Source organism: Salinarimonas soli, from assembly GCF_008386575.1.
GTDB lineage: Bacteria > Pseudomonadota > Alphaproteobacteria > Rhizobiales > Beijerinckiaceae > Salinarimonas_A > Salinarimonas_A soli.
This window is the reverse complement of record NZ_VUOA01000032.1, coordinates 1-55,959: the sequence shown is the minus strand read 5'-3', so window position 1 is coordinate 55,959 and position 55,959 is coordinate 1. Positions and strand designations below refer to the sequence as shown.

The following is a 55,959-nucleotide window of genomic DNA, read 5'->3' as shown; positions in this document are numbered from 1 at the left end:
GCCGCCCGCGGCACTGGAACAGGGCGACGTGGTCGGTCTGGAGAGAACCCTGGCCGCCGTGTCGATCCTACGCGAGCCTCGCTGGGGCGAGGCCCTCGCCGGCGACGCCGGGGCAGCCGCGGCGCTCGCCATCGAGGCGCTCCATGGGGGAACGGCTCATGTGCGACGGGACCTGGCGATGTCCCTGCTCGCGCTCAGGGCACTGCGGGGCGACGCGACGGCCGCGCTGATCGTGGCGCACGGCCTCACGCGCCTGTCGCGCCGGCATGCTCGTCCGAGGCTCGCGGAGCTCGCGGGGGAATGGATCGCCTGGAGACGCGACGGCTCCGGCGGCTCATCAACGATGGAGGGTGCATGACGATCTCACGAAGGATCGCGCGCGCGGTCGTGCTGAGGCATTTTCCGCGGAGCCTGCGCACGGCCCTGGGCGACACGGGCGCCGGCGGCGAGGCGATGCGTGCACTCGCCGCGGACGCGCGAGCCCTGGATCCCGGACTCGGCGGCGCAGTGGACGCCCTCTCCGCTACCGTTCTGGCCGGGGGCCACGACATGGCCGCCGATGGGGCGCTCGCGTTGGGAGGCGTGGTCGCGGCGCTCGACGGGCTCGCGGTGGCGTCCGACCGCCCTGCAGCGCGCGACGTCGCGGACGCCCTCCTTCTCGTCCTCACGCCGTCGGACGACAGGGCTGCCGCGACGCGGGTCGTGCATGCGGTCTGGAGGGACCTGGAGCGCCTTGGTGAGGTGGGCGCCGCGCTTGAGAAGCTCGCCCTCGTAGCGGCGACCGGTGCGGACGATGACGACGGCGATCCCTGGGACGGGTTGCCGGCGGAGGAGCCCGAAGCTGACGGCGAGCCCCCCGCCGCCCAGGGGTCGCGAGCGGAAGCCCTCCGGGCCTGGCGAGAGGCCTGCGGGGCAGCGTACGACGAACTCAAGCTCCAGGGCCGCATGCTCGCCCTCGGGCTTGCGGCCATCGCCGCCGGGCGCAAAGTGACGAGCTACGGCACCGAGGCGCTGGCCGACAAGGCGCTTCGCGTCGGACAGGAGCTGCTGACGCCCATCGAGCGCCAGGTGCTCGCGTCCGACCGCCGTCGGATCGCACACGATAAAGCGAAGGCGGCCGAGGCGAAACGGCGCCACGAGGAACGCGAGCGGGCCAAGGCGGAGGCGATTGGGGCCGGCACCGAGGGCCCCAAGGTCCCCGAGGGCCACGTCGTGGTCTGCCGCACCGCTGCGGACACGGGCCGGGGTGCGGAGCTGGTGAAGCCGTACAAGGGGATCGTCGGAAAGGCCGTGCCCCTCGTCCGCACCGGCGATCTCGCGGCGGTGCGGACGAGTCTTCTTCGCGAGTATCCGCACGCGGAGGAGGCCGTCGGCGCGATCCTGGCCGGGATCCCGCGCCCCTGGCTCAAGCTCGGTCACGTGCTCATCCGCGGGGACCCTGGGGTCGGCAAATCCAGATTTGCTCGTCGGCTAGCCGAGCTCCTGGGTGCGGGCTTGCTGAGAGTGGACGGCGCGAACGACGGTGGGGCGTCCTTCGGTGGCACGGAGCGCCGTTGGTATAGCGCGGAGCCGGCGCGGCCTTTCATGGCGGTGACGCGCTTCGGGCAGGCGAACGCGCTGGTGCTCGTGGACGAGATCGACAAGGCGCCGACCCGCAGCGACTACGGAAGGCTGTGGGACGCCCTGCTGGGTTTCCTCGACCCGGAGACCGCCAAGCGTTTCCCGGACCCTTGCCTGCAGGCCGAGCTCGACCTGAGCTGGGTGGGCGTGATCGCGACGGCGAACCACACCTTCCACCTCCCCGGCCCGCTCATGGACCGGTTCCGCGTCGTCGTCGACCTGCCGAAGCCCGGGCCGGAGCATCTGGAGGCCCTCCTGCCCGCGGTGCTTGCGGACCTTGCGTCCGAGAAGGGGCTCGATCCCCGCTTCCACGCGCCCCTCGACGGGGTCGAGCTCTCGGCCCTGCGTGCGCGCTGGCGGGGCGGCTCGTTGCGCCGGCTGCGGAGGATGGTCGAGGCCATCCTCCGGGTCCGCGAGCGTGGTGGCGCCGCGCTCCACTGAAAAATCCCGATCACGCATGATGAACCCAGGAGGGCAAATGACGCACCGCCTGCTCTGCATCGACATCGAGACCGTCCCCGACGGCGAGCTGGTGCCTCCGGACTGGCCGGAGGACAAATTCCCCAAGCTGGCGTGGCACCGGATCGTCGCGATCAGCCTTGTCGAGGCCCGCATCCTCCGGATGGCTGGGGTCGAGCGTTACGAGGTGACCGCCTGCCGATCCGGCGGCGAGGCGGATTGGGACGAGGGGCGGTTGCTGCGTGCGTTCTGGTCGTTCCTCGATCCAGGCCACGACCGCGTCGCGACCTGGAACGGTCGCGGCTTCGACCTTCCCGTCCTGCGCCTTCGGGCGATGGTGCACGGGATCCCGGCGGCGGCATGGTACTCCGCGGGCGACAAGTGGACCAACTACTCCTCGCGCTACTCGGCGGACATGCATTGCGATCTGATGGACCAGCTCGCCGATCACGGGGCCGCGTCGCGCCTCGGCCTCGACGACATGGCGCACGCCATAGGATTGCCCGGCAAGGTCGGCGGGCACGGATCGTCGGTGGCCCGGATGGTGGAGGACGGTGAGATCGAGGCGGTGCGGGCGTACTGCGAGGCCGACTGTCTCAACCTCTTTGCGCTCTACGTGAGGTGGGCGCTCCTGACGGGGAGGACCGACCGGGCCGGGCATGACGCCAGCATGGAAAGCCTTGTCGCGTGCCTGGAGCGCGACCGTGAGCGGCGCCCGCATTTTGGCGTGTTCCTCGACGCGTGGCGCGCGTCCCGGCGACCCGCTCCGTTCAAGGTGAGCGCGATTGTCGAGGGTATGAAAACGCTTCCCTAACCAGCGGGCACGAAGGGCGCCATCGGCCCCACGATCCCTCTAGCTTTATCATTTCGATAGTTCTAGAAATATCGACATACGGTGCACGCCGCACCGTCGCAAGGGAGTGACAGATGATCATTGCCTTCTACTCCGACCACCCCAGCGCCGCTCACGCGGCGGTTCTCACGGCCGACACCCTCGCCCGCGTCGACCAGTCCGTCCTCCTGGTCCAGGTGCCGGCGGACGGCTCGCGCGCGGGCGATACGATCCGCACCGGTTCCCTTCCCGCCGTCAAGGTGGCCCACGTCGCGATGGGTCCGCGCGCCGCCCACGACCTCGGGACCGTGCTCGACGACGCGGTCGCGGCCGGGCGCGATGTGGTGCTCGCGCTGCCGTTCGAGCTGCTCGGCGCGTCTGCGCTCTCCGCCCGTGCCGACCTGAGGGTCCTTCCCTGCGGGCGCGACTTTATGGCCACGGACGAGTCGAGGAGGGCCGCGCGTCGACCGGGGGATGCCGGCGCCGCGCCTTGGATCCTGGCCTGCGACGGCGACACGGGCGTTCCCGGCCGTTCGCCCCTCGGGCTCGTGCTGCCCGTGAAGATGCCCTGCCTCTGCGGCCAGGACTCGCGGGCGATGATGGTCGGGATCACGTCGGCCCGGCTGCAGCGCCGGGCGGTGCTGATGACTGCGGCCATGGTGGCCGCGTCGGTCGATCCCCGTCGACCCCTCGACCGAGTGGCCTTCGCGAAACTCCTCGGCGACGCCGAGACTGCGCCCAGGGAGCCGCAGGCCCTCCTGCGGTCCCTCGCGGAAGCGTACGACCGGCTCGCGCCCGATGCCGTGGAGGTCCGGGCCCGCCCCGTGACGTCCCCCGCGCGCCGGCCCGTCGCCCGTGGCCCCGTCGCGACGCGGCGCCATGCTCGGGCGCCGGGTGCCGCGCTCGGCCCGCAGGCCGTGTGCGGCAGCCTGGCCCGGGCGCTGCGCGTCTGATGCCGCGAAAGAGAGGTAAGCGATGCCCCAGGCGATGAGGGAGCGCGGCGCCGCCGCGGCGAAGGACGGGCGTGCCAGGGCCGAGCGCGGCCGGCGCAGGGTTCGCGGGGTCCCTAGGACGGGGGTGCGGCAGCGCGAACCCGGGGCCGCGGTCACAGCGCGATCCAGGACGTGCGTCGCGCGACGGCGCGTCGCTGGACCGCCGGCCGCCGACGCGCGCCATCCCGCGGTGTGGGACGTGCTCCACGACGACGGGCAGGACCCTTCGGAGGTCATCGAGACGGCAATGCTGCTCGATCCGGGCTTCGACGACTGGGGGTGCGATCTGCCCACCGCGTTGCGTCTCGCGAACCAGTGCGGCGTCGAGCGGGCGTTCGCCGTCAAGGTCGACGGTGACAACCTGATCTGAGGGGTAGGTGCTGCGGAGCGGGTTCTCGCCCCCGCGCTTGCGACGTCCACATTGCCGAGTCCCGGGTTCTAGAACGGCTCCACCATCCAGGTCCGGGCTCGCTCAAGCCGACAAGCACGATCCCAGCGCCGACCCGTCGCAGGCGCCCATTGTCGCCTGCGTGCCCCGGATCAAGCCTTGAGGCACAACTGGATTCGGGGATGAGCGGTGTCGGACTTCCGCATGGGCGCAGAGGAGGCTTCCAGCGATCATGGGAACCGAGTCGTTTCGGTCCGCTCCCTCGCCATACGGGAGTCCTGGGCGAGACGGGAGCGGCGCATCCCCGGTGCTGCGCCAAAGACGTCCGAGTGGCTATCGATGCGCGAGGTCAGTGGCCGCACGGGGTTGAGCTTCAAAACTCACGCATTCCAAAGGATATGGGCGGACTTGGTCGCCGAGTGCAGCGAGGGGCATTCCGTGACGCTCGGCGGCGAGGTCATTCGCATGGCCGCGTGCAGGATCAAGGGAGTGGACCGGTGGTGCCTCCACGAAAGTGCCCTGCCGTTGATCGTCGCGTCCGTCGAGCCCCCGCCACAGCGCCTGCCGCGCCCACCTGGATGGCTCATGCTGTGCGAGGCTGCCGAACTCCTTGCCGGTCGTGTCGATCCGAAGGTCATGGCCCAGGCATGGCGGCACATAGCCGAGCGCGCGCTGAAGGGCGAGGCTCCCAAGCTGTTCGGCACTCCGAGCGGGCTTGTCCGGATGCACCTTACCGGGCTCAACCGCTGGGTAGTCGCGACGAGCGAGGTCGAGGGTCTTGCTCGCGTGCTCGAAAGGGTCTTTCCGGCCCTGCCGCATGGCTTCATCACTTCCGAGGACATCAGACAGCGCCTGTTTCGCGAGGTGAGGCCCTTGGTTCCAGGGCTGCTGGCCCACCTCCATGGATCAAGCGTGAGAATGGCACCCCGGCCCGGCGTGGACGATGGGCCCTCCGTTCGGCGCTGCTTCCATACCGGGCAACCCATCCACTGCCTCGACGAGCAGACCCTGCCGGCGTTCACCGCCCTCGCGGGTGACACCTTCGACCGCATGATCGCTAGAGAGTTGGAAGCAGACGAAGCGCTGGATGCAGATGATGATGTCTCAGTTAATTTTGCTCCATAGCTCTCCCGAGCCAAAGCGCTGGAAATCGATTCACCATGATGAAGTTATCTACATGTTGACCAGGCCTGCATTGAGTATGATGATGCCATCAACCCGGTCTGCTTATAGCGATTGAATCGATTGGTATTGCCGAAGATTCACCATACAGGTTGATGCGCCCGGCCTGACGAAGGATATTCGCTCCGGGTATCTTCCAAATGGCGCGTTCGCGCCTTATGGTTCTGACATGGGAAAAGCCGAGAACACACGTCCCCGCGCGAGCGGGATCGGACGGTCGCCTTTGCGCGCCGGCTGCCTTCCCAAGAAGGCGTCGTAGCGCAGAGCTCCGCCTGATCTCCAAGCAACGGACTGATCCGACGTCCTTCGGGGCGGCGCTCGGCTGCACCCTGGCGTACCGGCCTTAAGCCGTGTCGCCGGTCGCCTCTCCACGCACGTGGATGGCGTCCGGCGACACGGTCCGGGGGGAGGTTATGCCCACGAGGTTCCATTCGCCAATCCTGTTCGGCGGTGGAACACAACTGGCGGAGGTGGAGGGTCCCGGCGGTCGGGGCGGAAGGACATGAAAAAGGGGCGTAGGGCCTGCACGCCCTACGCCCCTCACCAGGGTCAGGACCCCGGTGCGTGTCCGAACGCTTTTCCCAGACACCGCCCCGGCTTGCCGGGACAGCCGCCTTCATGACCGGTCCGAGGCGTGGACGCCTGTCCACGCGCCGTTCCGGATCACGGTCGCCGAGATCGCAGGCCATGTCGGGCATGGCTTGAGGACACTCGGAGACTGCCGTTCGGACGCATCCTGATCGTCCGCATCGAAAATAGCCCGACGCACCGCGAACCACAACCCGCCGGACGCCCGTCCGCGCGGCACGGGAGGGCTTTTGTCATGAGACAGTTAACCAACCCCTGGGCGCAGGTCAGGCGCCGTAACCATAGGTCCGGCCGGCGCGGGCCGGGCCGGAGCGGCTCCGTCTCGTTCCAGGCGGACTTCGCCGTCACCACGAGCCTGGGGCTCCCGGTCTTCCTGGAGGGCCCCGAGGGGCGCCCCTACAGGCCCGTCCTCCACGTGACCGACGACGAGAGCGGGCTGACGCTGCTCGACGTCGTCGTCCACGAGTGCTGAGGGGGCGCCGGTGAGCGAGAATCCCGAGACGGATCGCGACGGCCCGTTCCCCGACCCGGCGCATCGCACGCCAGGGCCGGTCGCCGGCCTCGACAGCCTCGTCACCGCACGCGGTGTCCGGGTCGACGTCCTGGTGCGCCGACTGTCGACGGTGGCCCTGGCCTCCCCGGCCACGCCCCACGGCGCCGCCCTCACCCTCGTGCGGGACAGGACGTCCGCGGCGGTCGTCGCCGCCGCGGTCGGCGCGGACGCCCCCTCGCCCGAGGCGATGGCCGCCCTCTTCGAGCACGCCAGGCACCCTGAGGTCGCGACGCTCTGGACCTGCCCGGTTCGACCGTCCGGCATCGTCGTGGACGACGACCTTCTCTGGTCGGCGGGCGCGGCGGCGGATTGGTCCCGTGACCACGGGGTGCGCATCGACCATCCGGCCATGTGGCCCCTCTGGCGGCGCGAGCCGGACGCGTGGATGGACCGGGCCTGCCGGGAGATCGTCGCGGCGGTCGCCAGGCGCAAGCCGCCCCTCGACCACGAGGGCCGGATGAGGATCTCCGTCGAGACCCTCGCCGAGGTCGCCGGGGCCTGGCGGCACGACTTCGAGCGCCGACCGTGGCCGGTGACCGGCATTGCGCCGAGCGACCGGTGGCGGGCCATCCTGGGGGAGCTTGCGGCCACCGTCCGGTCCGCTCGCGACCCGGATCCCAAGCCGACGTCCGACCGGACGCCGTGACAGACGGCAAGGCGGCAAGCCCACCACGGCCGTCCCAACCCAATCGCAAGGCGCCGGCCCCGAACGGGAATGCACCCCGGGTCGGGTCCGGCACGGGCTTCCCGAGCCGACGGCCGGCAGCCGTCACCCTCCCTTCAGAACCCGACCGGGGTCTTCCATGCGCAACCTGACCGACCATGTGCCCACCCTGTCCGTTCCGGCCGTCCGGCGCGCCGCGACGACGGTCTCCACCCGTGCGGTGGCGGCCGGCACCGCCGTGCCGCAGGTCCACCCCGCCGACCTCGGCCTCGCCGCGGCCTCCGCTCCCCTCCAGTCCCGCAGGCCCCGCCGCACGGCCGTCCCGGACGTCGTGCGCACGGGCAAGGTGTTCGGCGGCGTCGTGACCACGACCTGCTCCCTGGAGACCGCCGCGGTGCAGCGCCTCGCCTGCGACCCGGACATCGAGCTCATCGCCCTCCGTCCCCACGTGCTGCTCTACCCGCGCCAGGGGGGCGGCATGGTCCCGCAGGCCTTCGTGCCCGACCTCGTCGCGCGCCGTCGCGACGGCTCGGTCTTGGCCGTCGCCCTCGCGTGGACCTGGGAGCGCGACCGGACCGGCACCGACCGGATCCGCGACGAGGGTGCCGTCCGGGCCGGATATGCGGAGCTCGGCGTCGGCTTCGAGGTCTGGACCGAGGCGCGGCTCTTCGCGCGCCAGGCGAGGCTCAACCACGCCCGGATGCTGCGGGAGCACACCCGCGAAGAGGCCGGCGGGACCGGCGCCGCCGACTTGGCCCGCGCCAGGGACGCGATCTCGCGGATCGGCTTTCCGACCACCGTCGGGCAGGTGCACCGCCGGCTCCGGTTCGCGTGCCGGCGCGGCGTCTCGCGAACCCTCGCGGCGATCATGGCGCTGGCCATGGCCGGCGAGGTGTCCCTCGACCTGCGCAAGCCTCTGGATGGCGCGTCCGCCATCAAGAGGGGGACGCTGCGATGAGCGGTCACGCCAACCGCTCCGGCGCCTCGCGGGCCGGCGTCGCGCGGACGCCGACGCTCCTCTCGCGCCACGTCGGCAAGCCGCAGCCCACCCGCCGGGTCGTGACCGGCAGGCGGGACTGCATCACGGGCGAGTACCCGTCGGGCAAGGCGCAGATGGGCTACCGCATGGTAGCCTACGAGGGCCTCCTCGCGCGCGACTACATCGTCCTGATCGAGGACGATCCGTGCGTCGTGTCCTACCAGGAGGAGCCGGCGCCCTTCCGGTGGTTCGACGGGGCCGAGTGGCGCCTGCACCGTCCCGACTTCGCGGTCCGCTACGACGACGGCAGCAAGGTCTGCGCGCAGGTCAAGCCCGCGAGGCGCGTCGCGAGCCTGGGCGGCATCGGAGCCTTCGGTCTCCTCGCGGCCGCGGCGAAGGCCAACGGATACGACCGTTTCGAGCTGTGGACCGAGCTGACGATGGACGCCGTCCGCCTCGCCAACGCCGCCCTTGTGGCGAGCGAGCGCACGTTCCTGGTCGACGAGGTCGAGCTCCACACCATGCGGGTCACCGTCGACCGGTTCGGCGGCGACGCGCGCATCGTCGACCTGAGGCTCGCCTCCGGGCTCGGCGACCGCTCCTTCAGGGCCGTCCTGGCCCTCGTCGCCCGGGGCGAGCTCGCCCCCGTCGACCCGTTCCGCCTGCTCGACGACCACGCGCTCGTGCGGGTGCCCGCCTAGTTCCACCGCCAGCAGGAGTTCCGATGATTCCCCAGATCCGTCTCCAGCCCGACACCCTCGTCGTCATCGACGGCGCGCACCACAAGGTCCTCTCCCGGGACGACGCCGGCGTGACGTTGCGCACCATGGGCGAGCGTCCGGTGACTGTCGTGAAGACGCACCAGGAGCTCGCCGACCTCTATTTCGCCACGCCGCGCAGGCTCCGGCTCATCGCCGAGCTCGCGGCCGGGCTGCCCGAGGGCGTGCGCGCCAACCTGGAGCGCCAGATCGAGGGCTTCGACGTTGCCTACCAGGACGAGGCGCTGAGGCGCCTCGACTATGTCCAGGGATTCGACCGCGCATTCGCCGAGGGCACGGCGAAGAAGACCATCGCCGGCTTCGCGAGCGTCGCGAGGTCGGTCGCCGCCGAGCGCCGTCGCCTTCAGGCGGAGCTGGAAGAGGCCGACCCCGAGACCCTCGGCGTGGAGAAGGTCGGCGGCTCGACCCTTCAGAAGTGGTATCGCCGCTGGCGCAAGGCCGGCCGCTCGATGGCGGCGCTTGTGCCGCTGGAGGAGCGCAAGGGCGGCGCCGGCCCGAAGATCGACCCCGAGGTCGACGCCGTCATTGCGAGGCGCATCCGGGAGGACTGGCTGACGCCGGAGCAGCTCCCCCTCGCCCACGTGGTGAGGTTCATCCAGGACGACGTGCGCCGGCTCAACGAAAGCCGGGTCCAGCCGCTCGACGTCCCATCGGCCTCGACGGTGCGGCGCTGGGTGGCGCGCAACGTCGCGAAGTTCGACGAGGTCTACCACCGCGAGGGCAAGGCGGCCGCCGAGGAGCTGTTCCGGCACGTCAAGGCGGCGCCGAAGGCCACCCGGCCCCTTCAGGTCGTCGAGGTCGACCACACGCCCCTCGACGTCCTCCTCGTGCACGGCGACGGGGCCCTGGCCAAGGAGCGCAACGGCAAGCGGACGAAGCGGGTCTGGCTCACGGTCGCCATCTGCACCGCGACCCGCATGATCGTCGGGTTCCACATCTCCGACGTGAGGCCGTCCTGGACGTCTGTCATGCACTGCCTGCGCATGGCAGTGCTGCCGAAGGACCTCGCCGGCATCAGGGTCCAGACGTCGTGGCCGGTGTTCGGCGTGCCGGAGGTCGTGAAGCTCGACAACGGCCGCGAATTCCACTCGCGCTCGATGAAGGCCGCCGCCGGCCAGTTGCGCTTCGAGTTGAGGTACATGCCCCGGCGGCGCCCGCACCTGAAGGGCATCGTCGAGCGCGTCCTGGGCACCATCGCCCGCGACTTCTGCGCCTACCTCCCGGGCCGCACCTTCAGGGACGTGCGCGAGCGGGGCGACTACGACAGCGTCGGCCGGGCGGCATTGACCCTCGCGCAATTGGTGGAGCTGTTCACGATCTGGGTCGTCGACATCTACCACAACCGCCCGCACGGCGGTCTCCTGGGGCGCACCCCGCTCCAGCGCTGGACGGACCTCCAGGGCTACGGCGTTCGCCTGCCGCCGTCCGCCGAGGACCTGACGCCGCTCATCGCCCTCGTGGTCCCGCGCACGATCCAGCGTAGCGGCATCACCTTCCTGGGCCTGCGCTACCAGTCCGATCTCCTGAGGGGCATCCGCCGCCGCAAGGGCTTTCACTTCGGCGACGAGTTCCTCGTGAAGGTGGACCCCGCCGACCTGGGGCATGTCCTCGTGCTCCTTGAGGACGAGGGGCGCTGGGAGAGCATTCGCTGCGAGGACCACCGCCTCGCCGACGGCGTGTCGCTCCAGGAGTGGCGCGACACGGTCGAAGTCGCCCGGCGCATGACGTCCAAGGACCAGCGCGTCTCGCAGGAGACGCTCGTCAAGGCGATGCGGCTCCTGCGGGAGGAGGGGCGGCTCGCCGGCGCCAAGCCCGTCCGCCTCACGCAGATCGACGTCGACTGGTTCCGCGAGCACGTGGACGATCCGATGTTCGATCTCGCGGCCGATCCCGCCGACGCGGATACCGGGCACCGGGAGGAGCGCCTCAGGGCCCGGCTGCCGGCCGGCGATGACGAGGAGGCAGGCGGGACCGACCGGCCCGAGGTCGTGGTCCCGCCCGCGCCCGCTCCGGCGCCGGTGGCCGAGGCGGGGACCGTTTCCTCACCTCTCGCCGTGGCCACGCCGTTCCCCGATGCCGACGACGACACCGACGACGAGATCGACTGGACCGCGGAGTAACCCATGACCAGCCATGTTCAGCCGCCGATCCCGGCCGCGTCCCTGCCCGAGGAGGCCTCGCCCGTGCGCGAGGCTCCCGTCCGGCGCGCCCGGTTCTCCCTCGCGCCCGATCTCGTGGACCTGCAACGCGCCGCCCACCGTCGGCAGGTCGCGAACATCAGGATCAACACCGACGTCGTGACCGAAGCCAGGAACCGGTTCGACAAGCTTGTGAAGGGACTGCAGGCGGACGACTACATGTACGCCGACGAGGCCGAGGAGGCCGAGGCGCGGTGCATGATCGTGGCCGCCCCGTCGGGCGCGGGCAAGTCCCACGTCCTGCGCCGGCTGCGTGAGCACTCCGCCCTCGTGCCCTTCAAGGACGCCTTCGGCACGGTCCGGCCGCTCGTCGCCATCAAGGCGCCCAGCCCCTGCACGCTGAGGACGCTCGGCCTGCGCCTCTATGAGGCGATGACCGGCAAGACCCTGCCCGGGAGCATGAAGGAGCACGAGGTCTGGGTGAGGGTCCGAGCCCAGATCGAGGCCCAGCTCGTCTCAGTCGTCATGATCGACGAGTTCCACCATGCCTTCATGCGGCGCACCGACGACGAGCGCAGGAGCCTCGTCGAGACGCTGAAGAACCTTGTCATTCCCGACCCGCACGACCCGCTGCGCCCGCCGGGCGCCGAGATGCGCCCTGTGCTCCTTGTCCTCTCGGGGATGCCGTGGATGACCAAGGTGATCGACCGGGACTTCCAGCTGCGCCGTCGCGGCGTCCTGGTCCCAATTAAGCCGCTCGGCGCGTCCGCCAAGGACATCAGGAAGGCGACGAAGTTCCTGCAGCTCGTCGAGGGCAAGCTCGGCTTCCCGGAGCCGTCGGGGCTCGACGACATTGACATGGTGCGGCGCATGCTCAAGGCGAGCAACGGTTACACGGGCCGGATGATGGCGCTCGTCAAGGAGGCGGCGTTCCTCGCCATCCAGGCGGGCGCCAGGCGCCTCGACCTCAAGGACCACCTCGCCGCCGTGTTCGAGGAAATCTTCCAGGTCGGGCCCAAGAGAAACCCCTTTCTGGTGGCCGACATCTCGACCTGCCCGAAGCTTCCCGAGGCGGAGTTCCTGAAGCTCACCTTGCTTCGGGGGTCCGCCCTCAACGAGGAGGAGGCCGCCGCGGGCGAGGTCCTGGCCGCGGCGAACGAGGAGGAGCGGCCGTGATTGCATCCGACACCAGGCTGACCGTCGTGCCCACGCCGATACCGGGGGAATCCGGGCCCGGCTACCTGATGCGCGCGTTCTCGATCAACGGCCAGGGCTGGTCGCGCGATCAGTTCAGGGTTTCGGGGTTCTCCATCGCGGCGGTGGTCCATGGCGACCTCGCCGGCCCCGTCCGGGCCTATCTCGGATGCGAAGGAGTGCCGGACTGCCTCGTGAGCCCCGTCGTGACCGGCACGCGGGTGGCCTTGTTCGGGGAGGAGCTCCATCGCGACGACTGGACGAGCCGCCAGCGGCGCTGGTGCCCGGACTGCTGGCGGGGCGACCTCTCTGCGGCGGGTGGGCAGCGCCGCGCCTACTGGGGCATCTATCGCCGGCCCTGGTGGGACGTCACCGCGATCTCGGCCTGCCCAACTCATCGCGTCCGCCTAGCGGCGCACTACCCCGATTGCGGCGAGGGTGTTTCCTGGCACTATGGTTCTTTGACCCGGTGCCGCAACGGGCACGATCTACTCAGATGCGAAGCCGTCGCGCTCGACGCCGACGACTGCCGGGCCGACGCCTATCTGGCCGGTCGCCTGGGCGGGGCGCCGCGCGTCGCGTGCGACGCGCTCGACGGGTTGACGCTCGTCGACGCCGTCGCCGCGATGGAGCGCCTGGGGGCGGCCTGGCTGGACGAGAACGCGGGCATGGCGCGGCTCCGGGCCGAACTGGGCAGGGGCGCCCTGATGAACGCTGGCCATCGCGTCGCGGCGGACTTGCCCCGGCATGCCGTAAGCCTCCTCGACCGCGTCCGGGCGGGCACGGACGGGCGGCGCCGTGGCTGGGGGTCGAGCACGCCTACGGCGGGCTGCATGCCTGGATCCGCACCCTGCCGGAGAGCCCTCTGGCATCCGCGCTACGCGAGGCCATCGCCGGCCACATGCGCGAGGGCGTGCTCCTCAAGACCGGCTTCTCACTCGAAGGTGTGCCCCGGCCCGAGGCGGAGCGACTGACCCTCGTCGAGGCCGCAGGGATCTGCGGCGTCTCGCATTCGAAGCTCCGCAGGATCGCCGTCGTCCTCGGGATGATGCCGGCCCGCCGCGTCCAGGGCGCACCGGCCGGGCTCAGGCCGGCAGACGTGGAGGCGCTGGCCCGGCGCCTCCACGGCGCGATCAACCTGGACCAGCTCTCGCGCGAGCTCGGCGTGCCGCCTGCGGCTACGAAGCGGCTGGTGGGGCGCGGGCTGATCGAGCCGGTGGTACCGCGCACCGGGCGAAGCGGCCCCAGCACCTGGCTCTTCCCGGGCGACGCGGCCTCCGACCTGCTCCGGCGCCTCGACGAGCGCAGCCGGACGCAGCCCCCCCGCTCGCGCACGTTCCCACTGCCGGGCGCGGCGCAGGCCGCCCGTTCGTCGACGGCGGACGTAATCGAGCTCGCGCTGGCCGGGGACCTTGCCATCGCGAGACGGCCGGAGAGGGCGGGCCTGCACGGGTTCGAGGTCGGGCTGCGCGAGGTGCGCCGCGCCCTGCGTCGGCGGCGTTCCCCGGGCCTGTCGCCCGCCGAGTTCGCCGCCAGGACGGGTATCCCCCGCCCAGCCGTGTGGGATTTCACGGCCAAGGGGATCATCAGGTCGTGCCGCGACCGGGAGGCGACGGTCATACCGCTCGACGAGGTGGAGCGGTTCAGGAACGCCTACGTCGACGTCCCGGAGCTCGTCGACGCCTTGGGGACGGGCGGCCCCCGGACCGTCATGGCCGCCCTGGCGGCCCGCGGCATCCGACCGGCCTGCGCCCGCCCGCGATACCAGAAGGTCCTGTACCACCGCGACGAGGCGGTCGCCGCCATACGGGATCTGAGGGAGGAGCGAGCCCGGGCCGCGCCTGCCGCCATGCCGGCCGTGGCGGGACTGACGGCGAAGGATGTCGCGAGCAGGCAGCGCATCGACCGGATCGCGATCTACCATCTGGTCAGGACCGGCGATCTGGCCTCCATCCCGGGCCCCCGCCGGCGCCTTGTCCTGCCGGACGCGGCCGACCGCCTCGCCCGGGAATGCGTGTCCGGCACCGAGTTGGCCGAGCTGCTTGGCAGGAAGGCCGCGGCGGCGGTCGTACCGATCCTCAAGGCCGCAGGCGTCGAACCGCTATATGCGCTGCCGGACGGGGGCTACCCGCTGTACCCGCGTGACGCCGCCACCGCCGCCGTCCTGGCCCGTCGGGCCGAGATCGAACGGCAGGCGGCGACCGACGGCGTCGAGCGGGTGAACGCCACCGAAGCGGCCCGTCTGATCGGTGCAACCGGCCTCATGGTGGCCCAACTGATGCGGTCGGGCCAGCTGCCTGCGAAGCGGGCGGGGCGGCAGGTGCTCGTTTCGAAGGCCGAGGTCGAGACCTTCAGGGAGAGATTCGTTCTCGGCAACGAACTCGACCGACTGATCGGCTCGTCGGGAGGCGCCGCCGCCAAGCTCCTAAGGCGGAAGGGGGTCGTCCCGGTCTGTGACCGCCCGGCCTTCTACTCCGTGGTGTTCGAGCGGGCGGCTGCGCTGCCTCTCGTTCGGTCCATGCTGGGCGGACCGGCCGATAGCCAAGCACCGGGCTGACGCGGGCTGCTGGCGGGCGGCGGATCCCGACGTCCCGGGTTCGGCGTGCCGCCACGGGCCGCCTCGATTGCTTCGCGATCTGGTAACGTCGTGCCCGGATCCAGACGAGGAGTGCGCAAGCGGTGCTGGGAGGAGGCGTGTCACTGTCGGGGCCGGACGGCTGGGCGCCGTCGCGCCGCGCTATGGCGGCGTTGCAGGGGCACGCGTGCCTTGACACCATCGCTAAAAATCGCGATATGTCGCGCATGCGTTACCCTGGCGGAAAAGGTCGGTGCTACCAGCACATCATCTCGTTAATGCCCCCGCATCGCGTCTACGTCGAGACGCACCTGGGCGGCGGCGCCGTGCTGCGCCATAAGCGCCCCGCCGAGGTCAACATCGGCATCGAAAAGGACGCGAGGGTGATCGACCGCTGGCGCTCGCTGGGCACGGCGTCCGTCGAGATCATCCACGGCGACGCACTCGACTTCCTGGAGGGATACCCGTTCAGGGGCGACGAGCTCGTGTACTGCGACCCGCCATATCCGAGGTCGACGCGGGCCAAGGCGCGGATCTACAGGCACGACTACACCAATGCGGACCACGTCCGCCTCCTGTCCGTGCTTCGCCGCGTCCCGTGCATGGTGGTGGTGTCCAGCTACGGGAACGACCTCTACGCCGAGCATCTGTCGGACTGGCGTTGTGTCGAGTTCCCGGGGGACAGCCACACCGGGCCGAGGACCGAGACGGCTTGGCTCAACTTTCCCGAGCCGACCAACCTGCACGACTACCGGTTCTGCGGCGCCGATTATCGCGCCCGCGAGCGGCTTCGCCGGCGTCGGGCCGGTCTCGTCAGGCGCATCGAGAACCTGCCCGCAGTCGAGCGGAATGCGCTCCTGCACGACTTGGCCTGCCGATTCGGCCCCGAGCTCGCCTCGACGGGGAGCCCCGGGTGATGGCCGGGCTCCGGACAGCCACGTCGTGGGGCATGGAGCAGCGCCTGAGGGAGGTCGTGCGGGCGCACGGCGGGTTGCCGGACGACACGTTCGCGTTCGACCACGACCGGGCGGAGTTGCTGCATTACGCGACGCTCGTCTCGGCGCGCTCCGGGCACGCCGACGACCTCGCGCCGCTCGTCGGCATCCACGAATGGCAGGGAGCACCGCTGGTCGCCTTGGTGGATGGCGACGGCCTTGCCGACCCCAGGCACCTTCAGCGGCTTCGGCGCATCGTCGCCCTGCGCGGCGACGTCCCCTATCTCGGCGTCGTGTCGGGTGGACGGCTCGACTTCCATGCGGTCGGCCTCGACAAGCGGCCGCGCTTCGGCGTGGACCTCGCCGCCAGGGGCGTGGACCCGACGGTCTCGTTGCCCTACGTCGCGTCGATGCGCCCGGAACTGGGCGCCCAACGCACCACGATCTCGAAGGTGGTGCTGGAGCTCCTCGACGCCGCCCTCACGAGCCTCATGGAAGCCGGTCTGACGGAAGGGGACGCCATCTCGCTCGCCGGACGCGCCCTGTTCGCCCGCTTTCTGGCAGACCGCGAACTTCCGTTGGGATCCCACATGAACGGTGTCTCCACGGGCGAGGCATTCTCGAACGCGGCGACCGCCCGCCTAACATCGCGATGGCTCGACGAGAACTTCAACGGCAATCTCCTGCCGCTCTCCGACGGGTTGTTCGACCGCCTGCCGCAGGAGGCATTCGGTGTCTTGATCGACATCATGCGCCGTGCCCCCAACCGCCAGCTGTCGCTCGGCTGGGAGCAGAAATGGGACAACCTTCACTTCGCGCATATCCCTGTCGGCATTCTCAGCCAAGTCTACGAGCAGTACCTGAAGCGCCATGAGAGCGAGCGGCAGAAGAAGGAAGGCAGCTATTATACGCCGGCGCACATCGCCGACCTCATGGTCCGCGCGGCCCTTCTCGGACTCGATCCCGGGAATCGGCATAGGGCGCGTTGCCTGGACCCGGCGGCGGGCGCGGGGGTTTTCCTCATCACGGCGTTCCGTCACCTGGTGGCGGAACGCTGGAGGCACGACGGCGTCCGACCCGGCACGAGCACCCTCCGGGAAATCCTCTACGGGCAGATCACGGGCTTCGACATCAACGAGGCCGCGCTGCGTTTCGCCGCGCTCGGGCTCTATCTGAGCTCGGTGGAGCTTGATCCCCAGCCGGAGCCGCTGTCGAAGCTCGGTTTCAGGGACCTGCACGGCCTCGTCCTCCACCGACCCGTGTCGCAGGAGGTCATGAGGATCGGCACGAAGAACCCTAAGGAAATCAGCCTTGACCAGCTCGGGGCCCTGGGCCCCGGCGTTGGAAGCGAGCACCTGGGCCGATACGACGTCGTGATCGGCAACCCGCCTTGGAAGACGGGTGCCAAGATCAAGGGCTGGAAGTGGGTCGGCGAGAACGTCCGCAGGATCGCGCAGGAAAGGCTCGGCAAGGCGCCGTCCGCGAGTCTGCTGCCGAACGAGGCTCCCGATCTGCCGTTCGTATGGCGGGCGACCGAGTGGGCGCGGCCCGGCGGGCAGATCGCGTTCGCCCTCCATGGTAGGCTTCTGTTCCAGCAGGGCGAGGGCATGCCCGAAGCACGGGCGGCGCTGCTCAAGGCGGTCGACATCACGTCAGTCATCAACGGTGTGGGCCTGCGAAGGACGAACGTCTGGCCGCAGATCGATGCCCCGTTCTGCATCCTGTTCGGCAGGAACAATCCGCCCGCTCCAGGATCGGCGATGCGCTTCGTCTCGCCCGAAGTCGAGCCGAGCCTGAACGGTGCCGGCGCCCTGCGGATTGATGCCGCGCATTCCCCTTTGGTGAGGGTGGACGACCTGATCGCAAACCCGCTGCGCTTGAAGATCCTGTTTCGGGGTAGCGATCTTGATCTGGGGATCTTCGAGCGCCTCCGTGAGGCGCAAAATCGGACGCTCGGAGAGATCGTAGCCTCGGTCGGTGGCGTCTCGGGTAACGGGTTCCAGGCGCTCAGGCGCAGCAGCAGGCCCCGCAAGGATAGGAACGGCAGACTGAGGGACGATGGAAGACCTGGTGTGTCGGCCGCGTACCTGAGGGGAAAGCCCCTCCTCGCAAAGGTCGCACCTTCGCCGCGGATTGACATCGACGACCTTCCGGGATTCGTGCAAGAGCGCATCCATGACCGACGGGAGGAAGGCATCTTTCGAGGTCCCCTCCTCGTCGTCGGCAAGGCGATCCGGACAGAAGCGGGAGGCATGTCGGCCGGCGTGGCAGAATGCGACGTCGTCTACACGGAGTCGTACTACGGCTACAGCTTCGCAGATGCTTCGGGCGGAACCGATCTCGCATGGTATCTCGCTGCGGTGCTGAGGAGTTCGCTTGCGCGCTGGTGGATGTTGATGACCAGTGGGGAATACGGCTTCGAGCGCGACATCGTCGAGAAGGCCACCGTCGACGACATGCCGGTGCCGGATCTGGCGAGCCTGTCACCAGCACAGCGCCATGTGCTCGATGGCATCGTCGCGGATTGGCAGGCGTCGAGGGCTGTGGGCCAGGAACGCTTGGACGACTGGGCCGCGCGCCTGTACGGGCTTCGACCGGATGACAGGCAGGTGATCGCGGACACGCTCAAGCACGGCCTCTCCACGGGATCCTCGGTGCGCCAGGGCCAGTCTCCTCCCGATGTGGAAGACTTCATTCGTGGCCTCGATGCGGAACTCGCTCCCTGGGCGGAGCGCTTCGGCGCGACGCTCAGCGCAACGCGCGTCGACCCTGCCCTCACGCCGGCGTGGGGCTTCGTCGTCCTCGAACGCGGCAAGCGAGCCCGTGCGGGCGGCCCTGTCGGCCAGAGGGACTTGGCCGCGTTCGTCGCGAGCGCGGACGGGACGGGATCCACCGAGATCTACCACCACGATGGCGAGGACAGGATCTGGCTGGGGATGCGGGCCGAACCGCGGTACTGGACTTACTCGCAGGGAATCCGAGCTGCCAGGCACATTGTCTGGAACTACGTTGAACTCCTCGCAGGTGGGAGCTCCGAGGGAGCTGCGGTGTCGTGACGTCGGGAAGAGCCCAAGTCGAACTCCTGACGAGAGGCGTGCGCCTTCCACTTCCTCCGATCAACCGGATCCATCTAGGGGTGATCGTCGACGCCATCTGCGAGGCCTGGGATAAGATGAGCGCCGACTTCCCCGAACCGACGGCCGAGGAGGATGAGTCCCGCGTCAACGGCGCGCTGCATAACCACCTCCTTTTGGCTTTGCAGGAGCAGACGCTCCTTTCTTCCCTCGTCCGCAACGTGACGAGAGGATCCGAGCAGTACAGCTACGATGGAACCAAACACGAATTCAGGCCCGACCTGAACTTTCATCTCACGGCCAGGGACATCCGGTTCCCTTTGGTCGGGGAATGCAAGATCATCGATGCCTCCACACATAGGACCATTGCCAGGTACAAGCGGGACGGCATCGACCGCTTCACGTCCGGCAATTATGGATGGGCTTGCGTCGAGGCATTGATGGTGGCCTACGTTCGGGATGCTTCAGACGCGGAAACCTCCCTCGCGGCGGCGACGGGTAGCGCCCCGGAGCGTTGGGTCGGCGTACGGTCGACGGCGCACTACCGCTCCGTCCACGCTCGCGGGTTTCAGTACGTTGGGCGTGACCCTCGCGAGGAGTGCCCCGGCGACATCGGGATCATCCACATCTGGCTGCCGGCGCCCGCGGCAGGATCGCCTTAGGCCGTGCTCTCGGTTATGGGCCGAAACTGATCCACCCACGAGGCGCCGACCGTCCAGTGGGGCCAAAACGAGAGAGTCCAACTTCCGTGACGCGCCCTCACGCCAGAGTCCAACTATCGTGACAATCGGGTCCAATTTCGGTGACAAAAACCGGCCCTAGCGGGCCGTTTCGAGTCCAACTTCGGTGACGCGTTACACGTCGCCACCTAAGGCCGTGGCATCGACAGTCATAGGACCAAAGCGTTGATGGATGAGATCGAGGATCACACTAACGAACACGACCATCCCATGCCGCGCGAGCCGGAGGAGATCGACGTGCACGAACTCGATCAGGCCCTGCGCGGGCTTACGCTGCTCGGCGACGATCATTACCTCGGCATGCAGGCCACCAACGTTGCGCTTGTTGACAGCTTCATCATGCCGATGGAGAGCGAGGCCCGCGCCTATCGCTCCGCAGACGAGGGCATCGACGTTGGTCACGCGATGCTGCTGAACGCGCTCAGCCAGCAGTGGCTCTTCGCCGTGTACGAACTTCTGCGCACGTGGCGCGAGCGCGTCAAAGATGTCCTTAAGTGGAAAGTCAACGGCGGCCTCGAACTCAAGGCGGCCACGCTGGAGAAGAGTAAGCCGAGTGAGTTGAACCTCGGACGAAGCGCATTCGCCCGCGCTCTCCGGCGCATCATCGCAGACCCGGCTATCACGAACCGAATTGAGGATGATTTGGCGCGCACACACGTGCTGTTCCGACAGCTTGAATTCCTACGCGTGGCGCTCGCCAAACATGAAATTTCAGGCCGCCCCAAGCTGTTTGCCCGGGCGCCAGGCTACGCCCGGATTGACATATGGACTGGCTCGATGTCCTACGAACTCTCAAACGACTTCGCAATCTTGGACGAAGTCACCCGTCGCTCGTTCGGCGACGGTCTTCGGGCGCTTGGGACTGATCGGACTGTCCCGACGAAAGAGACTCTAGCCAGCTATGACGCGTTCATGGCCATGAGGCCGGGTGACCTGTCAGGCCATGAACCGCCAGCGAGGCCCTCAACGTCGGAGAAATAACTCTGCCCTGATGCGACAGCAAATCGAAATCATCTCTTCGTTTACTTCGAGCGACGTTAGAATTTTTCTGCATATCTCAATGAATTTGATGCAAGCTGATCTATCTGAGAATAACGTTTCGGAAATTTGACATTCAGTTTGCCTCGAATATCTCTATACAAAGAACTTTTCAAGTAGATGGAAATCCAGCTGCACAACCTTATCTACGGGCTCAAGATATTGTTTCATATCATCGAAAACTTCCGATATGTTGGCGAGCTGAGAGTCGGTATATATTAACGCATAGATACCGTGCTTCTTAAAAAATGATCTGTGTTTATTCATCTCCTTTTCGAAATTATCTTTTGCCATCTCATTGATCTTAGCCTGGGTAAGTCCACCGATCTTGCTCAGATATCCATGCGTTGACCACGGCGAAAGTTCATAACCGACCTTTTGCATTGTGAAAGGATCGATGATGCAGAAATCGAGGCGATATTTGTGCTTAGAAGCCGCCCCTTCGTAGCGGTACTCAGGGATGAGAAGAGGCACACTCTCCGGATCACTAGCTGCGTTTACAAAATCAACATATGATTGAGCAATGGCTTTTTCGTAAGGCGACCCAGATGCTCGAACCAGGGAGTTCTTGAAGAAGGTCAAGTAGGATTTTACATCCGGAAACTCAATTTTGTCCGGATCCCCTTGAACAACTAAGCCAGATTGCAGCACATGACCTACCGTCCAATAAAGCTTAGGAAAATGCCGGATCTCACTCCGATCATTCTGCCAAGCACCATTCACAAAGCGAGGAGTAATAAGAAGGCCGTAATCAGCCTTGTTCTGCCCGATCCAAATTTCTGACTGACTCAGATCCGGCCGCACTCGAGACAATTCAGTAAAATGATTAAGATATGAACGTTTTAGGAACAGGATAAAATATTCCTGAGCAGCTGGTGATAAGCGAAAGATCTCAAAATTCTCGCGATGCGTGTTCTTGAATTTTGATTCAGGAGGTGACATAGCATTTTTGAAACCCTTCATATACAAAGTTACATACTGATCCGGAGATAAAATCACGTCATGGTGGAGATCAATAAACTCTGCGGCTTTCCCCCCGATTTTTGCGTTGAGAGAACTTTCAGAAGCTAGACCTGTTTCAGCTAGAACATCGGGTAATTTTTTACGTAGATCGGCCGTCATTTGCTCGATCATTTTTCTACGTGCTGCTTTGATCGGATCGCGCGTCATAAATCACATTCCACTAGAGACGACTTAAAGAGAGACGGATTAAGAGCGCCTCGCGATCTCTGCTTTGATAGCGTCATATCGCGCACAGATCTGATTGTAGACGGGCTGCCAGTCAACCCAGGGCAAATCGGATATCATGACTTGCAAGCTGGCTAGGCGAGCGGCCATCGATCTGCGCTCATCAAGCAGTTCATCTTTTGTTGCTTGGTGCAAGTCTTTACGAACGACTAGCTGGTGCGACACATACGGTCTCAATTCTCCTTGTGAGATCGCAAGATCTATCATGTCCAGCAGAATGTCGAATGGCAGCTCCGGCGATCCCCGAGAAATTTTTCCACTGGCATCTCGATATGCCCATTTTATCGAGCGGGCCGTGTAGCTGCCATCATCCCAGGATGCCCAACCAATGCGGAGTTCCCCATGACGGTAAGGAGTAACATATGTCGGAATCATTGCATCACCGTACTATCAAGACAATACGACCACACTACGCCCGAACCGTCAATGGTTGCGTCCAACCGAGAGTCCGGCCTTCAGGGCTATAGGTCGCGCTCTAGCTATATTGGCATCATCCCTGAGCTGGAGAGGTGGGAACTGCTGCCTATGACCTAACGGCACCCCTTCGACTTGCCGCCTGTCTAATCCAATCAAATACTTGACGTGCTGAAATAGATCCAATTGGCACAAAGCTGACGTTCAGCGGGCAAACCCACCTCGCTCACGCAAACGCATGCGTCGCCGACCGCGCGTGCTCCTTCAGCACCGTCCCCCCCGCCGCCGAAATCTCCTTCAGCACCACGTCGTAGCCCCACAGGTCCGCCAGGTGCTGGAGGACCTGGCCGGTGTCGGATTCGGCGAGGAGGAGGTCGTTGGCGACGTGGTGGTGGAGGATGAGGCGGCGGTCGCCTTCCAGGTCCACGTCCACCACCTGGATGTCGGGCTCGGTCCAGGCCACGTCGTATTGGCGGGCGAGCCGCCGGCGCATGCGGGCGAAGCCCCGCTCGTCGTGGATGGCGTCGACGCGCAGCTCCGGGTCCTCCGGATCGTCCACGAGGTGGAACATGCGCCATTGGCGCATGAGGTGGGGGCTTAAAAACTGCGCGACGAAGCTCTCGTCGCGGTAATTGGCCCAGGCGTCGCGCAACACCGCCATGGGGTCGCCGGAGCCGGCGATGGCGGGGAACCAGGTCCGGTCCTCGTCGGTGGGGGCGGTGCAGATGCGCTCGATGTCCCCCATCATGGCGAAGCCCAGCGCGTAGGGGTTCCAGCCGCCGAAGTTCTGGTCGTCGAAGCCGGGCTGGCGGATGACGTTGGTGTGCGATTGCAGGAACTCGAGGAAGGAGCCGTCGTCGATCTGCCCCGTCTCGTGCAGGCGGGTCATGATCCGGTAGTGGCAATAGGTGGCGCAGCCCTCGTTCATGAGCTTGGTCTGGCGCTGGGGATAGAAGTACTGCGCCACGTTGCGCACGATGCGCAGGATCTCCCGCTGCCAGGGCTGGAGGCGCGGCGCCGTCTTCTCCAGGAAGTAGAGGATGTTCTCCTGGGGCAATTCGAGGAGGGCGCGGCGGTGCTCGTCGAGGCTCTCGCGGGCCCGGCCCTTCTTCACGGGGATGGTGCGCCACAGGTCGTTGTAGATCTGCTCCTGGTAGTCCCGTCGCTCCCGGGCGCGCCGCTCCTCCGAGCGCAGGTCCGGCCGGCGCTTGCGCGGATAGCGGTGCACGCCCTGCGACTGGAGCGCGTGCGCGGCATCCAGGAGCCGCTCCACGGCCGTCTGGCCGTACGCCTCCTCGCAGCGGGCGATATAGGCGCGGGCGAAGTCGAGATAGTCGAGGATCGCGCCCGCGTCCGTCCATTGCTGGAAGAGGTAGTTGGCCTTGAAGAAGTGGTTGTGGCCGCAGGCCGCATGCGCGATCACCAGCGCCTGCATGGTCGCCGTGTTCTCCTCCATCACGTAGCAGAGGCACGGATCGGAATTGATGACGATCTCGTAGGCGAGCCCCATCAGCCCCTGGCGATAGGTGGATTCGTGCTGGGCGAAGTGCTTGCCGAAGGACCAGTGCCGGTAGAACAGCGGCATGCCGACCGAGGCATAGGCGTCGAGCATCTGCTCGGCGGTGATCACCTCGATGCGGGTGGGGTACATGTCGAGGCCGAGCTCGGTCTTCGCGATGGCCTCCGTCGCGTCGTGGAGGCGGCGCAGGGTGTCGAAGTCCCAGTCCCGGCCCTGGAAGAGGAGGTTGGTCATCGGATCTCCAAGGGGCCAGGCAAGCCGGCCCGCGCCGCGGCGCTCCCTCCCCCCTTTCGGGGGAGGGCTGGGGTGGGGGGTGACGGCGGTGTCTTGTCCGAAAGGTTCACCAGCCGATCGGTTGCGGCCAATCCTGTACGATCACAGCCGTCACCCCCACCCCCGGCCCCTCCCCGCAAGGGGGAGGGGAGCAGGGCGAGCCTCGTGTCGACGCTCTCGCCGGAGGGGAGAGGGGGCGCGGCGCGGGGCGGCGCGATGCGCATCACGCGTCCACCTCCGCCGCATCGCGCTTCTGGAACAGGTCGCGGAACACGGGAAAGATGTCCCGCCGGTGCCGGACCCGGCGCATGGCCATCTCGGCGCCCTCCCCCTTGAGCGCCTGGTAGGTGCGCCACAGGGTGGTCTCGCGCTCCAGGAAGCCGCCCCCGGAGCCCGGCTCCGCCCCCACCTCCAGATAGGCGAAGTGCTGGCACACGGGCAGGATCGCCTCGCGAAGCAGCGCGCTCGTGGTGGCGCCGTCGCCGTAATCGTTGTCGCCGTCGGAGGCCTGCGCCGCGTAGATGTTCCAGTCGGCGGGGCTGAAACGCTCCTCGACGATGCGCCGCATCTCGACGAAGGCGGAGGAGACCAGGGTGCCCCCCGTCTCGGCGGAGCGGAAGAACGTCTCCTCGTCCACCTCCCGCGCCTCGTGGGTGTGGCGGATGAACACGATCTCCACGTGCCGGTAGCGCCGGGTGAGGAAGACGTGGAGCAGCATGAAGAACCGCTTGGCGAGGTCCTTCATGTGCTCCGTCATCGAGCCCGACACGTCCATGAGGCAGAACATGACCGCCTGCGCCACGGGCCTCGGATAGGTCTCGAAGCGCCGATAGCGCAGGTCGAGGGGGTCGATATAGGGCACGCGCCGGCGCCGGCGCTCGGCGATGTCGAGGGCCGCCGCCAGCTCGGCGAGGCGCTCAGGATCGCCGCCGGCTGCCGTCAGCGTCGCGATCTCCGCCTCGATCGCCGCCACCTCCTCGGCGCTGGGGCGGCGCTGGGCGAGGCGGCGGGCCAGCGAGTTGCGCATGGTGCGGCCGATGGCGAGGTTCGCGGGCGAGCCCGTGACGGAATAGCCCGCGCGCCGCAAGCCTTGCGTCTCCAGGGTGGTGACGCGGCGCTTGGCGAGGTCGGGCAGCTCCAGATCGTCGAGAAAGAGCTCCAGGAACTCCTCGCGGGTGAGCACGAAGCGGAAGGCGTCGTCGCCGCCCCCGTCCCGGCCCGCGCCCGATCCGCCGCCCCCCTCCCCGTCCGGGCGCTCGATCGTGTCGCCCTCGATGAACTCGCGGTTGCCCGGCAGCACATGGTCGCGCCGCCCCCCGCCGCCGCCCCGGCGCAGGCTCGGCTCGCCGATGCCGTCCACGGGGATGGAGACCTCGCCGCCCGCCTCGAGATCCCCGATGCCGCGCTCCACGGCGCTGTCGCGCACCGCGCGCCGCACATAGGCCCGGGCGCGGCGCAGGAAGCGCTGGCGGTTGGCGAGGCTCTTGCCCCCCGGGTTCAGGCGTCGGTCGATGATGTCCATCGCGCCTCCGATCTCGCAGGGCGAGCCTCAGCTCGCCTGCTTCATCCGCATGTACCACTCGACGAGACGCCGGACCTGGCGCTCGGTATAGCCCCGCGCCACCATCCGGGACACGAACTCGCCGTGCTTGCGCTCGGATTCCGAGTCCTTCTTCGTGCCGAAGCTGATCACCGGCAGGAGCTCGTCCACCTGGGAGAACATCCGCCGCTCGATGACCTCCCGGATCTTCTCATAGCCGGTCCAGGACGGGTTGTGGCCGCCATTCGCCGCCCGGTAGCGAAGCGCGAACTTCACCACCTCGTTGCGGAAGTCCTTCGGGTTCGCGATGCCGGCGGGCTTCTCGATGCGGGTCAGCTCCTGGTTCAGGAGCTCGCGGTTGAGGAGCTGGCCGGTGTCGGGGTCCTTGAAGTCCTGGTCCTCGATCCAGGCGTCCGCATAGTCGATGTAGCGGTCGAAGAGGTTCTGGCCGTAATCGTGGTAGGATTCGAGATAGGCCTTCTGGATCTCGTTGCCGATGAACTCGGCGTAGCGGGGCGCGAGATCCGCCTTGATGAACTCGATGTAGCGCTTCTCCGTCTCGGCGGGCATCTGCTCCCGGCGCAGGGCCTGCTCCAGGACGTACATCAGATGGACCGGGTCGGCGCCCACCTCCGTGGTGTCGTGGTTGAAGGTCGCGGCGAGCACCTTGAAGGCAAAGCGCGTCGAGACCCCGTCCATGCCCTCGTCGACGCCGGCCCGGTCCTTGTACTCCTGGAGGGAGCGGGCGCGGGGGTCGACCTCGCGAAGCGACTCGCCGTCATAGACGCGCATCTTGGAGAAGGCGTTCGAGTTCTCGTGGGCGCGAAGCCGGGTGAGGACGGCGAAGCGCGCCAGCATCTCCAGCGTCGCGGGCGCGCAGGGCGCCTGGCCCAGCTCCGAGCCACGGATGAGCTTCTCGTAGATGCGCTGCTCCTCCGTGACCCGCAGGCAATAGGGCACCTTGATCACGAAGATGCGGTCGAGGAACGCCTCGTTGTTCTTGTTGGCCTTGAAGGTTTGCCACTCCGCCTCGTTGGAGTGGGCCATGATGATGCCGGAGAAGGGGATCGCGCCGATGTTCTCCGTGCCGACATAATTGCCCTCCTGCGTCGCGGTGAGCAAGGGGTGGAGCATCTTGATCGGCGCCTTGAACATCTCCACGAACTCGAGCACGCCCTGGTTGGCGCGGTTGAGGCCGCCCGAGTAGGAATAGGCGTCGGGGTCCGCCTGGGACAGCGTCTCCAGGCGGCGGATGTCGACCTTGCCGACGAGGGACGAGATGTCCTGGTTGTTCTCGTCGCCGGGCTCGGTCTTGGCGATGCCGATCTGGCGCAGGCGCGAGGGGTTGATCCGCACCACCTTGAAGCGCGTGATGTCGCCCTCGAACTCGTCGAGGCGCTTCAATGCCCAGGGGCTCATGAGCCCCGTGAGGCGCCGGCGCGGGATGCCGTAGCGCTCCTCCAGGACCCCGCCCATCCGCTCGGGGTCGAAGAGGCCCAAGGGGCTCTCGAAGACGGGGCTCACCTCGTCCCCCGCTTTGAGGACATAGATCGGATGGACCTCCATGAGCGCCTTCAGGCGCTCGGCGAGCGACGACTTGCCGCCGCCCACGGGCCCGAGCAGGTAGAGGATCTGCTTGCGCTCCTCGAGCCCTTGGGCGGCGTGGCGGAAGAAGCTCACCAGCCGCTCGACCGTCTCCTCCATGCCGAAGAAATCGGAGAAGGCGGGGTAGACCCGGATCGTCCGGTTCATGAAGATCCGGCCGAGGCGGGGATCCTTGGCGGTATCGACGATCTCGGCCTCGCCGATCGCGGCCAGGATGCGCTCCGCCGCGGAGGCGTAGAGCATCGGATCCCCGCGGCAGGCCTCGAGATATTCCTCCAGGCCCATCTCGGCGGCGCGCCGCGACTCGTAGGCCTGGGTAAACCCGGCGAAGATGTCCTTGGCCATTGTCATTCCGGATTCCGACCCTCCTTGTAGAAGAACGCCTCAATCCAGCATGTCGGTCCATTGGGGCGACAAACAGCCACGATTATGTCAGGGACCTGGACGCGCCCCAATCCCGATCTAGGGCTGTCCCCCGCTGGTTGCGCGCGCAAGCGCGCCCGCGCCCTCCTCGGCCGAGGGGTGGACGAGGGGTTCGTAGCCCGCCGCCAGCACCCTCAACGTCGGGGCCGGGGTGAGCGTTTCGATCTCTCGATCGGCGGGGCGGTCGAGGTGCTCGGCATAGCCCGCGTGGCTCCAGCGATGAATGCGGCCCCGCCACAGGAGCCAGGCGGCGTCCGGCCGCTCCGGGGTCCTGAAGAAGGCGCCGTCCGGCAGGCCCGAGAGCCGCATGGGCCGGCGCACCTGCTCCCGGCCGGGGCCGATTCTCGCCCGATGCAGGATCCGGTCCGTGGCCGGGGCCCGGGGCCGCTCGCCGTCGCCTCCATGCGCGATCCGCCAGGCCTCCGCGAAGCGCAGGACATCGCCCCTGCGGCATTCCGCGCAGGGGCGATGTCCCGCGGCCAGGGCCACCGCCTCGTCGCAGAAGAACAGCTCCGTGTAGGCGCCGGGCGCCATGACGGGCCGGCGCCGTTCCTTGAAGGAGAGGACGCAGGTCACCCAGGCGTGATGCCGCCAGCGCGCCGCCCCGAGCCGGCCCGCCTCGTCATGCAGGATGCCGCGATTGCCCATGAGGAGCCCGCGCGCCGACGACGCTTCGATCGTGCCGAAAGGCGTGACGCGGTTCTGGCGTGGCAAGACCGGGACCTCAAGGAAGGGCTCTCGCCCCCATGAGGCGGCGCGGGGCCGCGGGCGGTCAAGCCCGTCGCGGTTCAACTCAACGGGAGCGCCCCCGCGATGAGGGTCTGGACGATCCCTGCGCCGATCACGCCCACGGCCCGCTCGTTCATGGTGATAGGCCCGATGCGGCCGGCGCGCGCGAGCGGCATCAAGGCGAGGTCGACGACGAGGGCGAAGGCCACGATCCAGATGAGCGGAGGCACGGGGCCGTCGCGAAGGCCGGGAGTTGAGGCGATCGCCAGGCCGCTCGCGAGTCCGAAAACCAGAAGTGCGGCCACGAACCAATAGCCCACGCGCATGCGATCCCTCAGGGACGAGACGGGCCGGAACGCCCACGGCTCAGCATAGACGCATCTCCCCCGGCAGGCGACGGGGGACGCAGGATCCGAGGGTCTGGCCTGAAATCACGGTCCCACCCTCCCTCATGCTGAGGAGCGCTCGAAGAGCGCTCTCGAAGCACGCAGAACGCTTGCCACAGCCGTCCGGAGATCCCTGGAACGCCCTTCGAGGCCCGCCTGCGGCGGGCATCTCAGGACGAGGGTGGAGAGTGGGGCCCGTGGCGGGCCAGCCTTTGAGGACGGGCCGTCCTGCACGGTTCCGAGCGGGAAAATTCGGCTCTGGCGAGCGTGGCGATCCCGGGAAGACTCGAACTTCCGACCTTCGGTTTAGGAAACCGCTGCTCTGTCCTGCTGAGCTACGGGACCACGCCGGGCAGGTGTAGCATAATCGCCCGTATCGTAAACCACCCGCGGCTCATGCGTATCGGCGCCTCGATCCTCCTCGCCCTCGTGCTCAGCGCCCCTCCCGTCCATGCCCAGGATAGGCGGCCCGGATGCGTGCGCGTCACGGGCGAGGACCGTGTGACGGGCGTGGCCGAGGACGGGGAGATCGCGCTCGCCTCCGGGCGTCGGCTCAAGCTCTCCGACATCCGGATCGCGGAGGCCGGCGTGCCCGGACGGGAGGCCCTGGAGCGGCTGAGGGGCCTCGTCGGCGGCGCGGTCGTCGTGGCGGCTTCGTCCACGGCCGATCGCTGGGGGCGGCATGCAGGCGAGATCGCCGTGAATGGGCGCGACGTCGCGGCGGTTCTCGTCGATGCGGGGCTCGCGATGATCGATGTCGGCGGCGCGGCGGCCCTGTGCCGTCCGGGGCTCTGGGTGCGGGAGGAGGAGGCCCGCCGGCTGCGCTCGGGCCTATGGACGGCGGAGGGCGAGCGGCCGATCTGGGCCGGCGATACGGAGCGGCTCGCTGCCCGAAAAGGGCGCTTCACGATCCTGGAGGGCCGGGTGCGCAGCGTGGGCGAGCGGCGCTGGCGCACCTACCTCAATTTCGGCTCCGACTGGAGCACCGACACCACCGTGGTCGTGCCTAAGCGCGCCTGGGACGCGCTGGTGCGTCAGGGCTGGTCGGCGGCCCGCTTGCGGGGTACACGGGTGCGCGCCCGCGGGTTCGTCGAGGACTGGCGCGGCCCCTCGGTCGAGATCGCGACCGTGGAGATGATCGAGATCTGGGACGTCGACCGGTGGCGGCGATAAGCGTGGGGACGTGGACGAGGTGGGCGGCCGCCGTGAGCCTCGCGGGGCTCGTGGCGGCTTGCGCGGGCGACGGCCCGGCGGATCTCATGGTGAGCGCGCCCGTGGAGGCGCCGCGCGTCACGGGCGTCGAGCGCGCGGCCGAGCGGGAGCACGCGCGCCTGGTCCAGGCCTTCGGCGGCGAGTACCGGGCGCCCGCGATGCAGGCGCTGCTCGCTGAGACGGTGGCGCGCCTCGTGCCGGCGACCGAGCGGCCGAGCGAGACCTACCGGGTGACGGTGCTCGATTCCCCCGTCGTCAACGCCTTCGCCCTGCCCTCGGGCCGGCTCTACGTAACGCGCGGGCTCCTGGCGCTCGCCAACGACACGGCCGAGATCGCGGGGGTGCTCGCGCACGAGATCGCGCACGTGACCCTGCGGCACGCCGCCGCCCGCAGCGAGCGCGAGCAGCGCTCGGCGCTGATCGGGCGCGTCATGGCGGAGCTTGCCAACAACCCGGCCGCGAGCGCCGCCGTCCTGAGCGAGGCGCGCTACGACATCGCCCGCTTCTCCCGCGTGCAGGAGATCGAGGCGGACCAGATCGGCGTGCGCACCCTCGTGGCCTCCGGCTACGACCCCTACGGCGCCGTCCGCTTCCTCGAATCGCTCGGGCGGGCGGGGGATCTGCGGGTGAGCGCGGCGGGCGAGCGCAAGGCGGCAGGCGCCGACATGCTCGCCACCCACCCGAGCACGCCCGAGCGCATCCAGGCCGCGACCCTGGCCGCGCGCCGCGCCGCCGCACCCGGCATCGGGGCGGGCGACAGGAGCCGCTATCTCGCGGCCGTCGAGGGCATCACCTACGGCGACAACCCGGTCGACGGGCTCGTGCGCGGGCGCCGGTTCATCCATGCCCGCCTCGGGGTCACCTTCGAGGCCCCGGAGGGCGTCGCCCTGGAAAACACGGCGCAGGCCGTGGTCGGCGCCTCCGCGGACGGCACCCGGCGCCTCCTGTTCGATGCCGTGCAGCCCGAGCCCGGGCAGAGCCTGGAGGCGCTCCTCACCTCGACCTGGAGCGACCCCGTCGAGACGGGAACCTTACGCTCGGCCACGATCAACGGCCTGCCGGCGGCGGTCGCGACATCGAAGGGCCGGGACTGGAGCTTTCGTCTCGCGGCGATCCGGGTGGGCAACACCACCTTTCGCCTGATCATCGCCTTCCGCACCCTCAATCCGGAGGCCGACCGCGCCTTCGAGGGCGCGCTCGCGAGCGTGCGGGCGCTCTCGCCCGAGGAGGCCGCCGCGGTGCGCCCGCTGAAGCTGCGCCTCGTCACGGCGGCGGAGGGCGACACGGCCGAAGCCCTCGCGGCGCGCATGGCCGACGACGACCGGGCCGTGGACCGCTTTCTCGTGCTCAACGGCCTGACCCGCGCCGGCGCGCTGACGCCGGGCGAGCGCTACAAGATCGTGGGCGACTAGCCGGCGGCCGCCTCCCTCCGCCCGCCCTAGCCCAGCGAGTTGGCGAGGAAGCCCTGGAGGCGCTCGCTTCGCGGCCGGGCCAGGACCTCGGAGGGCGGGCCCTCCTCCTCGATCATCCCCTTGTGCAGGAACACGACCCGGCTCGACACGTCGCGGGCAAAGCCCATCTCGTGGGTGACCACGATCATGGTGCGCCCTTCTTCCGCGAGCGAGCGCATCACCCGCAGGACCTCGCCCACGAGCTCGGGGTCGAGCGCCGAGGTGGGCTCGTCGAAGAGCATGACGGCGGGCTCCATGGCGAGCGCGCGGGCGATCGCCACGCGCTGCTGCTCGCCCCCCGACAGATGCGCCGGATAGGCGTCGCGCCGGTGATGGACGCCCACGCGCTGGAGATAGCGGTCGCCGCGCTCGACCGCTTCCGCCCGGGAGAGGCCGAGCACCAGCATCGGCGCCTCGATGACGTTCTCCAGGGCCGTCATATGGGCCCACAGGTTGAACTGCTGAAACACCATGACCATGCGGCTGCGCAGGCGCTGGAGCTGCTTGGGGTCGACGGCCTTGAGCTCGCCCCGGCGGTCGGGCACGAGGCGCAATTCCTCGTCGCCCAGCACGATGCGGCCCCGGTTGGGCTTCTCCAGGAGGTTGAGGCAGCGCAGGAACGTGCTCTTGCCCGATCCCGACGAGCCGATCATCGCGATCACGTCGCCCTTGGCGGCTTTCAGCGAGATGCCCTTCAGCACCTCGTTGGCGCCGAAGCTCTTGTGGATGCCTTGAGCGTCGAGCTGTGCGGTCATGGGGGCCTCGCTCATGGGCTGAGAAGCTTGCCGGCGCGCTGGAGGTTCGTGCCCGCGACCTTGCCCAGGCGTTTGCCGGCGGAAGCGAAGCGGGTGCCCGAGCGGGCGTAGAGCACGCCGTCGGAGCGCGTCGCCACGGGAAAGGTCTCGCCCGTCGCGGGGCAGACGATATCGGCCACCACGTCGCCAGCCGAGAGGCGCTCGCCGACCGCGCGGCGGAACACCACCATGCCGGAGACGGGCGCGACGAGCGGCTCGGAGCCAGCAAGGGGCGTGGGCTCGCAGCGCACGGGCGGCACCTGCGGCGCGGGACCCTCGATGGCGCCGCGGATCACGAGGAAGTCCACCAGGGCCCCGGCATCCGCCGCCGCGAGCTCGTGGCTCACGTCCGCCTGGCCGCGCAGCTCCACGGTGGTGGAGAGGCAGGCGAGCGGGATGGGCTTGGCCGGAAAGCGCTCCTTGAGCTCGAACCAGGGCCGGCTGCACGCCTCGTCGAAGGGCTCGTCGCCCGATTCGGTCGCGACCAGCACCGCCTCGCAGCCCAGAAGCGCGGCGAGCGGCGCGAAGTCCTCCGCCTGGGGCGTCAGCGTGTAGAGGTGCATCACGGCCTCCGAGTCGCAATGCAGGTCGAGCACCACGTCTGCCGTGATCGCGAGCCGCAGGAGAGCCCGCTTCAGGTGCTCGGCGGGGGTCGTCGCCTCGGCCTCGTCCGCGGCCTGCGCCAGGGCATCGCGGATGAGATCGCGGTTCGCCGCCTCGTCGTCGCTCAAGAGCCCGCCGACGCGCTCGGCGACGACCTCGGTGAGGTGCGGGTAGAGGCGGTTGAAGTTCGCCCCGTCCGCGAGATCGAAGCGCCCCACCATGCCGCCGAGCACCCGCTGGTTGAGCCCCAGCGGGTTGGCGAAGGGCACGAGGACGATTTCGCCGCGGATGCGTCCCTCCGCCTCCAGGGCGAGGAGCCGCTCGCGCAGGTGATGGGCCGCGATCATGCCGGGGATCTCGTCCGCGTGCAGGGCGCCCTGAACGTAGACGAGGGGCCGCGCGCCCGCCTCGCCGAAGCGCAGCACGTGGAGATGACCCTCCATGCCGGGGGCGTGGGCGGGCAGGCGGATGGTGTCTGATCTCATCGGGGTCTCATGCCGGGCCCGCCTCCTTGCGCCGGAGGTGGCGCAGGAAGCGCCATTCCAGCAGCCGGAACAGGCCCACCAGGGTGAAGGTGAGGACGAAGTAGAAGGCCGCCACGGTACCGAAGGCCTCCGTGGGCATCAGGTGGATCGAGTAGACGTCACGGGCGACGCGGGTCAGCTCCACGAGGGTGACGGTGGAGGCGATTGCCGTCGCGTGCATCAGGCCCACCGCCTCGTTGCCGTATTGCGGCAACGCCCGGCGCAGGGCGCTCGGCCACAGGATGCGGCGGTAGATCTGGAACGGGGTGAGCCCCAGCGAGCGGGCCGCCTCCAATTCGCCGATCGCGGTGTTGCGCAGGGCGCCGGCGAAGATCTCGGTGGTGTAGGCCGCCGTGTTGAGGCTGAAGGCGATCCAGGCGCAGAACCAGGGCGAGCGCAGCAGCGTCCAGGCGGCGCTCTCGCGGATCCACTCGAACTGGGCGAGCCCGAAATAGATCATGAAGAGCTGGACGAGGAGCGGCGTGCCCCGGATCACGTAGGTGTAGAGCCAGACCGGCATCGACAGCCACCGGTGCCGCGACACCCGCATGGTCGCGAGTGGAACCGCGAGCACGAAGCCGGTGGCGAGCGAGATCGCGAGGAGCAGCAGGGTGATCTGCAGGCCCTTGATGAAGTCGGGGAGCGCGCCGGCGACGACGGACCAGTCGATCATGGTGCGACCTGCCTCCCTCTCCCATGGGGAGAGGGGCCGGGGGTGAGGGGGTACGACCTCGAACCAGACATCCTCCACCCCCTCATGCTGAGGTGCCCCGCAACGCGGGGCCTCGAAGCACGCAGGATGCTGCCACAGCACTCCGGAAACACCTGGAGCGCCCTTCGAGGCTCAGCTGGCTTTGAGCATCTCAGGACGAGGGATAGGGTGGGATCACCGGGTGGGGAAATCACTGGACCAGCGTGGTCACCCCTCACCCCCGACCCCTCTCCCCATGGGAGAGGGGAGACCATCCCGGTTCTCACAGCTCCGCCCTCCGCACGCCGAGCGAGAACCGGCGCTCCAGCGCGGTGAGGGCCAGGATCGAGACGGTGGTGATCGCGAGATAGATGAGGCCGATCGCGGCGAAGAAGGTGAAGGGCTTGTTGGTGGCCGACGAGGCGAGGTTCGCCCGGTGCACCATGTCGTCGAGGCCGATGATGGAGATGAGCGCGGTGGCCTTGACCATGACGAGCCAGTTGTTGGCGAAGCCCGGGATCGCGTGGCGCACCATCTGCGGCAGGACGATGCGGCGCAGGACGGTGGGAGCGCTCAGGCCGAAGGCGTAGCCCGCCTCGATCTGCCCGCGGGGGATCGCGAGGACGGCGCCGCGGAAGGTCTCCGTCAGGTAGGCGCCGAAGATGAAGCCGAGCGTCAGCGTGCCGGCCAGGAAGGGGTCGATGTCGATGTAGCCCCAGCCGAAGCGGTCGGCGAGGGCGTTGATGCCGATCTGGCCGCCATAGAAGATGAGCAGCAGGAGGACGAGCTCCGGCAGGCCGCGGATGAGGGTGGTGTAGACCTCGGCAAGCACCCGCAGCACCCGCGAATCCGAGAGCTTCGCGGCCGCGCCGAGCCCGCCGAACAGGCACGCCAGCATGAGCGAGACCGCGGCGACGAGCAGCGTCGAGCCGAGGCCGCCGAGGATGGCCGGAAGATAGCCGTGGAGCATGGGCCTCGCCGCTCCCCTCCCCCTTGTGGGGAGGGGCTGGGGGTGGGGGTCGAAAAGTCGGAGCTGGTGGGAGGGAAGGGAGCACGCAGGGCCGTACAGGCTTGATCCTGGCAGGTTGGCGTCCCGACCCCCACCCCGCAAGGGGGAGGGGGATGGGCAAGCTTACGACTCGCCGGAGATGTCGAAGTCGAAATACTTGTTCTGGAGGGTCTTGTAGGTGCCGTTGGCCTTGATGGCCTTGAGCGCCGCGTTGACCTTCTCCTTCAGCTCGGTGTCGCTCTTGCGCACCGCGATGCCGACGCCGCCCGAGCCGCCCTCCAGCCGCACGGTGTTACCCACGGTCTCGAAGCCCTTGCCGGCGTCCTTCTTGAGGAAGGACTCGGAGGAGACCACCGAGGAGCCGAAGCCGATGTCGCCGCGGCCGGCCGCGAGCTCGAGATAGACGTCGGTCTCCTTGTTGACGAGCAGGACCTCGCTGTCCTTGTAGCGCTCGGCCACGTAGCGGGCGCGGGGCGAGTTGCGCAGCACGATGATCTTCTTGCCCTTGAGGGCTTCGGGCGTGGCCTCGCCCTTGAAGGCGCCGGCCTTGGCGACCCAGCGCGAGGGCACGTCGTAATAGGGATCGGAGAAGTCGACGGCCTTCTTGCGCTCCTCGGTGATCGTCATCGAGGCGACGATCATGTCGAACTTCTTGGCGTTGAGCGCCGGGATGATCCCGTCGAACTCCTGCTGCACCAGGGTGCATTCCACCTTCATCTCGGCGCAGACCGCGTTGGCGATGTCGATGTCGAAGCCGGAGAGCTTGCCGTCCGGGCTGATCTGCGAGAAGGGCGGATAATTGCCCTCGACGCCGACGCGCATCTTGGTCTGGGCAAGGGCGGAGGTGCCGGCGACCGCGACGAGGGCGGCCGCCGCGATGAGCGTGCGGAGCATGGAGATGTCCTTGTGCTTGTTGGTTCCTCTGGTGGCTTGATCTTGGCCACAAATTTTCATCTGATCAAGTCATGAAAATATCCGTTCATCCCGCCGCCCCCGACGCCGCCTTCGCCGAGTCGGAGGTGGGACGCCGCCTCGTGGCGCTCCTGCACGGCTCGTCGCCGGCGAACCGCACGGTGGCGGACTTCCTGCTGCGAAACCCCGTGCGGGTCTCAGGGCTCGGGATCGAGGATCTGGCGGCGGCCACCGCCGTCTCCACCGCCTCCTTGAGCCGGTTCGCGCGCGCCGCGGGCTTTCGCGGCTACGGGGAGCTGCGCGGCGCGCTCGCCGAAACGCTCCAGGCGATCCTCCAGCCCGTCGAGAAGCTGCGCGACACCTTCGAGCGGCCCCGGCCCGGCGCCTCGCCCCACACGGACGGGCTCGAGGCGACGCTCGCCTCGCTTCGCATGGCGGCCGAGGGGCTCGCGCCCGACGCGATCGAGGCGGTGGTGGCCCGGCTGCAGCGCGCCCCGACGGTCTACGTCATGGGCTTCGGGCTCTCGGCCCATGCGGCGGGCCTGCTGACGCTGGGCCTCCAGCCGTTCTGCCCGGGGCTCATCAACGTGGTGGAGTTCGGCGGCACCGAGGTGGCGGCGGGGCGCCTGATGAACGTGGCGCGGGGCGACATGCTGGTGGTGATCTCGGTGCCGCGCTACGCCCGCGACGCGGTCCAGCTCACCCATTACGCCCGCGACCGGGGCGCCGGCGTGGTGGCGATCACCGACTCGCCGGCCTCGCCCCTGGCGCGGCTCGCCGACCATCTGCTGCTCGCGCCGAGCCGCCATCCGGTCCTGTCGAGCAGCCTTGCGGCGGCGGTGCTCGTGGTGGAGGCGCTGGTGACGGGGATGATGGTGTCGAGCCGCGCCAACGTGAACCAGGCGGCAAAGCTCACCGAGGCGATCTCGTCCTATCTCTACCGCGCCGACGACGCCCGCCCCGCCGCGCGCCGGCCGCAGCGGGCGACGAGCCGGCGCCGCAAGCCCGCGTGACCCTTACGCGCTGAGGCGCGCGGGCGCCTCCTCGGGCGGACGGGCGATGGCCGCGCCGGGCCACACGGCCGGCGCCGCCCGGGCGTAGGGCGGCGGAAGGGCCAGCGCGGCGCCGAGCGCCTGCGCGGCGTGCCAGCCCCAGCGCGGGTTGTCGAGGAGGCCCCGGCCGATCGCCACGAGGTCCGCGTCGCCCGAGGCGACGACCGCCTCGGCCTGATGCGGATCGGCGATGAGGCCGACGGCGCGGGTGGCGATCCCGGTCTCGCGGCGCACCCGCGCGGCGAGCGGCACCTGGTAGCCCGGCCCCAGCGGGATCGGCGCGCGCAGCGCGATGCCGCCCGACGTGACGCACACGAAATCGAGGCCGCGAGCCTTGAGGGCGCCGGCGAGCGCCACCGCGTCCTCGGGCGTCAGGCCGCCCTCGACCCAGTCGGTGCCGGTGATGCGGGCGCCGAGGGCCACATGGGCGGGCAACGCGGCGCGCACCGCGTCCGCGATCGACAGGGGATAGGCCATGCGCCGCGCCGCGTCGCCGCCCCAGGCATCGTCCCGCTGGTTGGCGAGGGGCGAGTGGAAGGCGTGCAGCAGGTAGCCGTGCGCCATGTGCAGCTCGATCACCTCGAAGCCGAGCCGAGCCGCCCGCAGCGAGGCGGCGACGAAGCCCTCCCGCACCCGGTCGAGGTCGGCGTGCGTCATCGCTTGCGGCGTGTGCCAGCCCGTGTCGTGGGGGAGCGGCGACGGCGCGATCGTGGCCCAGGGGTCCTCGCCCTCGCCCAGCGCCCGGCCGCCCTCCCAGGGGCGCTGGGAGGAGGCCTTGCGGCCGGCATGGGCGATCTGGATGCCAAAGCGCGTGCCCGGCAGGGCGACCCCGCGCGCCGCCGCCAGCACCCGGCCCAGCGCCCGCTCGTTGTCGTCGCCGTAGAGCCCGAGGCAGCCATGGGTGATGCGGCCGGGGCGCTCCACGGCCGTCGCCTCCACGATCACGAGCCCCGCGCCCGACATGGCGAGCGACATGAGATGCTGGAGGTGCCAGTCGCCCGCGCAGCCGTCATGGGCCGAGTACTGGCACATGGGCGCCACGACGATGCGGTTCTCCAGCCGCACCGGCCCCATCTGGAAGGGGGAGAAGAGAGCGCTCGCCATGCCGGGCCTCACGCGGGCTCGGCGTTGCGGGCGGTCATCATGGCCTTGTAGGCGGGCCGCCCCTGGCAGGCCTCGATCCAGGCCTTGACGGCGGGGAACTCGGCGAAGAGCTCCGGCGCGGCCTGGGCGTAGCGCAGCACCTCGGCGAGGTTGATGTCCGCCACCGTGAAGCGCCCGCCGACCACGAAGCCGCCTCCCCCCGAGAGGGCCGCCTCCAGCACGCCGAAGGGACGGCGCAGCGCCACGATCGCGGCGTCCGCCACGGCGGGGTTCATCGGCCCGCGCGGGTTGCCGAGCCGGTGATAGAGGATCTGGATCGTGTGGGGCTCGCATTCGGTCGCGGCCCACAGGGTCCACTGGGTCATGAGCGCGTCCTCGGCGATGGTGCCGGGCGCCAGCGGGCCGCCATGCTTCTTGGCGAGGTAGAGGTTGATGGCGAGCGACTCGTTCAGGACGAGGCCGTCGTCGTCCAGGGTCGGGATGAGCCCGTTCGGGTTGACCGCCAGGAAGGCGGGCGAGGCGGTGTTGAGGGGCGCGTCGGGGGCAGCGGGGTCGGCCAGGCGATAGGCCTGGATGACGGGCACCTGCTCGAAGGCGATGCCGAGCTCGTTGGCGAGCCAGACGTTGCGGGAGGCGCGGGAGCGCAGGACGCCGTAGATCGTGAGGGCCATCGGGGAGCTCGGGGTTTCGGTTGCAGGCCCCTCATAACATGCTGGTCGGGGACCGCGAGACGACGAGGCGTCATGTTTGCGGGGTACTAGGTAGCAGACTCACCTTAGGTCGGGAGCCGCCTGTCAGCCGGGCTCGGAAGGGGTAGTGGCAGCGTCACTAGGACGCAACTTTCAACCATATGTTTTCGTTGGACAATTAGATTTGGGGCTTGACTCTCACGGCTTTCGCTCTCGCCAAGCCCTTTGCCGCGCTTGCCAGTCTGTCATTAAGCCTAATATGGTACAGGACGTGTCTATGACACATAACGTGGCTATGGTGGCGACCATGGCGAGGAACATGCTGCTGTCAGATGATGAGCCACGGGTTTCGGATGAGGCAGGGTCATCCTCATCCGAAACTCTAGATGTTAATGTTGCGATCTCGAGGCCGGATCCAGCTCGGGTAGCAGCGATAGATGTGATCTCGCTGAAGGCGCTCTGGCGCGCTGTAAGCATTCTACGCCAGACTGAGGCGGAGAGAGCGAAGCAATTTGACCGCGCTCTTGTCAAAATTATAAATCTGAATGGAAGCATAGCTCGGGCGATTGAGGATGGCAGAAAGTGAGTCTCAGCCTCAAGCTCCCCTTCCGGCACCTGTTGAGGGGGAGGGAAGCGCTACATTCGTACCGCCTGTCTTGCCGGGCAGCTTAACTGCACAGGTTAATATTGACACTCTAAACATTCATCCATCCAACTTGTCCGCTTTAGAGAGAATTTCTCGGCATAGCCCAGATATCGCTAGTCAGATAATCCACGCAACATCGTTGTCGATGGATCAAGAAACACGCCGATATAAGACGGGAGCCATAGCAGCCGCTGCGATTTGCTGTGTTACCTTAGTCTGCTCAGCGGCAGTAATTATTCATTCTGGCTTTTGGGCTGGGATCGCATTCTTTCTTGCATGCGCTGCTACTGCGGCAGTTGTTGCTACGATCTTTACGGGAAAGCCGCAAGATCTGAGCTGGACTATGCGCCTGTTTAATCGTAACGCTACACCTGCAAACAGAGATGATGACGAAGTTTAGCCGGGCGCTTGCCACACCCGCAAGCCCGCCTGCATTCTTGGGCTGCGCACCCCGCTTCGCTTTAGCCTGTATCCGACATGACACCGGAACAGTGCCGTGCTGCTCGGGGTTGGTTAGATTGGGAGCAGCAAAAGCCAGCCGACGCCGCGCGCGTGTCGCTTTCGACGGCGCGGGAGCACGAGAAAGGGCGATGGAGCCCGATCGCCAACAATTTAACAGCAGTAGAGCTGCCCTTGAGGCTCATGGGGTCAGGTTCGTTGATGACGCGGTCGCATTACAGGTCTTTGTCACTACGACGCAAAAGTCGGCAGACTAGACCGTGATTCGCCGGTCTGCTATATGAGGTTAGTGGACTAGGAGGGAGTCGGGCCCTCGGACGGATGGAAAACTCCGCCCAGCACCGGCTCTAGCCCGAAGGCCGAAGCCAGCGGAAGCGTCGCGAGCGCAACCACTGACCTCGAACCTTAAAGGTTTATCTTCTCATGTCCCACCTCCTCGCTCGGCTTCACGGGCGCGCTGCCCTGACCCTGCACACCGGCCTCGTCTGACCTTGAGTGTGCAGGGTCAATCTCCTCATCGTCGGACCCGTCCTCCCCCGCCGTCAGGCTCGGAAGAGGCTTGTCGGCTTCACGACGGTATTTCTCAAAGCGTTCAAGAAGGCTGTGCCCCTCTTCGGTGAGGGTGACTGCCTCATGACCGCCAAAAGCGCCAAAGCGCACGTAAACTGGCGAGTCTGCCCGCATCTGCTCGCGCACCCGACCGGCGCTTAACTTTGTCCTAATTGCCAACTCAGTCAGAGTTAAGCTGCCAACGTCCCGAAGAGTGGCCAGCATGGCGTAGCGCTTGTTGCCGACGCGTGCACGAGATTGGACCCTAACAGCATCAGTGTACGCGCTATTGGCTTCCTCAGAGCGCCGGACTGTAGGGGGCACAGGGAACATCACGCCCGGAAGGAAGCGCGCCCGAATAGCCTCGGCTTTGATGAGCGTATCTTTGTCGGCCGCCAAGCTGCGCCGCTCATTAGCGATACCAGTCAGCTCATCATGCAGTATGCGCTCTCGCTCCTCTAACACCCGATCCCGTTGATCGATGGTATCGAGGATGATGCGAGTGGCGTTCAATGCCGTTTCCAGCGGGTTGCTCATGAGACTGTCTACCACCGCCCGCTCTGAGCCGCAAGCAAGAGCGGAGCGCTCCGCACTAAAAAAGGGGCCGCGTCTACCGTTTGTTCGCTCCGCTCTAATCGGTGCGTTTGCTACTTAATACCGCGTTTGTGCCCCGGCCCGTTCGCGTTTATGCCTCGGCGCAAAGCCCATCCAAGGATCCGTCCGATGACCGACACCCCGCCCGACCGCCTCTCGAACGACCCCAACAGCCCCTTCCATGACCCCGCCCTCCTGGAGCGCGGCATCGGCATCCGCTTCAACGGCGCGGAAAAGACCAACGTGGACGAATATTGCGTGAGCGAGGGCTGGATCCGCGTCGCGGCCGGCAAGGCGAAGGACCGCTTCGGCAACCCGATGACCCTGAAGTTCAAGGGCAAGGTGGAGCCCTATTTCCGGGACGAGCCCAGCCCGTCGGCCGGTTGATTCGGGGGCGCCCGTCCCGTTAACTCGGCGGCAACAGCCGGCAGAGCCCCGGGGGACCCGATGACGCCTTCTCCGTTCGACGTCGACCTCGATCGCAATCCCGCCAACCACCAGCCCCTGACCCCGCTCTCCTTCCTGGAGCGGGCGGCGGCGGTGTTCCCCGAGCGGACCGCCATCGTCCACGGCCGGCTCCGGCGCTCCTACCGCGAGTTCCACGAGCGCTCCCGGCGCCTCGCCTCGGCGCTCGCCAGGCGCGGCATCGGGCGGGGCGACACGGTAGCGGTGATGCTGCCCAACACCCCCGCCATGCTGGAGTGCCATTACGGGGTGCCGATGACGGGGGCTGTGCTCAACACCCTCAACACCCGCCTCGACGCCGCCGTCATCGCTTTCTGCCTCGACCACGGCGAGGCCAAGGTGCTCGTCACCGACCGGGAGTTCTCGAAGGTGATCGGGCCCGCCCTCGCGGCGGCCGGCGTGAAGCCCCTCGTCATCGACTACGACGATCCGGAGTTCTCCGGGCCCGGCGAGCGCCTCGGCGAGATGGATTACGAGGCGTTCCTCGCCACGGGCGACCCGGATTTCGCGCGGGCGGCGCCCGGCGACGAATGGGACGCCATCGCCCTCAACTACACGTCCGGCACCACGGGCGACCCGAAGGGCGTCGTCTACCACCATCGCGGCGCGTATCTCCTCGCCATGGGCAACGTGGTGACGGGGGCCTTGGGCCGGCACCCGGTCTATCTGTGGACCCTGCCGATGTTCCACTGCAACGGCTGGTGCTTTCCCTGGACGATCTCGATCGTCGCGGGCACCCATGTCTGCCTGCGGCAGGTGCGGGCGAAGGCGATGTACGACGCCATCGCCGATCACGGGGTCACGCATCTGTGCGGCGCGCCGATCGTCATGTCGGCGCTGCTCAACGCCCCCGACGACGAGCGCCGCGCCTTCGACCAGGGGGTGGCGTTCTTCACCGCCGCCGCCCCGCCCCCCGAGGCGGTGCTCGCCGCCATGCGCGAGGCGGGCTTCGACGTGACCCACCTCTACGGCCTCACCGAGGTCTACGGCCCGGCGGTGGTCAACGAGTGGCACGACGAGTGGGACGCCCTCCCGCCGTCCGAGCAGGCGGCGCTCAAAGCCCGCCAGGGCGTGCGCTATCCGGTGCTGGAGGCCCTCGACGTGCTCGACCCCGAGACCATGGCGCCCGCGCCGGCGGACGGCCGGACCCTCGGCGAGGTGATGTTTCGCGGCAACGTGGTGATGAAGGGCTACCTCAAGAACCCCGCCGCCACCGCCAAGGCCTTCGCGGGCGGCTGGTTCCATTCCGGCGACCTCGGCGTGCGCCACCCCGACGGCTACGTTCAGCTGAAAGATCGCTCCAAGGACATCATCATCTCAGGGGGCGAGAACATCTCCTCCATCGAGGTGGAGGACGCGCTCTACAAGCACCCGGCGGTGGCCGCCGCCGCCGTGGTGGCGCGGCCCGACGAGAAATGGGGCGAGACGCCCTGCGCCTTCGTGGAGCTGCGGCCCGGCGCGAGCGCCACGGCGGAGGACCTGATCGCCTGGTGCCGGGCGAACCTCGCGGGCTACAAGGTGCCCCGCACCGTGGTCTTCGTCGAGCTGCCGAAGACCTCCACGGGCAAGATCCAGAAATTCCGCCTGCGGGAGATGGCGCGGGAGCTGTGAGGGGTTTTCCGGCCCCTCCCCCCGTCCTGAGGTGCCCGCGTCAGCGGGCCTCGAAGGGCGCTCCAGGGTTCTCCGGACGGCTGTGGCAGCGTCCTGCGTGCTTTGTGGCTCTGCTTCGCTTCGCGCCTCAGCATGAGAGGGGTGTGGTCCCCCCGAAAACGGCACTGCCGCCCCGGAGGCCCGAGGCGGCAGCGACGCAACGGATGGATGGGATGGTCTAGTGGATGGTGGGCGAGGCGTTCAGCGAGGCATGGCGCAATCGCATGATCTCGTCCTTCAGCTGCAGCTTTCTTCGCTTGAGTTCAAGGACTTGCAGGTCGTCCGCGGACGGATGGACCAAGGCGCTTTGAATTTCACGCTCGAGCGCCTGATGCTTACGCTCCAACTCAGCCAGATGGCTTTGCAGCGACATGTCGGCTCCTCCTGTCGATTGTCCCGACCCGGAAAGACTGTCACAAAATCTGGCGCAAGTCGAAGCCGATTGTTGCTGCGCTGCGACATACAGCGCCAAGCCTCGGCCGGTTTCTCTCGCCTGTGGAGCCCCCGGCGGACGGCCTCTGGACCGGGGCCTGACGGCTTGCCCTCGCTGGCGCCCCGGAGCATAGTTCGGGGCGCCTCGATGCCCTCGAAGAGGCCCGCAGCAGGACGATCATGAGCGTGGACGGGACGACCGACGAGACCATGGAGCTCGAAGCCGAGCTCGCTCGCCTGCAGCAGGAACATCGGGATCTCGACATGGCGATCGAGGCCCTGGAGCACATGGTCGCCGGCGATCAGCTCCAGATCCAGCGGCTGAAGAAGCGCAAGCTCGTCCTGCGCGACCGAATCGCCATCGTCAACGACAGGCTCACCCCCGACATCATCGCCTGAACACCCGGCGCGGGATGGCCGCTCCCTCCACCCCCTCATGCTGAGGAGGACTGCGTGGCAGGCCGTCCCGAAGCACGCACGACGCTCGTGAGCCGTCCGGAGAGCCCTGGGTCGCCTTTGGAGGCTCGCTCCGCTCGCGCCTCAGGACGCGGCAGGAGGGTGGGACCAGATCACGGGCCAACATCACAGGCGCCGCTCAGCGCTCAAGGGCGGGCTCGGCGAGATCGCGCACGAGCCGCTCGAGCACCGGGTCGGCCACGCCGATCTCCACGAGGTGCTCGTAGGTCGAGCGCACGTAATCCGGGTTGGCGCCCGAGCGGCCGACGCCCTGGCGCACATGACGCAGGAGCGCCGCGTGATCGAGGTCGCCCGCATATTGCGGGTGGGACACGTCCACGGCGTAGGTGAGCGCCCGCACCCCGCGCCCGTCGTCGAGAACCGCGTCCGTCTCGATCTCCAGATAGACGGCCGTGACCTGCTCGCGCTCGCGCAGATAGGCGATCGTGGACTCGCGGTCGAGGGCCGCCACCCGGAAGGCGACGCCGCGGCACGTGCCGCCATCGGCGAGGCCGAGAACCAGGCCCGGCCGCTCGGGCGTCCCGCGGTGGACATGGGAGAGGACGCACAGGGCGCGGTGGTACCCCGTGACGGTGGCGAGCCGGCGCTCCCGGTAGGGAAATCCCGGCCGCCACATGAGCGAGCCGTAGCCGAACACCCAGAGATCCTGATCCATCGCCGCGCGGTTCCCGTGGAAGCCCGTCAAAACGCCGCCTTGCAGGACTTTGCGGCTAGCAGGTAGTTGAACGTCCGACAATGGGAGTTCCCCGCATGAGCGACGACGCCCCGGCCTCGCGGCCCCGCAGCCGGTTCTGGCTTTTCGCGCCCTTCACGATCGTCGGGCTGGTGATCGTGGCCTGGTGCGTGGCCTGGTTCGTGATCAAGGATCGCACGGTCGACGGGCTCGACGCGTGGCTTGCGCGCGAGGCCGCCGCCGGGCGGCAATGGACCTGCGCCGACCGCGGCATCGGCGGCTTTCCCTTCCGCATCGAGCTCGATTGCGCGAGCGTGAGCCTCCGCCAGGGGGCGCTCACGGCCCAGGCCGGGGCGCTCCAGGCCGTCGCCCAGATCTATCGGCCCCGCCACGTCATCGCGCGCCTGAACGGGCCGCTCCAGGTCACCGAGGGCGGGCTCGCGACGCAGGTGCGCTGGCGTCAGCTCGAATCGAGCGTGCGCTCGAGCCGGGAGGGATTGCAGCAGCTCGCCTTGATCATGGATGGCGGCGAGATGCAGGTCTCCGGCGCCACCCCCGAACCGATCCGGGCGGCGGCGGAACGGCTGGAGGTCTATGCGCGGCCAAGCCCCTCTCAGACCGACGAGTCCGTCGACGTGGTGGCCCGCGCGGCGGGCGCCGCGGTGCCCGCCCTCGACGCGTTCCTGGGCACCCCGGAGCCCGCGAACCTGGAGCTCCAGGCCCGGGCGACCCATGGCCTGAGGCTCGGCGGCCAGTCCCTGCCGCAGGAGGTCGAGCGCTGGCGCGAGGCCGGCGGCGCGCTCGACGTGGTTCTCCTGAAGCTTGCCAAGGGCAACGGCCGCTTCGAGGCCCGCGGACGGCTGGGCCTCGACGAGGAGCGGCGCGTGCAGGGCCGGCTCGAGGGCGCGGCGCAGGGGCTGGAGGCGGTGCTGCGCCGCTTCATGGGCGAGGGCCGCGCGGGGCTTGCGGCCGGTCTTCTGGGGGCGCTCGCGGGACGGCGCGAGCCGCCGCGTCAAGCCGAGAGCGGCCCGGGCCTCCAGCCGCTGCCGCCGCTTCGCTTCGAGAACGGGCGGGTACTCCTCGGACCTCTGCCCATTCCAGGGTTGCGGCTCCCGCCTCTCTACTGAGCGCGCTCAGCGGGGCAGCGGCGGCGCTTCCTTGAGGAGCGTGATGGTGACGCGCCGGTTGGGGGCGAGATAGGGGTTGTCGGGAAAGAGCGGCTCCACGTCCGCCTTGCCGGTGATCGCGGCGAATCGGTCGTCGGGGACGCCGCTGGAGGCGAGGATCTCGCGTACCGTCGCGGCCCGGCCGCCCGTGAGCTCCCACGGATTGGCGAGGGCGCGCTGCCCCGGCCGCGTCGCCGAGGTGTGGCCCGTGACCGTGACCCGGTTGGGCATGCGGCGGATGGTGGGCGCGAGGCGCTCCAGGACCCGCCGCGTCCGGTCGTAGGGGTAGAGCCCCCCGTCGGGGAACATGGCCCGGCCGTCCTGGTCGACGATGGAGATGTCGAGCCCGACCCGGGTCTCCTCGACGATGATGTTCTTCGACAGCTCGGCGATCTCGGGCATGTCCTGCAGCGCCTGGCGCAGGGAGGCGGCGGCAAGCCCGAAGCCGCGGTCGAAGGCCACCACCGCGAGCCCGTCGTCCTTGCGCTTGAGGTCGTTGGGGGTGGTGTGGTCGGAGGCCTCCTCCGGGGGCACGTCCTTGGCGTTGTGGAGGTGCGACTTCGTGGGGACGCCGTCCTTCTCGATGATGCCCGAGAAGCGCGACTCCTTCAGCGTCCCGAAGGCGTCGCGCATGGAGCCCGCCACGAGCTGGAGCTTCTTCTGGTCCTGCGTCGAGTAGGCCGCCACCATGACGAAGAAGCTCATGAGGAGCGCCATGAGATCGGCGAAGGTCACGAACCAGCCGTGACCGCCATGCGCGCCGCGCTTCTTCTTGGCCACGGGCGCGCTCCCCTCAGGCCGCTTCGGCGAGCTCGGCCCGGTGGTGGTCCGGGAGATAGGCGAGCAGCATCTCCTTCACCACCGAGGGGCTGCGCGAATCGCGGATCTGGAGGACGCCGTCGATGATGAGGGAGCGGGCGATCTCCTCCTCCTCGAGCTTGATGTGCAGCTTGTCGGCGAGCGGCAGGCAGACCATGTTGGCGATCACGGCGCCATACAGCGTGGCAAGCAGCGCGGTCGCCATGGCGGGGCCGAGCTTGGAAGGGTCCGACATGTTGGCGAACATGGTCACCATGCCGAGGATGGTGCCGATCATGCCCCAGGCCGGGGCGCAGTCGCCGAAGGCGCGGTAGACCTTCGAGCCCTCGTCGAGGCGCTGGAGGAAGTTGTCCCGGTCCTTCTCCATCGTGTCGCGGATGAAGTCGCGGTCGTAGCCGTCGGCGATGTAGCGCAGGCCCTGCGCCAGGAAGGAATCGTTCACCTGCACGTTCTCGATCGCCATCGGGCCGCTCTTGCGCACGAGGTCGGCGACCTGGGTGATCTCCTCGATGAGCTCGCGCGGATGGCTCGCCTTCATCTGGAAGGCGTAGCGGAAGCCCATCGGCAGGCCGTGGACGATGGTGGAGAAGGGGAAGCGCACCATCGTGGCGGCGGTGGCGCCGCCGAAGATGACGATCACCGCGTGCTTGTCGAAGAAGGCGCCAAAATTGCCGCCGTCGATCATGATGAGGCCGACGATGACGCCGACGCCGCCGATCAGACCCAGGCCCGTTGCGAGATCCATGCGAAGGCCCCTGCCCCCTCGTGCCGCTGAGCCCGAAGCGGGCGCCAGAGTGCCCAGCGTTAACGGCGTCCGCTGAAGGTTCGGTTAAGGATGCGGGCGCCGGGCGCCGGAACGGGCGGGGCCCTTCGGGAATTGGTCAACCTGGACGGCGCATCGGGGCTCCGATAGAGCCGTTCGGCCAGGGTTCAGGCACGTCGAGGTAGTTTCCGCCCTATGTGGCTCGTTCGTCTGTACATGCGCGTTCTCGGCCAGCTCGGCTCGGATCTCCGGGTCGGCGGCGTTCTGGCGCTGGCCAACGTGGCGCTGGCCATCGCGGCCTTCGCGGAGCCCGTCCTGTTCGGGCGCATCATCGACACGCTGACCCGGGCGCAGAGCCCGGGCGGGGCTCCGGTGACGTTCTCGAGCCTGATGCCGCTCATCCTGGCCTGGATCGCCTTCGGCCTGTTCAGCATCGGGGCGGGCGTGCTCGTCGCGCTCAACGCCGACCGCCTGTCGCACCGCCGGCGCCTGGGCGTGATGGCGAACTATTTCGAGCACGTGCTGGAGCTGCCGCTCGCCTTCCACCTCCAGACCCATTCGGGCCGGGTGCTCAAGGTGATGCTGGAGGGCTCGAACGGCATGGCGTGGCTGTGGCTCGGGTTCTTCCGCGAGCATCTGGCCTCGTTCATCGCGCTCGGCGTCCTCCTGCCGCTCACGATCTTCCTCAACTGGCGCCTGGGGCTCCTGCTGCTCGCCCTCGTGGGGCTGTTCACGGTGCTCACCGCCATCGTGCTGCGCAAGACCGAGACCCTCCAGGGGTCCGTGGAGCGCTACCACACGGACCTCGCCGAGCACGCCTCCGACGCGCTGGGCAACATCCCCGTCATCCAGTCCTTCACCCGCATCCAGGCCGAGACCCAGGCGCTGCACGGGATCATCCATCAGCTGCTCGCGGCGCAGAACCCCGTCCTGTCCTGGTGGGCGCTCGCCTCCGTGGCGACCCGGGCCTCCGCCACCCTCACCGTGACGGCGATCTTCCTCACGGGCACCTGGCTGCACCTGAACGGCCTGGCGAGCATCGGCGACATCGTCACCTTCATGAGCCTCGCCACCATGCTCATCGGGCGGCTGGAGCAGGCGGTGAGCTTCGTGAACCAGCTCTTCCTGCAGGCGCCGAAGATGGCGGAGTTCTTCGAGATCCTCGACACCACCCCCGCCGTCCACGATCGCCCCGGCGCCAAGACCTTCGAGCGCTTCGCGGGCGAGGTGGCCTTCGACCGGGTGTCGTTCTCCTATGACGGCAAGCGCGCCGCGGTGGCCGACGTCACCTTCCGGGTGCGGCCCGGGGAGACGGTGGCGCTGGTTGGCGCCACGGGCTCGGGCAAGTCGACGACGTTGGGCCTCCTGCACCGGGCCTTCGATCCGCAATCGGGCTGCATCACCATCGACGGCGAGGACATCCGCGACGTGGCGCTGGCGAGCTTGCGGCGCAATATCGGCGTGGTGTTCCAGGAGCCGATGCTGTTTGCCCGCACGATCCGCGAGAACCTCCAGGTCGGGCGCCCCGACGCCACGGAGGAGGAGATGCTCGACGCCATGGAGCGGGCGCAGGCCCGGGAGTTCCTCATCCGCCAGTCCGACGGCCTCGACACCGTGATCGGCGAGCGCGGCCGCTCGCTCTCGGGGGGCGAGCGCCAGCGCCTCTCCATCGCCCGGGCGCTCCTCAAGAACCCGCCGGTGCTCATCCTCGACGAGGCCACCTCGGCGCTGGACGCCGCCACCGAGCGCCGGCTCCAGAAAGCCCTCGACGAGGTCATGCGCGACCGCACCACCTTCGTCATCGCCCACCGCCTCGCCACCATCCGCAACGCCGACCGCATCCTCGTCTTCGAGGAGGGCCGGATCGTCGAGACGGGCTCCTTCGACGAGCTCGTCGCCAAGGGCGGCCGCTTCGCGGAGCTGGCGCGGGCTCAGTTCATGGCGACCGCGGAGGAGAAGGCGGAGGTGGGGCCGGGCGACGTGGTGATGGCGTGAGGGCGCTCCCGCTCACGCGGCGACGGGCTTGATCCGCTCGATCACGTCGCCCAGGGCACGCTTGGCCGTCTCGATCTCGTGACGGCTCTGAAGGTTCATCCAGAACTCGGGGGTGGTGCCGAAGACGCGGCCGAGACGGACGGCCGTGTCGCCGGTGATCCCGATCTCCTCGCGGACGATGCGCTCGATCCGTGTCCGGGGGACGCCCGCCGCCTTGGCGACGGCACCCGCCGACAGCTTCAGCGGGATCAGGAACTCCTCCCGCAGCATCTCGCCCGGATGCATCGGCGGCAGCGTGGCGACGATCTCGGGTTCGTCGGTCATGGCGGCTCTCTCCGGTCCCGATCAATGATAGTCGACGATCTCGACCCCATCCGCGCCGCCCTCCGACCAGACGAAGCAGACGCGCCACTGGTCGTTGATCCGGATCGAGTGCTGGCCCTGGCGATCGGCCGTCAGCGCTTCGAGCCGGTTGCCAGGCGGTGCTCGCAGGTCCTCCAGCACCTCCGCCGCGTTCACCGCCTCGAGCTTGCGACGGGCGATGCGGAACAGATCCGCGGGGAAGCCCTTCGGGCAGCGCCCCTGGAAAACGGCCTCCGCGACCTTGTCCTTGAAGCTGCGGATCATGATCGCCGGATCGTTGTCGTATCATTCCATGATACGCGGAGAGCGTCAATCGAGGCGCTCTCAAGCCTCACGCCATCGCCATCGCCATCTTCTCCCGCCGCCGCTCGATGGACGAAGGGATGCGCAAGCTCTCGCGGTACTTCGCGACCGTGCGCCGAGCGATGTCGATGCCCTCGACCTTGAGGCGCTGCACCAGGGCGTCGTCGGAGAGGATGTCCCTGCCCTCCCCGTCGATGAGCTGCTTGATGCGCCAGCGCACGGCCTCGGAGGAATGCGCGTCGGCGCCGGCCATGCCGGGGATGGCGGCGGTGAAGAAATATTTCATCTCCAGCACGCCCCGGGCCGAGCCGATGGACTTGTTGGAGGTCACCCGCGACACGGTGGATTCGTGCATGCCGATGGCGTCGGCCACGGTCTTCAGGTTCAGGGGCCGCAGGTGCGACACGCCGTGGGCGAAGAAGCCGTCCTGCTGCCGCACGATCTCGGCCGCGACCTTGAGGATGGTGCGGGCGCGCTGCTCCAGCGACCGGGTGAGCCAGTTGGCGGTCTGGAGGCACTCGGCCACGAAGGCCTTCTCGCCCTCCGAGCGGGCGGCGCGGGAGACCCGGGTGTAGTAGGTCTGGTTCATGAGCACCCGGGGCAGGGTGTCGGGGTTGAGGTCCACGAGCCAGGAGCCGTCGGGGGCGGGGCGCACGAACACGTCGGGCACCAGCACCTGCACCGGCCCGCCGCCGAAGGCACGGCCGGGCTTGGGGTCGAGGCGGCGCAGCTCCGCGATCATGTCGGCGAGGTCCTCCTCGTCGACGCCGCACACCCGCCGCAGCGCCGCGAAATCGCGCCGCGCCACGAGGTCGAGGCGGGAGACGAGGGCCTGCATGGCCGGATCGAAGCGGTCGCGCTCACGCAGCTGGATCGCGAGGCATTCGGCGAGGGTACGGGCGCCGATCCCCGGCGGGTCGAAGCCCTGCACGAGGCCCAGCACCCGTTCGACGATGTTGGGGGCGAGGCTCAGGCGCTCGGCCACGCCCTCCACGCTCTCCGCGAGATAGCCCGCCTCGTCGACGGCATCGATGAGGAAGCGGCCCACGAGCCGTTCCAGCGGATCTTGGGTGGCGATCTCGAGCTGGAGCGCGAGATGGTCGTGCAGGCCGAGATCCGCCGCGAGGGTCGCCTCGAAATCCGGCTCCTCGCCGTCGAAGCCCCCCGGCCCCACACCGGTCCAGGGGCCCGGCGCCATGGTGAGCGGCTCGCCGCCGCCCGCGTCGCGGCGCTCGGGCACGCCGCCCTCGGTGGGGAAGACGTTGTCGAAGCGGGTATCGAGGTCGCGCTCGATCTCGCGGACGTCGGCGCCCATCTCGGCCGGGGCCCAGCCCTCGGGCTCGGGGGCGTCGAAGCCGTCGCCGTCGGGCTCCGGGGTGTCGCGTTCGGGCGCCGGGCCCTCGTCCTCGGCGCGCTCCAGGAGCGGGTTTCGCTCCAGCTCGGCCTCGACATAGGCCACGAGATCGAGATGCGAGAGCTGAAGCAGCTTGATCGCCTGCAGGAGCTGCGGCGTCATGACCAGGGACTGACCCTGGCGTATCTCAAGCCGTTGCGACAGACCCATCGTTCGAACGCCCCGCGGACGGCGCCCGGCGCCTCCGGCATGCTTTTTGCATGAATTTCTTGAAGGAGTCTGTAGCGCGGGCGACACGCGCCGTCAAAGCCGAGCCGGGATCGCGGCCCTCATGCTTTGGCAGCATGGACGCCCCGTCAGGAGCCAACACTGGCGCAAGAGCGGCGCCCTGACCAGAGCGGGTCCGTCCGGATGGTGAGGGGATCGTTGCCGCGATCGCTGAGGCCTAGAGCCTGAAATCCTCGCCGAGATAGAGCCGGCGCACGTCCTCGTTGGCGACGATCTCGGCGGGCGTGCCCTCGGTGAGCACGCGGCCCGAATGGATCACGTAGGCGCGGTCGCACAGGCCCAGCGTCTCGCGGACGTTGTGGTCGGTGATGAGGACGCCGATGCCCCGGCCCGTGAGGTGGCGCACGAGGGTCTGGATGTCGCCCACCGCGATGGGGTCGATGCCCGCGAAGGGCTCGTCGAGGAGCATGAAGGAGGGGGCGCCGGCGAGCGCCCGGGCGATTTCGCAGCGCCGCCGCTCGCCGCCCGAGAGCGCGATGGAGGGGGACTTGCGCAGGCGGCCGATGTTGAACTCGTCGAGGAGCTCGTCGAGCTTGCGCTCGCGGGCCTTGGCGTCGGGCTCCACCACCTCCAGCACGCTGCGGATGTTGTCCTCGACGTTGAGGCCGCGGAAGATCGAGGCCTCCTGGGGCAGGTAGCCGATGCCGAGCCGCGCCCGGCGGTACATGGGCAGGCGGGTCACGTCGAAGCCGTCGAGGCTGATCGTGCCCTGGTCGGCCGAGACGAGGCCCGTGATCATGTAGAAGATCGTGGTCTTGCCCGCGCCGTTGGGGCCGAGCAGGCCCACGGCCTCGCCGTTGCGCACCTGGAGCGCCGCCTCGTGCACCACGGTGCGGCCGCGATAGCTCTTCTTGAGGCCCTTGACCGCGAGCACGCCCTCGCCGCCGAAGGCCGCGTCGTCGCCGGACGAGGCGGCGGCGTCCGCCGCGCCGCGCCCGAGCAGGCGGCCGAGGAAGCCCGGCCGCTCGCCCTCCGAGACGCGCGAGAGCGCCGCGGGACGGCCGTTCGGGTGGCGGGGAGCGATGATCGCTGTCACGGGTGTCCTGGGCGGCGGGTCAGTTCGTGGCGGGGCGGGAGGCCGCCGGCTTTGCGGGCTTCGCGTCGCCCGCCTTGGCCTCGCCAGGTTTGGCTGCCCCCGAGGCGTCCTGCGAGCCCGGCACGAAGAGGCCGCGCACGCGCCCGCCGTTCGGGGCGGATTCGATGTTCGCCTTGCCCGCGTTCACGTCGTAGACGAGGCGCTCGCCCCGGGTGACGTTGGGGCCGTCGCTGAGCGCCACGTTGCCCGTCATGATCACGCGCCCGCCGGCCCGGTCGTAGACCGCCTGGTCGCCCGTGGCGACCTGGGTCTTGGAGACCACGGTGACGGGGCCGCCGCACTCGATGCGCTTGATCGCGTCGTTCTGGTCGCCGCCCGCGGGGGCGGCCGTGCGCTGCACCGCTCCGTCCGCGCCGCGCTGGCGCTCGAAGAAGATGGTGAGCGTCGTGCAGCGCATCGTGGTGTCGCCCTGCACCGCCACCACGTTGCCCGTATAGACGGCGCGGTTCTCGCGGTCGAACACCTCCAGGCGGTCGGCGTCGACCTTGATGGGCTCCTTGCTGTTGGAGCCGAGGCCGGTGAGCGGCGAATCCTTCGCCTTGGCGCCGGGCTGCTGGGCGAGGGCGGGGGCCGCGATGAGGCCTGCGGCGAGCGCGGCGGCGGCGAGGCGGGAGAGGATCATGGCGGGGCTCACGGGCGGGAGGAGGGAGCGGCGGCGTCGGAGGTGCGAACCGCTCCGCGCTCCTCGGGCGGGTTGAAGGCGCTGCGCACGCGCCCCTCGAAGACCATGCGCCGGCCGCCGTCGCTCACCTGGAGGTCGTCGGACTCGATGGTGCCGCCGGGGATCTCCACGCGCACCCCGTCGCGGGAGACGACGCTGTTGGCCTTGAAATCGATGGATGCCGAGCGCAGCTGCGCCTTGTAGCCGGAATCGGTGGTCACGACCACGTGGTCGCGCAGCTCCAGCCGCTCGTTCTTGGTGTCGAAGATCCCGCGCGCCGCCTCGAGATGGGCCTTGGTGCCCTTGTCGTCGAGGGTGAGGCGCCCGCGCATGGTGACGAGCTCGACCTCGGTGGGGCGGCGGACGTCCTGGGTGGCGTGCGAGGCGGTGATCTCGTAGGGGCGGGTGTCCTTCTGGAAGCCCGTGAGGCGGGGCTGCTCCATGGTGATCTTGGTGCCCGACAGGTTGAGCCCGCTCATCGACATGCCCTCGATCCCCAGGCGCCCGAAGGGATCGAACAGGGTCACGACGGCCACCAGCGCCACGGCGATGCCGGCGCCTAACGGGATGGCCCGGCGCAGCCAGCGCACGCGGGTCGAGTGGCGGCGGGCCTTGACATAGGCGCGCGACCGCGTGCGGCCCATCGCGGCCGCCGGCGTGACGCCGCGCTCGTCTAACGTCTGGTCCAAGGCCTACATCCCCTGCCGCGACCGGCGGCGTGCGGCGGGACGGGTGCCCCACCGCCGTGGCGAAGTTATGACGGACAGGATGGCCCGGAGACCTTAATCCGCCGTCAACTATGCGCGAAGATGTCCGTCTCGGGCCAGCCGGCAAGATCCAGCAGGGCCCGGGACGGCAGAAATTCGAAGCAGGCCCGGGCGAGCGCCGTCCGCTCCTCCCGGGCGAGCCGGGCATCGAGGCGCTCCCGCAGGGCGTGGAGGTGGAGCACGTCGGAGGCGGCGTAGTCGATCTGCGCCTGGGTCAGGGTCTCGGCGCCCCAGTCCGAGGATTGCTGCTGCTTCGACATCTCGACCCCGAGGAGCTCCCGGCACAGGTCCTTGAGCCCGTGCCGGTCCGTATAGGTGCGGGTGAGCTTCGAGGCGATCTTGGTGCAATAGACCGGGCCGGGCATCACGCCGAAGGCGTGATGGATCACGGCGAGGTCGAAGCGCGCGAAGTGGAAGATCTTCAGCACCGACGGGTCGGCGAGGATCCGCAGCAGGGTCTCGGGCCGGGTGCCGTCCCGGGCGATCTGCACCAGGTCCGCCGTGCCGTCGCCCCGCGAGATCTGCACCACGCAGAGCCGGTCCCGGTGGGGATGGAGGCCCAGCGTCTCGGTGTCGACGGCGATGGCGGGGCCCGCGACATAGCCCGCCGGCAGGTCGCCGAGATGGAGGCGGTGGCTCATGGGACCCGTCAGGCCGGCTCGAAGCGGATGGGGTGCGCGCCCTTGTAGAGGACCGTGCGGCCGAGCCCGTAGACGTTCTCCAGCCCCTCGACGATGGTGAGGAAGTGGTTGCCCGCAAGCTGCCCCGCCTTGCTGGCGAACTGGCAGGCCCCGTAGGCGAGCAGGATCTCGGTCTCGCTGACGCCGCCCGGATAGAGGATCATCTGGCCCGGCGCCGGGTAGCTCGTGGCGTTCTCGTAGCCCACCCCGAAATCGAGCTCGCCCAGCGGCATCCACACCGCCTCGCCGCTCCAGCGCACATGGATGAGCTCGCTCACGAAGGGCAGCGCCTTGACGAACGCCTCGCAGGTCTTGGGCGCGCTCGCCCGCTCCAGGCGGCCGACGAAGCTGTGCGGGCCGGCGGTGATCTTCAGGTGGTCCATGGGGCTCTCCGGCGGACAGGAACGATCTCGCGCCTCCCGTCGCAGATGCCGCGCCCGCTGGCAAGACGGGCGGCCGAGCGGACGCGCCTCATCGCGCCCCGGGGGCGGCCCGTCCTGTCCGGCCGTCTGCCGGAGGGCGGGCGTGAGAACATCGAGGGGGCGCGGGACGCCGCGGGCTCGATGGGTACTACGGCCGTGAGCTTAAGCCCAGCGGCGTCCACGGGGTGCCCGGATCGATGGTCCGGCCCCGTCCGGGTCGCCCCGGCACGCATGCGGCACCTCTTGGACGTCGCCGCCGGAACTGGTCAGTCGCACGGTCGAGCCGGGCTGGGGCCCATGTCTCAGTAAGCCCCCGCCGTGCTGCCCCGCCGCCGACGCCCCGCACGAACGAGGGGCCCGCGCAGGTGCTCCCTGCTGCAAGCCCCCCCTGCAAGCCCCGGTGCTCATGGCCCGAGGCCGCCGGCCTCA

Annotated in this window: 52 protein-coding genes and 1 tRNA gene (1 of these 53 only partly in view); 26 read left to right on the top strand and 27 right to left on the bottom strand. The window is 68.7% G+C overall.

Annotated elements, in window-relative coordinates; translation table 11 throughout:
- The 18 genes from F0L46_RS17685 to F0L46_RS17605 form a co-directional block, all read left to right on the top strand.
- Positions 1-358 carry the 3' portion of a hypothetical protein gene (locus F0L46_RS17685; RefSeq protein WP_149819965.1) on the top strand. It extends 71 nt beyond the left edge of the window, so 358 of the gene's 429 nt are visible here — the last part of the coding sequence; its start codon lies off the left edge, out of view; the stop codon is at positions 356-358.
- Positions 355-2,061, top strand: coding sequence for an AAA family ATPase (locus F0L46_RS17680; protein WP_240540045.1), 1,707 nt, complete (start codon positions 355-357; stop codon positions 2,059-2,061). Before F0L46_RS17685 ends, F0L46_RS17680 begins: the two co-directional genes overlap by 4 nt.
- Positions 2,039-2,893, top strand: a complete 855-nt coding sequence (locus F0L46_RS17675; protein ID WP_240540044.1) for a 3'-5' exonuclease — start codon at positions 2,039-2,041, stop codon at positions 2,891-2,893. Before F0L46_RS17680 ends, F0L46_RS17675 begins: the two co-directional genes overlap by 23 nt.
- Positions 2,894-3,006: 113 nt before the next feature.
- Complete coding sequence (locus F0L46_RS17670; RefSeq protein ID WP_149819963.1) at positions 3,007-3,864, top strand: hypothetical protein; 858 nt, start codon at positions 3,007-3,009, stop codon at positions 3,862-3,864.
- 238 nt (positions 3,865-4,102) lie between these two features.
- Positions 4,103-4,273 carry a hypothetical protein gene (locus F0L46_RS26250; protein ID WP_188312027.1) on the top strand — a complete coding sequence of 57 codons (171 nt, stop codon included), beginning with the start codon at positions 4,103-4,105 and terminating at the stop codon, positions 4,271-4,273.
- Between the two features lie 357 nt (positions 4,274-4,630).
- Positions 4,631-5,416 (top strand): hypothetical protein, encoded by a 786-nt coding sequence (locus F0L46_RS17665; RefSeq protein WP_149819961.1) that lies wholly within the window; start codon positions 4,631-4,633, stop codon positions 5,414-5,416.
- Between the two features lie 880 nt (positions 5,417-6,296).
- Complete coding sequence (locus F0L46_RS17660; RefSeq protein ID WP_149819959.1) at positions 6,297-6,533, top strand: hypothetical protein; 237 nt, start codon at positions 6,297-6,299, stop codon at positions 6,531-6,533.
- A 10-nt stretch (positions 6,534-6,543) separates the two neighbouring features.
- Complete coding sequence (locus F0L46_RS17655) at positions 6,544-7,260, top strand: hypothetical protein (protein WP_149819957.1); 717 nt, start codon at positions 6,544-6,546, stop codon at positions 7,258-7,260.
- Positions 7,261-7,417: 157 nt separating this feature from the next.
- Positions 7,418-8,236 (top strand): hypothetical protein, encoded by an 819-nt coding sequence (locus F0L46_RS17650; RefSeq protein WP_149819955.1) that lies wholly within the window; start codon positions 7,418-7,420, stop codon positions 8,234-8,236.
- The gene (locus tag F0L46_RS17645; protein ID WP_149819953.1) at positions 8,233-8,958 is read left to right on the top strand and encodes a hypothetical protein; all 726 of its coding nucleotides are present in this window, start codon (positions 8,233-8,235) and stop codon (positions 8,956-8,958) included. The genes F0L46_RS17650 and F0L46_RS17645 overlap by 4 nt, the downstream gene beginning before the upstream one ends.
- 23 nt (positions 8,959-8,981) lie before the next feature.
- The gene (locus tag F0L46_RS17640; RefSeq protein ID WP_149819951.1) at positions 8,982-11,156 is read left to right on the top strand and encodes a TnsB C-terminal domain-containing protein; all 2,175 of its coding nucleotides are present in this window, start codon (positions 8,982-8,984) and stop codon (positions 11,154-11,156) included.
- A 3-nt stretch (positions 11,157-11,159) separates the two neighbouring features.
- Entirely contained in the window at positions 11,160-12,350 is a 1,191-nt protein-coding gene (locus F0L46_RS17635; RefSeq protein ID WP_149819949.1) for an AAA family ATPase, read from the top strand.
- On the top strand, positions 12,347-13,342 hold the full coding sequence (locus F0L46_RS17630; RefSeq protein WP_149819947.1) for a TniQ family protein: 996 nt from the start codon (positions 12,347-12,349) through the stop codon (positions 13,340-13,342). The genes F0L46_RS17635 and F0L46_RS17630 overlap by 4 nt, the downstream gene beginning before the upstream one ends.
- The gene (locus F0L46_RS17625) at positions 13,270-14,925 is read left to right on the top strand and encodes a hypothetical protein (protein ID WP_149819945.1); all 1,656 of its coding nucleotides are present in this window, start codon (positions 13,270-13,272) and stop codon (positions 14,923-14,925) included. The genes F0L46_RS17630 and F0L46_RS17625 overlap by 73 nt, the downstream gene beginning before the upstream one ends.
- A gap of 296 nt (positions 14,926-15,221) precedes the next feature.
- A complete protein-coding gene (locus F0L46_RS17620; RefSeq protein WP_210247655.1) occupies positions 15,222-15,860 on the top strand; it encodes a DNA adenine methylase in 639 nt (212 codons plus the stop codon).
- Complete coding sequence (locus F0L46_RS17615; RefSeq protein ID WP_149819941.1) at positions 15,860-18,934, top strand: N-6 DNA methylase; 3,075 nt, start codon at positions 15,860-15,862, stop codon at positions 18,932-18,934. The genes F0L46_RS17620 and F0L46_RS17615 overlap by 1 nt, the downstream gene beginning before the upstream one ends.
- 80 nt (positions 18,935-19,014) lie before the next feature.
- On the top strand, positions 19,015-19,614 hold the full coding sequence (locus tag F0L46_RS17610) for a hypothetical protein (protein ID WP_149819939.1): 600 nt from the start codon (positions 19,015-19,017) through the stop codon (positions 19,612-19,614).
- A gap of 246 nt (positions 19,615-19,860) precedes the next feature.
- Entirely contained in the window at positions 19,861-20,673 is an 813-nt protein-coding gene (locus F0L46_RS17605; RefSeq protein ID WP_149819937.1) for a hypothetical protein, read from the top strand.
- Between the two features lie 153 nt (positions 20,674-20,826).
- Here the strand turns inward: F0L46_RS17605 and F0L46_RS17600 are convergent, their stop codons facing one another.
- From F0L46_RS17600 to F0L46_RS17570, 7 genes are all read right to left on the bottom strand, one after another.
- Positions 20,827-21,900 carry a hypothetical protein gene (locus tag F0L46_RS17600; protein WP_210247654.1) on the bottom strand — a complete coding sequence of 358 codons (1,074 nt, stop codon included), beginning with the start codon at positions 21,898-21,900 and terminating at the stop codon, positions 20,827-20,829.
- A gap of 718 nt (positions 21,901-22,618) precedes the next feature.
- The gene (locus F0L46_RS17595) at positions 22,619-24,145 is read right to left on the bottom strand and encodes a SpoVR family protein (RefSeq protein ID WP_149819935.1); all 1,527 of its coding nucleotides are present in this window, start codon (positions 24,143-24,145) and stop codon (positions 22,619-22,621) included.
- A gap of 262 nt (positions 24,146-24,407) precedes the next feature.
- A complete protein-coding gene (locus F0L46_RS17590) occupies positions 24,408-25,706 on the bottom strand; it encodes a YeaH/YhbH family protein (RefSeq protein WP_149819933.1) in 1,299 nt (432 codons plus the stop codon).
- A gap of 27 nt (positions 25,707-25,733) precedes the next feature.
- On the bottom strand, positions 25,734-27,674 hold the full coding sequence (locus F0L46_RS17585) for a PrkA family serine protein kinase (protein ID WP_240540047.1): 1,941 nt from the start codon (positions 27,672-27,674) through the stop codon (positions 25,734-25,736).
- A gap of 117 nt (positions 27,675-27,791) precedes the next feature.
- The gene (locus tag F0L46_RS17580) at positions 27,792-28,466 is read right to left on the bottom strand and encodes a hypothetical protein (protein ID WP_149819929.1); all 675 of its coding nucleotides are present in this window, start codon (positions 28,464-28,466) and stop codon (positions 27,792-27,794) included.
- 74 nt (positions 28,467-28,540) lie between these two features.
- Positions 28,541-28,807 (bottom strand): hypothetical protein, encoded by a 267-nt coding sequence (locus tag F0L46_RS17575; RefSeq protein WP_149819927.1) that lies wholly within the window; start codon positions 28,805-28,807, stop codon positions 28,541-28,543.
- Positions 28,808-29,135: 328 nt separating this feature from the next.
- Positions 29,136-29,212: transfer RNA gene (locus F0L46_RS17570), tRNA-Arg, on the bottom strand.
- 51 nt (positions 29,213-29,263) lie between these two features.
- Here F0L46_RS17570 and F0L46_RS17565 point away from each other — a divergent pair.
- Positions 29,264-30,040 (top strand): thermonuclease family protein, encoded by a 777-nt coding sequence (locus F0L46_RS17565; protein ID WP_149819925.1) that lies wholly within the window; start codon positions 29,264-29,266, stop codon positions 30,038-30,040.
- A gap of 32 nt (positions 30,041-30,072) precedes the next feature.
- The gene (locus tag F0L46_RS17560) at positions 30,073-31,491 is read left to right on the top strand and encodes a M48 family metalloprotease (RefSeq protein WP_240540043.1); all 1,419 of its coding nucleotides are present in this window, start codon (positions 30,073-30,075) and stop codon (positions 31,489-31,491) included.
- Positions 31,492-31,517: 26 nt separating this feature from the next.
- Here F0L46_RS17560 and F0L46_RS17555 read toward each other — a convergent pair whose 3' ends face one another.
- From F0L46_RS17555 to F0L46_RS17535, 5 genes are all read right to left on the bottom strand, one after another.
- Positions 31,518-32,300 carry an ABC transporter ATP-binding protein gene (locus F0L46_RS17555; protein WP_149819923.1) on the bottom strand — a complete coding sequence of 261 codons (783 nt, stop codon included), beginning with the start codon at positions 32,298-32,300 and terminating at the stop codon, positions 31,518-31,520.
- Positions 32,297-33,412, bottom strand: coding sequence for a succinylglutamate desuccinylase/aspartoacylase family protein (locus F0L46_RS17550; RefSeq protein WP_149819921.1), 1,116 nt, complete (start codon positions 33,410-33,412; stop codon positions 32,297-32,299). Before F0L46_RS17550 ends, F0L46_RS17555 begins: the two co-directional genes overlap by 4 nt.
- A 7-nt stretch (positions 33,413-33,419) precedes the next feature.
- Positions 33,420-34,124 carry an ABC transporter permease gene (locus tag F0L46_RS17545; protein WP_149819919.1) on the bottom strand — a complete coding sequence of 235 codons (705 nt, stop codon included), beginning with the start codon at positions 34,122-34,124 and terminating at the stop codon, positions 33,420-33,422.
- A gap of 301 nt (positions 34,125-34,425) precedes the next feature.
- On the bottom strand, positions 34,426-35,112 hold the full coding sequence (locus F0L46_RS17540; protein WP_149819917.1) for an ABC transporter permease: 687 nt from the start codon (positions 35,110-35,112) through the stop codon (positions 34,426-34,428).
- 162 nt (positions 35,113-35,274) lie between these two features.
- Complete coding sequence (locus tag F0L46_RS17535) at positions 35,275-36,045, bottom strand: transporter substrate-binding domain-containing protein (protein ID WP_149819915.1); 771 nt, start codon at positions 36,043-36,045, stop codon at positions 35,275-35,277.
- A 71-nt stretch (positions 36,046-36,116) separates the two neighbouring features.
- Between F0L46_RS17535 and F0L46_RS17530 the strand changes: the two genes are divergently transcribed.
- Positions 36,117-37,076 carry a MurR/RpiR family transcriptional regulator gene (locus F0L46_RS17530; protein WP_149819913.1) on the top strand — a complete coding sequence of 320 codons (960 nt, stop codon included), beginning with the start codon at positions 36,117-36,119 and terminating at the stop codon, positions 37,074-37,076.
- Between the two features lie 3 nt (positions 37,077-37,079).
- Here the strand turns inward: F0L46_RS17530 and F0L46_RS17525 are convergent, their stop codons facing one another.
- From F0L46_RS17525 to F0L46_RS17510, 3 genes are all read right to left on the bottom strand, one after another.
- Positions 37,080-38,219, bottom strand: coding sequence for an NADH:flavin oxidoreductase/NADH oxidase (locus F0L46_RS17525; protein WP_149819911.1), 1,140 nt, complete (start codon positions 38,217-38,219; stop codon positions 37,080-37,082).
- Positions 38,220-38,227: 8 nt separating this feature from the next.
- Complete coding sequence (locus F0L46_RS17520; protein ID WP_149819909.1) at positions 38,228-38,890, bottom strand: glutathione S-transferase family protein; 663 nt, start codon at positions 38,888-38,890, stop codon at positions 38,228-38,230.
- A 1,528-nt stretch (positions 38,891-40,418) separates the two neighbouring features.
- Positions 40,419-41,099 carry a hypothetical protein gene (locus F0L46_RS17510; RefSeq protein WP_149819907.1) on the bottom strand — a complete coding sequence of 227 codons (681 nt, stop codon included), beginning with the start codon at positions 41,097-41,099 and terminating at the stop codon, positions 40,419-40,421.
- A 186-nt stretch (positions 41,100-41,285) separates the two neighbouring features.
- Here F0L46_RS17510 and F0L46_RS17505 point away from each other — a divergent pair, with 186 nt between their 5' ends.
- Both F0L46_RS17505 and F0L46_RS17500 read left to right on the top strand, forming a co-directional pair.
- On the top strand, positions 41,286-41,543 hold the full coding sequence (locus F0L46_RS17505; protein WP_149819905.1) for a DUF3297 family protein: 258 nt from the start codon (positions 41,286-41,288) through the stop codon (positions 41,541-41,543).
- 60 nt (positions 41,544-41,603) lie between these two features.
- Positions 41,604-43,232, top strand: a complete 1,629-nt coding sequence (locus F0L46_RS17500) for an acyl-CoA synthetase (protein ID WP_149819903.1) — start codon at positions 41,604-41,606, stop codon at positions 43,230-43,232.
- A 217-nt stretch (positions 43,233-43,449) separates the two neighbouring features.
- On the opposite strand, the gene F0L46_RS17495 is transcribed toward F0L46_RS17500, so the two are convergent.
- Positions 43,450-43,644 (bottom strand): YdcH family protein, encoded by a 195-nt coding sequence (locus F0L46_RS17495; RefSeq protein WP_149819901.1) that lies wholly within the window; start codon positions 43,642-43,644, stop codon positions 43,450-43,452.
- 239 nt (positions 43,645-43,883) lie between these two features.
- On the opposite strand from F0L46_RS17495, the gene F0L46_RS17490 reads away from it, so the two are divergent.
- Positions 43,884-44,102 carry a YdcH family protein gene (locus tag F0L46_RS17490; protein WP_149819899.1) on the top strand — a complete coding sequence of 73 codons (219 nt, stop codon included), beginning with the start codon at positions 43,884-43,886 and terminating at the stop codon, positions 44,100-44,102.
- Positions 44,103-44,298: 196 nt separating this feature from the next.
- Here F0L46_RS17490 and F0L46_RS17485 read toward each other — a convergent pair whose 3' ends face one another.
- On the bottom strand, positions 44,299-44,835 hold the full coding sequence (locus tag F0L46_RS17485; RefSeq protein ID WP_149819897.1) for a gamma-glutamylcyclotransferase: 537 nt from the start codon (positions 44,833-44,835) through the stop codon (positions 44,299-44,301).
- A gap of 95 nt (positions 44,836-44,930) precedes the next feature.
- Between F0L46_RS17485 and F0L46_RS17480 the strand changes: the two genes are divergently transcribed.
- Positions 44,931-45,980: a DUF2125 domain-containing protein gene (locus tag F0L46_RS17480; RefSeq protein WP_188312026.1), complete on the top strand. Its 1,050-nt coding sequence runs from the start codon at positions 44,931-44,933 to the stop codon at positions 45,978-45,980.
- A gap of 6 nt (positions 45,981-45,986) precedes the next feature.
- Here the strand turns inward: F0L46_RS17480 and F0L46_RS17475 are convergent, their stop codons facing one another.
- Positions 45,987-46,799: an OmpA/MotB family protein gene (locus F0L46_RS17475; RefSeq protein WP_149819893.1), complete on the bottom strand. Its 813-nt coding sequence runs from the start codon at positions 46,797-46,799 to the stop codon at positions 45,987-45,989.
- Positions 46,800-46,812: 13 nt separating this feature from the next.
- The gene (locus tag F0L46_RS17470) at positions 46,813-47,583 is read right to left on the bottom strand and encodes a motility protein A (RefSeq protein WP_149819891.1); all 771 of its coding nucleotides are present in this window, start codon (positions 47,581-47,583) and stop codon (positions 46,813-46,815) included.
- Between the two features lie 213 nt (positions 47,584-47,796).
- Here F0L46_RS17470 and F0L46_RS17465 point away from each other — a divergent pair, with 213 nt between their 5' ends.
- Positions 47,797-49,596, top strand: a complete 1,800-nt coding sequence (locus F0L46_RS17465; RefSeq protein WP_149819889.1) for a glucan ABC transporter ATP-binding protein/ permease — start codon at positions 47,797-47,799, stop codon at positions 49,594-49,596.
- A 12-nt stretch (positions 49,597-49,608) separates the two neighbouring features.
- On the opposite strand, the gene F0L46_RS17460 is transcribed toward F0L46_RS17465, so the two are convergent.
- The 8 genes from F0L46_RS17460 to F0L46_RS17425 form a co-directional block, all read right to left on the bottom strand.
- Positions 49,609-49,920 (bottom strand): HigA family addiction module antitoxin, encoded by a 312-nt coding sequence (locus F0L46_RS17460; RefSeq protein ID WP_149819887.1) that lies wholly within the window; start codon positions 49,918-49,920, stop codon positions 49,609-49,611.
- 21 nt (positions 49,921-49,941) lie between these two features.
- Positions 49,942-50,223 (bottom strand): type II toxin-antitoxin system RelE/ParE family toxin, encoded by a 282-nt coding sequence (locus F0L46_RS17455; RefSeq protein ID WP_149819885.1) that lies wholly within the window; start codon positions 50,221-50,223, stop codon positions 49,942-49,944.
- 67 nt (positions 50,224-50,290) lie between these two features.
- A complete protein-coding gene (rpoN, locus tag F0L46_RS17450; protein ID WP_149819883.1) occupies positions 50,291-51,826 on the bottom strand; it encodes an RNA polymerase factor sigma-54 in 1,536 nt (511 codons plus the stop codon).
- A gap of 235 nt (positions 51,827-52,061) precedes the next feature.
- On the bottom strand, positions 52,062-52,928 hold the full coding sequence (gene lptB / locus F0L46_RS17445) for an LPS export ABC transporter ATP-binding protein (RefSeq protein WP_149820011.1): 867 nt from the start codon (positions 52,926-52,928) through the stop codon (positions 52,062-52,064).
- Positions 52,929-52,959: 31 nt separating this feature from the next.
- On the bottom strand, positions 52,960-53,622 hold the full coding sequence (locus F0L46_RS17440; RefSeq protein WP_149819881.1) for an LptA/OstA family protein: 663 nt from the start codon (positions 53,620-53,622) through the stop codon (positions 52,960-52,962).
- A gap of 8 nt (positions 53,623-53,630) precedes the next feature.
- The gene (gene lptC, locus F0L46_RS17435; RefSeq protein ID WP_149819879.1) at positions 53,631-54,350 is read right to left on the bottom strand and encodes an LPS export ABC transporter periplasmic protein LptC; all 720 of its coding nucleotides are present in this window, start codon (positions 54,348-54,350) and stop codon (positions 53,631-53,633) included.
- Between the two features lie 104 nt (positions 54,351-54,454).
- Complete coding sequence (locus F0L46_RS17430; RefSeq protein ID WP_149819877.1) at positions 54,455-55,069, bottom strand: ribonuclease D; 615 nt, start codon at positions 55,067-55,069, stop codon at positions 54,455-54,457.
- A gap of 8 nt (positions 55,070-55,077) precedes the next feature.
- On the bottom strand, positions 55,078-55,491 hold the full coding sequence (locus F0L46_RS17425; RefSeq protein WP_149819875.1) for a DUF3830 family protein: 414 nt from the start codon (positions 55,489-55,491) through the stop codon (positions 55,078-55,080).
- Positions 55,492-55,959: the final 468 nt, after the last annotated feature.

What these genes read in the sequence shown, in the direction of transcription:
- F0L46_RS17680 (WP_240540045.1), top strand. Translation starts at nt 355, where the DNA reads ATGACGATCTCACGAAGGATCGCGCGCGCGGTCGTGCTGAGGCATTTT.
- F0L46_RS17670 (WP_149819963.1), top strand. Translation starts at nt 3,007, where the DNA reads ATGATCATTGCCTTCTACTCCGACCACCCCAGCGCCGCTCACGCGGCG.
- F0L46_RS17665 (WP_149819961.1), top strand. Translation starts at nt 4,631, where the DNA reads ATGCGCGAGGTCAGTGGCCGCACGGGGTTGAGCTTCAAAACTCACGCA.
- F0L46_RS17660 (WP_149819959.1), top strand. Translation starts at nt 6,297, where the DNA reads ATGAGACAGTTAACCAACCCCTGGGCGCAGGTCAGGCGCCGTAACCAT.
- F0L46_RS17650 (WP_149819955.1), top strand. Translation starts at nt 7,418, where the DNA reads ATGCGCAACCTGACCGACCATGTGCCCACCCTGTCCGTTCCGGCCGTC.
- F0L46_RS17645 (WP_149819953.1), top strand. Translation starts at nt 8,233, where the DNA reads ATGAGCGGTCACGCCAACCGCTCCGGCGCCTCGCGGGCCGGCGTCGCG.
- F0L46_RS17640 (WP_149819951.1), top strand. Translation starts at nt 8,982, where the DNA reads ATGATTCCCCAGATCCGTCTCCAGCCCGACACCCTCGTCGTCATCGAC.
- F0L46_RS17635 (WP_149819949.1), top strand. Translation starts at nt 11,160, where the DNA reads ATGACCAGCCATGTTCAGCCGCCGATCCCGGCCGCGTCCCTGCCCGAG.
- F0L46_RS17625 (WP_149819945.1), top strand. Translation starts at nt 13,270, where the DNA reads ATGCGCGAGGGCGTGCTCCTCAAGACCGGCTTCTCACTCGAAGGTGTG.
- F0L46_RS17620 (WP_210247655.1), top strand. Translation starts at nt 15,222, where the DNA reads ATGCCCCCGCATCGCGTCTACGTCGAGACGCACCTGGGCGGCGGCGCC.
- F0L46_RS17615 (WP_149819941.1), top strand. Translation starts at nt 15,860, where the DNA reads ATGGCCGGGCTCCGGACAGCCACGTCGTGGGGCATGGAGCAGCGCCTG.
- F0L46_RS17605 (WP_149819937.1), top strand. Translation starts at nt 19,861, where the DNA reads ATGGATGAGATCGAGGATCACACTAACGAACACGACCATCCCATGCCG.
- F0L46_RS17600 (WP_210247654.1), bottom strand. Translation starts at nt 21,900, where the DNA reads ATGACGCGCGATCCGATCAAAGCAGCACGTAGAAAAATGATCGAGCAA.
- F0L46_RS17595 (WP_149819935.1), bottom strand. Translation starts at nt 24,145, where the DNA reads ATGACCAACCTCCTCTTCCAGGGCCGGGACTGGGACTTCGACACCCTG.
- F0L46_RS17590 (WP_149819933.1), bottom strand. Translation starts at nt 25,706, where the DNA reads ATGGACATCATCGACCGACGCCTGAACCCGGGGGGCAAGAGCCTCGCC.
- F0L46_RS17585 (WP_240540047.1), bottom strand. Translation starts at nt 27,674, where the DNA reads ATGGCCAAGGACATCTTCGCCGGGTTTACCCAGGCCTACGAGTCGCGG.
- F0L46_RS17575 (WP_149819927.1), bottom strand. Translation starts at nt 28,807, where the DNA reads ATGCGCGTGGGCTATTGGTTCGTGGCCGCACTTCTGGTTTTCGGACTC.
- F0L46_RS17565 (WP_149819925.1), top strand. Translation starts at nt 29,264, where the DNA reads ATGCGTATCGGCGCCTCGATCCTCCTCGCCCTCGTGCTCAGCGCCCCT.
- F0L46_RS17555 (WP_149819923.1), bottom strand. Translation starts at nt 32,300, where the DNA reads ATGAGCGAGGCCCCCATGACCGCACAGCTCGACGCTCAAGGCATCCAC.
- F0L46_RS17550 (WP_149819921.1), bottom strand. Translation starts at nt 33,412, where the DNA reads ATGAGATCAGACACCATCCGCCTGCCCGCCCACGCCCCCGGCATGGAG.
- F0L46_RS17545 (WP_149819919.1), bottom strand. Translation starts at nt 34,124, where the DNA reads ATGATCGACTGGTCCGTCGTCGCCGGCGCGCTCCCCGACTTCATCAAG.
- F0L46_RS17540 (WP_149819917.1), bottom strand. Translation starts at nt 35,112, where the DNA reads ATGCTCCACGGCTATCTTCCGGCCATCCTCGGCGGCCTCGGCTCGACG.
- F0L46_RS17535 (WP_149819915.1), bottom strand. Translation starts at nt 36,045, where the DNA reads ATGCTCCGCACGCTCATCGCGGCGGCCGCCCTCGTCGCGGTCGCCGGC.
- F0L46_RS17530 (WP_149819913.1), top strand. Translation starts at nt 36,117, where the DNA reads ATGAAAATATCCGTTCATCCCGCCGCCCCCGACGCCGCCTTCGCCGAG.
- F0L46_RS17525 (WP_149819911.1), bottom strand. Translation starts at nt 38,219, where the DNA reads ATGGCGAGCGCTCTCTTCTCCCCCTTCCAGATGGGGCCGGTGCGGCTG.
- F0L46_RS17520 (WP_149819909.1), bottom strand. Translation starts at nt 38,890, where the DNA reads ATGGCCCTCACGATCTACGGCGTCCTGCGCTCCCGCGCCTCCCGCAAC.
- F0L46_RS17510 (WP_149819907.1), bottom strand. Translation starts at nt 41,099, where the DNA reads ATGAGCAACCCGCTGGAAACGGCATTGAACGCCACTCGCATCATCCTC.
- F0L46_RS17505 (WP_149819905.1), top strand. Translation starts at nt 41,286, where the DNA reads ATGACCGACACCCCGCCCGACCGCCTCTCGAACGACCCCAACAGCCCC.
- F0L46_RS17500 (WP_149819903.1), top strand. Translation starts at nt 41,604, where the DNA reads ATGACGCCTTCTCCGTTCGACGTCGACCTCGATCGCAATCCCGCCAAC.
- F0L46_RS17495 (WP_149819901.1), bottom strand. Translation starts at nt 43,644, where the DNA reads ATGTCGCTGCAAAGCCATCTGGCTGAGTTGGAGCGTAAGCATCAGGCG.
- F0L46_RS17490 (WP_149819899.1), top strand. Translation starts at nt 43,884, where the DNA reads ATGAGCGTGGACGGGACGACCGACGAGACCATGGAGCTCGAAGCCGAG.
- F0L46_RS17485 (WP_149819897.1), bottom strand. Translation starts at nt 44,835, where the DNA reads ATGGATCAGGATCTCTGGGTGTTCGGCTACGGCTCGCTCATGTGGCGG.
- F0L46_RS17480 (WP_188312026.1), top strand. Translation starts at nt 44,931, where the DNA reads ATGAGCGACGACGCCCCGGCCTCGCGGCCCCGCAGCCGGTTCTGGCTT.
- F0L46_RS17470 (WP_149819891.1), bottom strand. Translation starts at nt 47,583, where the DNA reads ATGGATCTCGCAACGGGCCTGGGTCTGATCGGCGGCGTCGGCGTCATC.
- F0L46_RS17465 (WP_149819889.1), top strand. Translation starts at nt 47,797, where the DNA reads ATGTGGCTCGTTCGTCTGTACATGCGCGTTCTCGGCCAGCTCGGCTCG.
- F0L46_RS17460 (WP_149819887.1), bottom strand. Translation starts at nt 49,920, where the DNA reads ATGACCGACGAACCCGAGATCGTCGCCACGCTGCCGCCGATGCATCCG.
- F0L46_RS17455 (WP_149819885.1), bottom strand. Translation starts at nt 50,223, where the DNA reads ATGATCCGCAGCTTCAAGGACAAGGTCGCGGAGGCCGTTTTCCAGGGG.
- rpoN (WP_149819883.1), bottom strand. Translation starts at nt 51,826, where the DNA reads ATGGGTCTGTCGCAACGGCTTGAGATACGCCAGGGTCAGTCCCTGGTC.
- F0L46_RS17440 (WP_149819881.1), bottom strand. Translation starts at nt 53,622, where the DNA reads ATGATCCTCTCCCGCCTCGCCGCCGCCGCGCTCGCCGCAGGCCTCATC.
- F0L46_RS17430 (WP_149819877.1), bottom strand. Translation starts at nt 55,069, where the DNA reads ATGAGCCACCGCCTCCATCTCGGCGACCTGCCGGCGGGCTATGTCGCG.
- F0L46_RS17425 (WP_149819875.1), bottom strand. Translation starts at nt 55,491, where the DNA reads ATGGACCACCTGAAGATCACCGCCGGCCCGCACAGCTTCGTCGGCCGC.